Annotated in this window: 42 protein-coding genes; 22 read left to right on the top strand and 20 right to left on the bottom strand. The window is 71.2% G+C overall.

Translation table 11 applies throughout. The annotated features are described in order from the left end of the window. Positions 1 to 83: 83 nt before the first annotated feature. The 6 genes from OO67_RS20380 to OO67_RS20355 all read left to right on the top strand — a co-directional run bounded on the left by OO67_RS20380 (position 84) and on the right by OO67_RS20355 (position 6704). Positions 84 to 1673 carry an ABC transporter substrate-binding protein gene (locus OO67_RS20380; protein WP_033302437.1) on the top strand — a complete coding sequence of 530 codons (1590 nt, stop codon included), beginning with the start codon at positions 84 to 86 and terminating at the stop codon, positions 1671 to 1673. A gap of 20 nt (positions 1674 to 1693) precedes the next feature. Then, entirely contained in the window at positions 1694 to 2662 is a 969-nt protein-coding gene (locus OO67_RS20375) for an ABC transporter permease (protein WP_033302435.1), read from the top strand. Positions 2663 to 2667: 5 nt separating this feature from the next. After that, a complete protein-coding gene (locus tag OO67_RS20370; RefSeq protein ID WP_033302552.1) occupies positions 2668 to 3579 on the top strand; it encodes an ABC transporter permease in 912 nt (303 codons plus the stop codon). 56 nt (positions 3580 to 3635) lie between these two features. Further along, positions 3636 to 4583, top strand: a complete 948-nt coding sequence (locus tag OO67_RS20365) for an ABC transporter ATP-binding protein (RefSeq protein ID WP_051709607.1) — start codon at positions 3636 to 3638, stop codon at positions 4581 to 4583. Then, positions 4576 to 5286 (top strand): ABC transporter ATP-binding protein, encoded by a 711-nt coding sequence (locus OO67_RS20360; protein ID WP_051709598.1) that lies wholly within the window; start codon positions 4576 to 4578, stop codon positions 5284 to 5286. Before OO67_RS20365 ends, OO67_RS20360 begins: the two co-directional genes overlap by 8 nt. Before the next feature lie 302 nt (positions 5287 to 5588). Beyond that, complete coding sequence (locus OO67_RS20355; RefSeq protein WP_033302433.1) at positions 5589 to 6704, top strand: AI-2E family transporter; 1116 nt, start codon at positions 5589 to 5591, stop codon at positions 6702 to 6704. 190 nt (positions 6705 to 6894) lie between these two features. Here OO67_RS20355 and OO67_RS20350 read toward each other — a convergent pair whose 3' ends face one another. The 5 genes from OO67_RS20350 to OO67_RS20330 all read right to left on the bottom strand — a co-directional run bounded on the left by OO67_RS20350 (position 6895) and on the right by OO67_RS20330 (position 13535). Continuing rightward, complete coding sequence (locus tag OO67_RS20350) at positions 6895 to 8763, bottom strand: CocE/NonD family hydrolase (protein ID WP_033302431.1); 1869 nt, start codon at positions 8761 to 8763, stop codon at positions 6895 to 6897. Between the two features lie 296 nt (positions 8764 to 9059). Then, entirely contained in the window at positions 9060 to 9452 is a 393-nt protein-coding gene (locus tag OO67_RS20345) for a GntR family transcriptional regulator (RefSeq protein ID WP_033302430.1), read from the bottom strand. A 2-nt stretch (positions 9453 to 9454) separates the two neighbouring features. Further along, on the bottom strand, positions 9455 to 10402 hold the full coding sequence (locus OO67_RS20340) for a DUF1648 domain-containing protein (protein WP_033302428.1): 948 nt from the start codon (positions 10400 to 10402) through the stop codon (positions 9455 to 9457). A gap of 126 nt (positions 10403 to 10528) precedes the next feature. Then, on the bottom strand, positions 10529 to 12073 hold the full coding sequence (locus tag OO67_RS20335; protein ID WP_033302427.1) for a DUF6056 family protein: 1545 nt from the start codon (positions 12071 to 12073) through the stop codon (positions 10529 to 10531). Between the two features lie 4 nt (positions 12074 to 12077). Next, entirely contained in the window at positions 12078 to 13535 is a 1458-nt protein-coding gene (locus OO67_RS20330; protein ID WP_033302426.1) for a glycosyltransferase, read from the bottom strand. A gap of 349 nt (positions 13536 to 13884) precedes the next feature. Here OO67_RS20330 and OO67_RS20325 point away from each other — a divergent pair, with 349 nt between their 5' ends. Then, positions 13885 to 14322, top strand: a complete 438-nt coding sequence (locus OO67_RS20325) for a glutaredoxin domain-containing protein (protein ID WP_033302550.1) — start codon at positions 13885 to 13887, stop codon at positions 14320 to 14322. A 177-nt stretch (positions 14323 to 14499) separates the two neighbouring features. Here OO67_RS20325 and OO67_RS20320 read toward each other — a convergent pair whose 3' ends face one another. Genes OO67_RS20320 through OO67_RS20310 form a run of 3 tightly spaced genes read right to left on the bottom strand, consistent with a single transcriptional unit; the run spans position 14500 to position 18446 of the window. Beyond that, positions 14500 to 16566: an iron ABC transporter permease gene (locus OO67_RS20320; RefSeq protein ID WP_033302425.1), complete on the bottom strand. Its 2067-nt coding sequence runs from the start codon at positions 16564 to 16566 to the stop codon at positions 14500 to 14502. 6 nt (positions 16567 to 16572) lie between these two features. Beyond that, positions 16573 to 17550, bottom strand: coding sequence for an ABC transporter substrate-binding protein (locus OO67_RS20315; protein WP_033302424.1), 978 nt, complete (start codon positions 17548 to 17550; stop codon positions 16573 to 16575). Next, entirely contained in the window at positions 17547 to 18446 is a 900-nt protein-coding gene (locus tag OO67_RS20310) for an ABC transporter ATP-binding protein (protein ID WP_033302423.1), read from the bottom strand. The genes OO67_RS20315 and OO67_RS20310 overlap by 4 nt, the downstream gene beginning before the upstream one ends. 218 nt (positions 18447 to 18664) lie before the next feature. On the opposite strand from OO67_RS20310, the gene OO67_RS20305 reads away from it, so the two are divergent. Beyond that, positions 18665 to 19465: a HEAT repeat domain-containing protein gene (locus OO67_RS20305; protein ID WP_208861055.1), complete on the top strand. Its 801-nt coding sequence runs from the start codon at positions 18665 to 18667 to the stop codon at positions 19463 to 19465. Positions 19466 to 19676: 211 nt separating this feature from the next. On the opposite strand, the gene OO67_RS20300 is transcribed toward OO67_RS20305, so the two are convergent. Beyond that, the gene (locus OO67_RS20300) at positions 19677 to 20624 is read right to left on the bottom strand and encodes a methionyl-tRNA formyltransferase (RefSeq protein ID WP_033302421.1); all 948 of its coding nucleotides are present in this window, start codon (positions 20622 to 20624) and stop codon (positions 19677 to 19679) included. A 239-nt stretch (positions 20625 to 20863) separates the two neighbouring features. On the opposite strand from OO67_RS20300, the gene OO67_RS20295 reads away from it, so the two are divergent. The 8 genes from OO67_RS20295 (at position 20864) to OO67_RS20260 (ending at position 41049) form a co-directional block, all read left to right on the top strand. Then, positions 20864 to 22219 (top strand): lysine N(6)-hydroxylase/L-ornithine N(5)-oxygenase family protein, encoded by a 1356-nt coding sequence (locus OO67_RS20295; RefSeq protein ID WP_033302419.1) that lies wholly within the window; start codon positions 20864 to 20866, stop codon positions 22217 to 22219. A 152-nt stretch (positions 22220 to 22371) separates the two neighbouring features. Then, positions 22372 to 23430: a FecCD family ABC transporter permease gene (locus tag OO67_RS20290; protein ID WP_051709596.1), complete on the top strand. Its 1059-nt coding sequence runs from the start codon at positions 22372 to 22374 to the stop codon at positions 23428 to 23430. After that, the gene (locus OO67_RS20285) at positions 23427 to 24488 is read left to right on the top strand and encodes a FecCD family ABC transporter permease (protein WP_033302418.1); all 1062 of its coding nucleotides are present in this window, start codon (positions 23427 to 23429) and stop codon (positions 24486 to 24488) included. Before OO67_RS20290 ends, OO67_RS20285 begins: the two co-directional genes overlap by 4 nt. A gap of 43 nt (positions 24489 to 24531) precedes the next feature. After that, entirely contained in the window at positions 24532 to 25371 is an 840-nt protein-coding gene (locus OO67_RS20280) for an ABC transporter ATP-binding protein (protein ID WP_051709594.1), read from the top strand. Positions 25372 to 25487: 116 nt separating this feature from the next. Further along, positions 25488 to 26540, top strand: a complete 1053-nt coding sequence (locus OO67_RS20275) for an iron-siderophore ABC transporter substrate-binding protein (RefSeq protein WP_033302416.1) — start codon at positions 25488 to 25490, stop codon at positions 26538 to 26540. 43 nt (positions 26541 to 26583) lie between these two features. Beyond that, a complete protein-coding gene (locus tag OO67_RS20270; RefSeq protein ID WP_033302414.1) occupies positions 26584 to 28371 on the top strand; it encodes an ABC transporter ATP-binding protein in 1788 nt (595 codons plus the stop codon). A gap of 68 nt (positions 28372 to 28439) precedes the next feature. Further along, positions 28440 to 39362, top strand: a complete 10923-nt coding sequence (locus OO67_RS20265) for a non-ribosomal peptide synthetase (RefSeq protein WP_033302412.1) — start codon at positions 28440 to 28442, stop codon at positions 39360 to 39362. A gap of 1 nt (position 39363) precedes the next feature. Beyond that, positions 39364 to 41049, top strand: coding sequence for an ABC transporter ATP-binding protein (locus OO67_RS20260; RefSeq protein ID WP_033302410.1), 1686 nt, complete (start codon positions 39364 to 39366; stop codon positions 41047 to 41049). A gap of 103 nt (positions 41050 to 41152) precedes the next feature. On the opposite strand, the gene OO67_RS20255 is transcribed toward OO67_RS20260, so the two are convergent. The 3 genes from OO67_RS20255 to OO67_RS20245 all read right to left on the bottom strand — a co-directional run bounded on the left by OO67_RS20255 (position 41153) and on the right by OO67_RS20245 (position 43916). Further along, on the bottom strand, positions 41153 to 42271 hold the full coding sequence (locus tag OO67_RS20255) for an alpha/beta hydrolase-fold protein (RefSeq protein WP_051709593.1): 1119 nt from the start codon (positions 42269 to 42271) through the stop codon (positions 41153 to 41155). 43 nt (positions 42272 to 42314) lie between these two features. Beyond that, positions 42315 to 43319: an acetylglutamate kinase gene (gene argB / locus OO67_RS20250; RefSeq protein ID WP_078598121.1), complete on the bottom strand. Its 1005-nt coding sequence runs from the start codon at positions 43317 to 43319 to the stop codon at positions 42315 to 42317. 246 nt (positions 43320 to 43565) lie between these two features. Continuing rightward, a complete protein-coding gene (locus OO67_RS20245; RefSeq protein ID WP_033302544.1) occupies positions 43566 to 43916 on the bottom strand; it encodes a hypothetical protein in 351 nt (116 codons plus the stop codon). A 334-nt stretch (positions 43917 to 44250) separates the two neighbouring features. Between OO67_RS20245 and OO67_RS20240 the strand changes: the two genes are divergently transcribed. From OO67_RS20240 to OO67_RS20225, 4 genes are all read left to right on the top strand, one after another. Then, positions 44251 to 45015 (top strand): IclR family transcriptional regulator, encoded by a 765-nt coding sequence (locus OO67_RS20240; RefSeq protein WP_033302409.1) that lies wholly within the window; start codon positions 44251 to 44253, stop codon positions 45013 to 45015. Between the two features lie 185 nt (positions 45016 to 45200). Then, positions 45201 to 46151: an adenosine kinase gene (locus OO67_RS20235; RefSeq protein ID WP_033302407.1), complete on the top strand. Its 951-nt coding sequence runs from the start codon at positions 45201 to 45203 to the stop codon at positions 46149 to 46151. A gap of 299 nt (positions 46152 to 46450) precedes the next feature. After that, positions 46451 to 47344, top strand: coding sequence for an endo alpha-1,4 polygalactosaminidase (locus tag OO67_RS20230; protein WP_033302405.1), 894 nt, complete (start codon positions 46451 to 46453; stop codon positions 47342 to 47344). Between the two features lie 374 nt (positions 47345 to 47718). After that, on the top strand, positions 47719 to 48726 hold the full coding sequence (locus OO67_RS20225) for an MsnO8 family LLM class oxidoreductase (protein ID WP_033302543.1): 1008 nt from the start codon (positions 47719 to 47721) through the stop codon (positions 48724 to 48726). Between the two features lie 3 nt (positions 48727 to 48729). Here OO67_RS20225 and OO67_RS20220 read toward each other — a convergent pair whose 3' ends face one another. The 4 genes from OO67_RS20220 to OO67_RS20205 all read right to left on the bottom strand — a co-directional run bounded on the left by OO67_RS20220 (position 48730) and on the right by OO67_RS20205 (position 52066). Then, on the bottom strand, positions 48730 to 49119 hold the full coding sequence (locus OO67_RS20220; protein WP_033302542.1) for a DUF2267 domain-containing protein: 390 nt from the start codon (positions 49117 to 49119) through the stop codon (positions 48730 to 48732). A 168-nt stretch (positions 49120 to 49287) separates the two neighbouring features. Continuing rightward, positions 49288 to 49479, bottom strand: coding sequence for a DUF6381 family protein (locus OO67_RS20215; protein WP_033302541.1), 192 nt, complete (start codon positions 49477 to 49479; stop codon positions 49288 to 49290). Positions 49480 to 49591: 112 nt separating this feature from the next. Next, positions 49592 to 50212: an L-threonylcarbamoyladenylate synthase gene (locus tag OO67_RS20210; protein ID WP_033302404.1), complete on the bottom strand. Its 621-nt coding sequence runs from the start codon at positions 50210 to 50212 to the stop codon at positions 49592 to 49594. A gap of 492 nt (positions 50213 to 50704) precedes the next feature. Continuing rightward, positions 50705 to 52066 carry an FAD-dependent oxidoreductase gene (locus OO67_RS20205; protein WP_033302402.1) on the bottom strand — a complete coding sequence of 454 codons (1362 nt, stop codon included), beginning with the start codon at positions 52064 to 52066 and terminating at the stop codon, positions 50705 to 50707. Between the two features lie 320 nt (positions 52067 to 52386). Here OO67_RS20205 and OO67_RS20200 point away from each other — a divergent pair, with 320 nt between their 5' ends. Beyond that, positions 52387 to 52830, top strand: coding sequence for a nitroreductase family deazaflavin-dependent oxidoreductase (locus tag OO67_RS20200; RefSeq protein ID WP_033302401.1), 444 nt, complete (start codon positions 52387 to 52389; stop codon positions 52828 to 52830). A gap of 252 nt (positions 52831 to 53082) precedes the next feature. On the opposite strand, the gene OO67_RS20195 is transcribed toward OO67_RS20200, so the two are convergent. From OO67_RS20195 to OO67_RS20185, 3 genes are all read right to left on the bottom strand, one after another. Continuing rightward, entirely contained in the window at positions 53083 to 54012 is a 930-nt protein-coding gene (locus tag OO67_RS20195; protein ID WP_033302400.1) for a DUF6807 domain-containing protein, read from the bottom strand. Further along, positions 54009 to 55169, bottom strand: a complete 1161-nt coding sequence (locus tag OO67_RS20190; protein ID WP_033302399.1) for a Gfo/Idh/MocA family protein — start codon at positions 55167 to 55169, stop codon at positions 54009 to 54011. The genes OO67_RS20195 and OO67_RS20190 overlap by 4 nt, the downstream gene beginning before the upstream one ends. 106 nt (positions 55170 to 55275) lie before the next feature. Further along, the gene (locus OO67_RS20185; protein ID WP_033302397.1) at positions 55276 to 56250 is read right to left on the bottom strand and encodes an acetylxylan esterase; all 975 of its coding nucleotides are present in this window, start codon (positions 56248 to 56250) and stop codon (positions 55276 to 55278) included. Between the two features lie 130 nt (positions 56251 to 56380). Between OO67_RS20185 and OO67_RS20180 the strand changes: the two genes are divergently transcribed. Further along, positions 56381 to 56656 (top strand): DUF2087 domain-containing protein, encoded by a 276-nt coding sequence (locus tag OO67_RS20180; protein WP_033302395.1) that lies wholly within the window; start codon positions 56381 to 56383, stop codon positions 56654 to 56656. Positions 56657 to 56761: 105 nt separating this feature from the next. Here the strand turns inward: OO67_RS20180 and OO67_RS20175 are convergent, their stop codons facing one another. After that, positions 56762 to 57586 (bottom strand): aldo/keto reductase, encoded by an 825-nt coding sequence (locus OO67_RS20175; RefSeq protein WP_033302393.1) that lies wholly within the window; start codon positions 57584 to 57586, stop codon positions 56762 to 56764. Between the last annotated feature and the right edge of the window lie 85 nt (positions 57587 to 57671).

Genomic DNA, 57671 nt, shown 5'->3' with positions numbered 1-57671 from the left:
CGGCTGTCCAGGGCACCTCACCCATGCGAGTATCTGCAATTAATATGCAATAACTCAGGGGTTGCAGGAGAGGCGTGAGGTGGATGGCAGGACGACGGATACGAGGAGCCGCGGCCGGCGCGGTGATGCTGGGCATGACGGTTGCCGCCTGCTCGGCGCCGGGCGGCGGTGCGGAGAACAGGAGTTCCGCCGAGTCGGTCGTGATCGGGGTGGCCTCGGAGCCGGACACCCTCAGTCCGCTGCTCGGCTACGGCAAGGACGGCAACTCGAAGCTCTTCGACGGCTTGCTCGCCCGGAACGCCGACATGGAGCTGGTACCCGCGCTCGCCTCCGCGCTGCCGGAGGTCAGTGACGACGGACTCACGTACACCTACAGCCTGCGCCCAGGGGTGGAGTTCAGCGACGGTGAGCCGCTCAGCGCGGCCGACGTCGTCTTCACCTACCGCACGGTCCTCGACGAGAAGACGAACAGCACCGCCAGGAGCGAACTCGATGCTGTCGAAGAGGTAAGGGCGGAAGGCGACGCCAAGGTCGTCTTCCGCCTCGCCTACCCGTACGCCCCCTTCGCCGGACGCACGGTGCTGCCGATCGTCCCCGAGCACATCGCCGGCCGGCAGGACCCCAACACCGGTTCCTTCAACACCGAACCGGTCGGTACGGGCCCGTACGTACTGTCCTCCTGGCGCAAGGGCGAGAAGTTGACCTTCAAGGCCAACCCCGACTACTGGGGTGGAGCGCCTGAGGTGAAGACGCTCACCATGGCGGTCGTCCAGGACGACGACGTGCGTGCCACCCGGCTGCGCTCCGGGGACCTCGACGGGGCGATCCTTCCGCCCAACCTCGTCGCCACCTTCAAGGACGACGACACCAGGAAGACGTACCGGGCGACGTCCTACGACAACCGCACCGTCACCCTGCCCACCGCCGGCAAGGTCACCGGTGACCGCGCTATCCGCCAGGCCTTGGACATGGCCGTGGACCGTGCGGCCATGGTCGACAAGATCCTGGACGGCGCGGGGCGCCCCGCCTACGGACCGGTGCCGGTCGACGACCCCTGGTTCGCACCGGACCTCGAACGCGCCCACGACCTCGGCAGGGCCCGGGCCGTCCTGGACGACGCGGGCTGGAAGACCGGGGCGGAGGGCATCCGGAACAGGGACGGCCGCCGCGCCGCTTTCACCCTGCTCTATCCCTCGGGTGACAAGGTCCGTCAGGACCATGCCCTCGCCTATGCCTCCGACGCCAAGAAGGTGGGTATCGACGTCACCGTCGAGAGCGCCACCTGGGAGGTCATCGAGCCGCGGATGAAGGACGACGCCGTCCTCGCGGGCTTCGGAAGTACGGGTGATCCCGATTTCGGGCTCTACACCATGCTGCACTCCACCCTCGCCGGTGACGGGTTCAACAACATGGGCCGTTACGACAATCCGGCCGTGGACCGCGCTCTGGACACCGGTCGCCGCACCCAGGAGCCGGCGGCCCGCAAGGCCGCCTACGACACGGTGCAGCGGGAGCTCGTCAAGAACCCCGGCTACACCTTCCTCACCCACATCGACCATCTGTACGTGCTCGCCGACCGCTGGGACGGGCTCACCACCCAGACCGAGCCGCATGAGCACGGGTTCGCCAGCGGCCCGTGGTGGAACGTCGAGGACTGGAAGGCGAAGGAATGACATCGCTGCCCTGGGGCGCAATGGCGCGACTGGCGGGGCGGCGGGCTCTGTTCGCCGTTCCCGTCCTGTTCGCCGTCACCTTCGGTGTGTTCGCCGTCGCCGCCGCCTCCCCCTTCGACCCCGTCAAGGCCTACGGCGGCACCGCGGCCCTCGGCGCCGACCAGGCGACTCTGGACCGGCTGCGCGAGAACCTCGGCGCCGACGAGCCGTTCGCCGTGCGCTGGTGGGACTGGCTGACCCGGGCCGTCGCCGGCGACCTCGGCGACTCCAGTGTCATGCGGCAGCCGGTCGCCGAGGTGATCGGTGAACGGCTGGTGTGGTCGACGCTGCTGTGCGCGGTCGCCTTCGCCGTCGCGGTGCTCGTGGGCACCCTCGCCGGGGTTCTCGCCGCGCGCCGCCCCGGATCCTGGTTCGACCGGACGGTCACCTCACTCGCGTACTCGCTGGAGGCCGCCCCGGTCTTCTGGGTCGCCCTCCTGGCCATCTGGCTGTTCGCCCTCCAGTGGGACGTGCTCCCGGCCGGGGGTCTCACGGAGACCGCCAGCGAACAGGTGTCCGCCGGGCAGGTCCTCAGCCACGTGGTCCTGCCCGCCGGTGTGCTGGCCGTCTCCCAGCTCCCCTGGTTCATCCTGTACGTACGCCAAGGGGTCGGCGACGCACTGGCGGAGGACCCCGTACGCGGCGCCCGCGCCAGGGGGCTGAGCGAACGCACCGTACTGCTGGGCCACGCCCTGCGCTCCGGACTGCTCCCGGTGCTCACCCTCGTCGGATCCCGGGTTCCCGAGCTCATCACGGGGGCTCTGCTGGTCGAGAGCGTCTTCAGCTGGCCGGGCATCGCGGCGGCCACCGTCGAAGCGGCCACCTCCGTCGACTTCCCGCTGCTCGCCGCCCTGACCACCCTCGCCACCGTGGCCGTGCTCGCCGGAAACCTCCTGGCGGACCTGCTGTACGGCCTGAGCGATCCGAGAGTGAAGCTGAGTGAACTGTGACTTCTATTTCTGACGCCACGTCAGGGACGGCAGCCGCCGAGGAGGCGGAGGAGGCCGAGCCGGTCTGGCGGTCGCGCGGCACGGACCGCCGGTCCACCCGCACCATCCGCGTGTACACGTCAGCCACGCTGATCGTCGCCACGGTCCTCGCCGTCCTGCTCGTCCCCCCGGCCGTGCAGCTCGACCAGCAGGCCATCGACCTGTCCGCCAAACTTCTGCCCCCGTCCTGGGAGCACCCGTTCGGCACGGACGACGTCGGCCGCGACCTGCTGCTGCGCTGCGTCCACGGGCTCCGGGTGTCCCTGCTCGTGGGAGTGGCGGCCGCCCTCGCGGCGACCGTCATCGGCACCGCGGTCGGAGCGTGCGCCGGAGCACTGGGCGGCTGGGTCGACCGGGGGGTCATGCGTCTCGTCGACACCTTCTCGTCCGTACCGCACCTGCTGCTCGGCATCTTCATCATCGCGATGTTCCGGCCGGGGGTGTGGCCCGTCGTCATCTCGGTCGCGCTCACCCACTGGCTCTCCACCGCGCGCATCGTCCGTGCCGAGATCCTGTCCCTGCGCTCCCGCCCCTACATCGACGCCGCCGTCTCCGGCGGTGCGTCACGGTGGCGGGTGACCGTGCGGCACCTGCTTCCCGGGGTGCTGCCGCAAGCGGCTCTCGCCGCCGTACTGATGATCCCGCACGCGATGTGGCACGAGTCCGCCCTGTCCTTCCTCGGACTCGGACTGCCCACCCACACCGCGAGTCTGGGCACCCTGGTGCAGAGCGCGCGCGGTTCCCTGCTCGCCGGGCAGTGGTGGCCGACCCTCTTCCCCGGCCTCTTCATCATCGTCCCCACCCTCGCCATCGCCGGCCTCGCCGGTGCCTGGCGGGAACGCCTCAACCCGCGCCGCAGATCGGAGCTGATGCTGTGACCCAGCGACCCGAGCCCCCCGTCCTGGCGGTCCGCGGACTGTCCGTACGGTTCCTCATGCCGGGCGGACGCCAGGTCGCGGCCGTGACCGACGCCCACTTCGACGTGGCCGCGGGGGAGTGTCTGGCCCTGATCGGCGAGAGCGGATGCGGCAAGTCCGTCCTCGCCTCCGCCCTCCTCGGTCTGCTCCCGGCCAACGCCCGGACCGCGGGGCGGGCCCACCTCGGCGGCCTCGACCTGCTCACGGCCGACGAGCGCACGCTCGCCCGGACGGTACGGGGCCGCATGATCGGGCTGATCCCGCAGAGCCCGGCCGCGCACCTCACGCCCGTACGCACCATCCGCTCGCACATGGAGGAGACGGTCGCCCAGCTGACGGGCGTCCGCGGCCGCGCCGCCGTACGGACCGCAGCCGAGGCAGCCGCCGCGCGGGCCGCGTTCCCCGCCGGGCACCTGGACCGCTACCCGCACGAACTGTCGGGCGGCCTCGCCCAGCGCGCCGCGACCGCCCTCGCGCTCGTCGGGGGTGCCCCCCTGCTGCTGGCCGACGAACCGACGACAGGGCTCGACCGCGACCTGGTCGAGCACACGGTCGACGAACTGCGCCGTCACGTCGACGTCCCAGCCGGCGCGGCCGGCGCATCGCCGGGCGCCGGCAGCCGGCGAGCCCTGCTGATGATCACCCACGACCTGACAGCGGCTGAACGCATCGCCGACAGGGTGGCCGTCATGTACGCGGGCCGACTCGTCGAACTGGCCGACGCGAAGGCCTTCTTCGGTACACCCGGCCCGCGCCACCCCTACAGCCGGGGCCTCCTCCGGGCCCTCCCCGAGCGGGAGTTCACCCCCATACCCGGAATGCCACCCGAACTGGGCGACCTGCCCGCCGGCTGTGACTTCGCCGTCCGCTGCGAGCGGGCCACCGACGCCTGCGGGCGCAGGCCCCGGACGACGGACTCCGTAGCCTGCCACCACCCGTACCTGCCGGAGGGCGTCCGTGCTTGAACTGCATGCCATCACCGCCGGATACGATCGCCGGGCCCCCGTCGTACGCGAGGTCTCCCTGACCGTCGAGCCGGGCGAGGCAGTCGGCCTGCTCGGCCCCAGCGGCTGCGGCAAGTCGACCCTGGCCAGGGTCGCGGCCCTGCTGCACCGCCCCGACTCCGGAACCCTCGTGCTGGACGGCGAACCTGTCCGCGGCTGGCGCCACCAGGCACCGCGCGCCCTGCGCACCGCCATCGGTGTCGTTTTCCAGCAGCCCAGACTCTCCTCCGATCCCCGCCTGCGGCTCGCCGACCTGATCGCCGAACCGCTCCGCGCCACCGGCCGGCGGGAGGAGGCCGCGGGCCGGGTCGCCGAACTGGCCGCTCCTCTCGGCCTCACCCCGGACCTGCTGCGCCGTCGGCCGCACGAGGTCAGCGACGGCCAACTGCAACGGGCCTGCCTCGCCCGCGCCCTGGCCCTGCGTCCCCGCTGGCTGATCTGCGACGAGGTGACCGCCATGCTGGACGCGTCGACCACGGCAGCGCTCGTCGAGGCCATCGAGCACTACCGGTCCACGACCGGCGCGGGACTGCTCGCCGTCGGGCACGACCACACGCTGCTGCGGCGCTGGTGCGATCGCACGGTCCACTGGGATGCCCTGACGTCCTCGGACGGTCACACCACGGCCGCCCTTGACGTTCCGGCCTCCCGTTCGGCCCGCTGACGGAGGACTCGCCGCGGTCGGCCAGGCCACGACCGACTCCCACAGGTGGGCTCGGCCGGATTCGTCCCCATCGCCGTCGACGGTGCGAACGCGGCGCTGCACGGTCTCACCGAACACGCCGGTACCGCGGCGGGCGTCCAGCGCTCGGTGGACCAACTGGGCGGCGCCCCCGGGCCGGTGCCAGGTCCCGTGCCGGGCCATGGACGGCGTACGCTCTCCCTCCCGCGGCCGCTGAGGGCGCCCCGGCGTCGGGGTCCGGGCCGGAGTGATCCGGAGGGTCTGGTGGCCCATAGGGTGACCCCATGTCTGTCACGTTGAGTTCCACCAAGTCCCGCGCCGCCCTTCGCGCTTCGGCGCGTGTCTCGGGCGAGTTGCTTCTGGTCCTTGTCATGACCGCAGTGGCGGTGTGGCTGCTGGGCCGCATGTGGTCGATCGTCTGGCCGCTCATAGTCGGTTTGCTGCTCACCACCCTGACGTGGCCCACAGCGCGCTACCTGCGCCGGCACGGGTGGCCTCCGGCCCTCGCCGCTTCGGTCGTGACGGTGCTGTTCCTCCTGGTTGCCGGAGGGGTGGTGGCGCTGATCGCCGTGCCCGTCGCCTCCCAGTCGGGGGAGTTGACCGACGGTGTGGTCGAAGGCATCCAGAGACTGCGCGAATGGGCCTCGGGCCCGCCGCTGAACATCGGTGACGACCAGATCACCGGTGCGCTCGATTCCGCGACCGCCCGTGTCCAGGACAGCGTCGGCAGCATGGTCACCACGGTCGTCACGGGGGTGGGCACTGTGGTCAACGGTGTGGTCACGGCCGTCCTGGCGGTCTTCCTGATGTTCTTCATGCTCAAGGACGGCCCCCGGTTCCTGCCGTGGCTCACACGTCAGCTGCCCGGCCGCTTCGCCACCGACGTTCCCACCGTGGCCGCGCGTGCCTGGAAGACACTGGGCGAGTTCGTGCGCTCCCAGGCGTACGTCGGTCTGCTCGACGCCGTCCTCATCGGCCTCGGCCTGTGGATCGTGGGGGTCCCCCTCGTCCTCCCCCTGGCGGTGCTGACCTTCGTGGCCGCGTTCGTGCCCATCGTGGGCGCCCTGTTCGCCGGTTTCGTCGCGGTTCTCATCGCTCTGGTCTCGAACGGACTGACCGACGCGCTGATCGTGCTGGCCATCATCATCGTGGTGCAGCAGCTCGAGGGCAACGTGTTCCAGCCCATGATCCAGAGCCGCGGGCTCGGCCTGCACGCCGCGGTGATCCTCCTCGCGGTGACGCTGGGCGGCAGTCTGGCCGGCATCGTGGGCAGCCTGCTCGCCGTGCCCGTCGCCGCGCTGATCGCGGTCGTCTGGAACTACCTGCGCGAGCAGCTCAGCGAGCCGCGGCAGGAGCCGGAAGCCTCTGTGTCACCGAGTGGTGCTGTCTCTCCGTCCTGAGGTGATGCGAGGCGTCCGGTGGTCGGGCGGGGCCACGAACCTCCTGGGTGGCCGGGGCACCGTCTTCGTGGGCCGGCGGCGGACCCTCGTGGCGGGTGCCCCGCCGACGTCGGCCGGACACCCGCGGACTCCGGGAGCCCTGGCGGCCGACGCCGGCCCGAGGGCCAGAGCGGCTGCCGCGGCCCGAGGGTCAGAGGCGGCCCCCGGGGAGCACAGTGAACGTGGCGGGGCCCGCCGGAAGGTCCACCGTGTACTGGCGCAGATAGGTGTCCAGGTACGGCGAGCGGGCACCGCCGGTGGCGATGTCGTCCGACGGGTCGTCCAGAGCCAGTCCGAGCCGTGCGCCCTTGACCTCGATCGTCTCGCCGGAGGGCGTGTCGCGCCATGATCCGGTCTGGATCGACCCGACCTCCACCGCCAGGACGTGCCCTGCCGCCAGGGTCCAGTCGGTCGCCTTGAGATCGACCGTCAGCCTGCCCGTGGTCAGCAGGGAGACCTGCTCGTCGAACATGACGGCAGTGCCGTCCGGGGCGACGTCGTACAGCTTGAGCATGACGTTGCCCTCTCCCTCGGCGGTCAGCGAGACCCGCGGGGTCCCGGTGATCCGCACGGCCTTCCTGAGCGGCTCGGACCACACGAAGAAGCTCGACGTGACCGCCCCGGCCCCCTGGAGGAGAGCCTGCCCCTCGGCCAGGCCCCGCGGCGCCGCCCGGTCGGTCGTGGGAGCGTTCTCCATGTGCCATTCACCGGAGGGCTCCACGCCGTGCCGCGGTGCCGGTGCGGACGTGGTGGCACTCGCGGAGAGCCCTCCGTCGTCGATGTACGAGCCGCTGCCGAGGGGGACGGTGACGGCGCGCTCCACGACCGGCCAGGTCTTCTGGGCTCGCCACGCGCCGGTGTTGTCCTCGACGGAGTAGGCCGGGTGGCGGACCGCCGGCCTGATGCCCTTGAGGTACTGGTCGTAGAAGGAAAGGGTCTCGTCGTACCAGCCCTCACGCCCCATGGAGAGGCGCCCGTCGCTCGTGCGGTCTCCGCCGCGCACGTGTTCCCACTGGCCCACCCACCCACGCTCGGGGCCCCTGTGGTTGTCCAGGTACTCCTGCATCTCCTCGGGTTTGGTGTTGTTCTCGATGAACCCCTGGGTCACGAAGAGCGGGGTGTCGGTGCCCCGGGCAGCCTTCGCCAGGTCGCGGGAGGTCCAGAACTCGTCGTCCTGGTCGGCTATCCGATATCCGGCCGCGTTCTGTGTGAGGCACTCCGGATGGGTCTCCTCGTAACGGGAGTTGGCCACATAGCGAGGGTCGTCGTCAGGCAACTGGCCGAGCGTGGCGATGGAGTTGTAGGCATTGGCGGTTCCCGTGACGTTCGGCCGGGGCACGCCGTTCGAGTAGATGTACTGGTACATGTCCCAGACGGGCTCCTGGGCGACGACGGCCTTGAGCGCGCGCTGGTCCAGATTGTTTCCGATGAGGCCCGTCACGGCGTCGTAGGACTTGCCGTACAGGCCCACGGCGCCCGTGGACCAGGGCTGGCGTGCCGCCCAGTCGATCGCCGCCTTCACGTCCGCCTGCTCGCCGGGCCCGCCCCAGTCGAGGCACCCTGTGGAGCCGCCGAAGCCGCGCAGATCCACCATGACGAAGGCGTAGCCCTCGTCGAAGAGGTCGGTGCCCTCGATGAAGTCACGGAAGCGGTCGGAGGGGCCGGTGTGGGTCCAGCCCTCGAGGCCCGACTGTCCGGAGTGCCCGAAGTACGGGCCCACCGAGAGGATGACGGGCACTTTCGCCCGCTTCGGCAGCCCTTCCGGCAGCAGTACGTCGGCGTGCAGTTCGGTGCCGGAGCGGTCCGAGGAGGGGAAGTAGTGCTGGGTCCAGAGCGAGCCCTCCGGGACGCGGTCGTTCTCCTCGTGTGTCACGGGGCTGGTCGCGGTGGCCACCGACCGCGTGAGGCCCTGCGTCGCCGCGGGCCCGGAGGCCGCTGCGGCGCCGGCGAGGACGCCGGTCAGCGCGAGGGTGGTGACCAGTGCTGAGGTGGCCCATCTGGCCGTGCGACGTGCTCTCACATGCTTCTCCCGGCTGGGTGGATACGGGGTGTCGCAGTGGTGCAGGCCGAGCAGCGGCTCCAGGCCCGCCGTCAGGGGCGCGACGGTGGCCGCGCACGTCCGCGGAGCGGGATCACAGTCGCGGACGCGAACCGGAGCCGACGGCGAAGGAGTCTATGATCGCCCGGCGGACGCTTCAACACGCTGGCGTGTCCCGTGTGTTACTGATGTTCCGGGTGAACCGCCCGCGTCCGGGCGCGCTCTCGCGCTTCGCCGTCGGGTGTCATGGCCGGGCAGGAGCCGCTGCGGCGAGGTGCTCAGTCGTCGCGGTCGGGCCCCGTCGTGACGGGCGCGCTCCCCAGGACGTTGTCGACCAGGGTCAGGACCTCCTGGTCCGTGAGGCCGAGCTCGCGCGCCTGGCTGACGAGGCCGTGCACGGCCTCGGTGAGCCGGGCCCTGCCCGCGCCGCCGGGCGCGGAGGTGATGACCGCGCCCCGGCCGCGGCGCAGTTCGATCAGGCCCTCGTCGCGCAGGCGCTGGTATCCGCGGAGAACGGTGTGCACGTTGACGCCCAGTGAATCGGCGACCTCGCGGGCGGACGGCAGTCGCTCGCCGGGGGTCGCCGTGCCGTCGGCGATGGCCCCCCGTACACAGGCGGCGATCTGCTCGCCCAACGGCACGGGCGAGCCGGGAAGCACACGGAACAGCATGGCTAGTCGCTCTTCCTCGCGTGCCGGTCCGCCAGGCCGTTGAGCAGCGCCGCCGCGGTCGTCGAGTCGTCGACGGTGACCACGTACTCGCGTCCGCCGGACGTGCGGACCGAGAGCGCCTCTCCCGAACGCAGCAGGACGCCTCGCCGGCCCGGTCGTATCCGGTAGCCCCAACCACCGAAGTCACCCATGGCACTGACCTGGACACTGCCCGCGTCGACGATGCTGCCGAGCGGCAGGGCGAGCCGCGGCCTGGGAAGGACCGTGGAGGCGACGGTGAGTCCGCGTCGGTCCACGGTGACCCGGACGCCGGCGAACGCGGAACAGGCCAGGCCGAGTACGAGCGGCAGCAGGCCTGCCCACCGGTTCCCGGACACCGCGGTGAACGCCCCGACGGCAGCGACGGCACCGGCCGGGAACAACAGAGCGCGGGAGACCACGGTGCGGCTCCAGGCCGCGGCTTCACCCTCGGCCAGGGGCAGCGAGGGGGCCGGCGGTGACGGCTCGGGGTGTGGGCCCGCGCCCATCAGCCGCCAGGCCAGCGCACCTGCGGCCACGCCTCCCGTCAGCAGCACGGCCACGTGCCACAAGGGCAGTTCGGCGGCGGCCGGGTCCTGGATGTCCCTGTTGACGAGGACGGTGAGGATCAGCGGATAACCGAGGGTGACGGCCGTGCCGACGCCGACGGCGGCGTTCAGCCGTGCTCCCGTGCTCTTTCCGGCGGCCGATGTCAGGACGGTGAACAGCAGGCCGAGGCCGACGAGCACGGCGCATCCGAGCCACAGCGCGGCCGCTCGGCTCATGTAGTCGTCGGCTGCGCCGTCCGCCGAGAAACGCGTGGCGATCCGCTCCGGCAGCCGGTCGTAGCTCCACAGGAAAAGGCCGGCGTAGGCGACGGTGGCGGCAAGGAACGGTACGGCCGTCAGTGCACTTCTTCTGAAGCCGGTCATCTGCTTCCCCCAAGTTGTTCGTATTGAAGTAGAACAATAGCATCATGGTTTCGGCTCGCACAGAGCTCGTCCCGCCTCCGCAGACGGTCATGCGCGGAGAGGAGTGCGTGACAGCGGTCTGCTGGACTACGTCCGGCCGGGAGGCCGGGTGGCGTCGGTGACGCGCTCGATCCGGTAGTAGTCGGCGACACACCCGCCGGGCCAGTAGGAGCGTCCCTGCCGGCTGAACGGCTCCAGCATCTGGCTGATCACGAGCCGTTCGTAAGGGAGCACTCCGGCGCCCGCGCTCGCACCCTCCCGCAGCCGCCGGTCCTGGGCGTCCCATTTCGCGGCCCGCGCGCGCATGTTCGCGTCGAGGTCGAGCAACGCGACGGCCGGGCCGAAGCAGACAAGGAAGCAGAGCACCGCGCACGCGGCTTGCAGAGGTCCGGTCCTGTGGGCACGCCGCCGGGCGGCCACTCCCAGCATCGCCCCGGCACAGACGAGCAGGGCCACGTACACCAAGAGGTAGTCGTTCCACAGCCGGTTGGCGCTGGGGGCGCTCACCCGCTCACGGAAGACCGGGTAGGTGACGACCGTGCAGAGGTAGCCGGACACGAGAAGGGCGGCCACTCCGGCACAGGCGGTCAGCGGCCATTTGGCGGGCAGGACGGGCGTGTTCCCGTCCGGACGCCGGCACAGCAGGCCGAGGATCACCCCCACCGCGACCGCGCCGACGTACTGCCAGGTGGTGACCACGGTGTAAACGATCTCCGCGAACCCGCGCAGCGAGGCGGCGAGCGACTCGGGTGCGACCAAGGAGGTCGTACCCGCCCCGAACCGTTCCCGCCGGGAGTCCGATCCGGGCGAGGTGATCAGGACGGCCGCCCCGGCCGCGACCCCGGCGACGCCCGCCGCACACCAGAGGCGTACGAAGCGCCGGGAGGGCTCGGCGACGGCACGGCCGCTGAGCAGGAGGACGGTGACCAGCAGTACCGCCACGACGATCGCGGTCTCCTCCGACAGGGTGCCGATGACCAGGCCGGCCACCAGGGCGGTGGCGAGGGCCGCGCCCCTGCCGCGGCGCGAGCGGGCCACCAGGAACGGGAGCAGAGCTGCGCAGGCCAGTACCGGGGGCATCGTGTGCGAGACGGATGCGGCGGGCCAGTAGAAGGTCTTGTACGTGTTGGGTGTGACGAACAGGAAGAGGGCGGTCGCCGTCGCCGCGACAAGCAGCGGAAGCCCCCGTGGCACGGTGAGCCGGCCGCGCCGCAGCACGGCGACCGTCGTCGCCCACAGCACCGCGAGCGTCAGGACACCGCTGACCAGTCCGAACCACTGGTGGCCCGCGACCTGGAACTTCGCGTAGGCGCCGACCAGCACCGCGTTCGCGACCCGTCCGTTGTCGTCGAAGTAGAACCGGCCGACGAGGCCGGTGATGCCGTCGTCCCGCACCGCGGGGAGGAAGCACCAGTCGTCCGCGCCCGGCCGGACCGACCGGCCGAACCAGGCCGCCGCGGCGAGCAGGGCCAGGGGCGGCAGTGAGAGTGCGGTCACCCAGACCGAGGTCCGCGAGCGTGGCGGGGTGCCGTGCTCCGGCCGTCCCGGCGTGCCCCGCAGGTCGTGCGCGTCCTGCCGCCGTGTGGCGTCCGGCCGCTCCGGGATCGCGGATTCCGGTGTGCTGTCCGACATCGCTTCACCGGTCCTCGGAGGAGTGCAGGGGGCTGCGGCCGGGGGCCGGATCGCCGGCCGGCCCGTGGGGCGGCTGTGCGACCGGCTCGAATGCGGGACGACGGCCCGACATGATCGCCCACCGGGCGAGCAGGAAGGAGACCGGGGTGACGAGGACCCCGGCGACGAGAGCGGCCAGGTTCTTGTCCATGCCCAGTCCGCTGACCGCCCCGTACAGGAGCGCGCCCGACGCCACGAGATTGACGACGCTGGACACGGGATAGCGCACGAACGCGCGCCACGTCGGCTTCGTCCGGCAGGTGACGTAGGAGTTGAGCAGGAACGAACACACGATACTGACCGCGTAGCCGATGACATGGGCGGTCAGGTAGGGGATCCACCGGTTCAGGACCGCGTACACACCGAGGTAGACGGCCGTGTTCACACACCCCACCAGGACGAAACTGCCGAACTGGCGCGCGGTGCGTACCCGTGGGGGTACCGGCTCGTCCAGCTCCGCCGCGACCGGGGGAGGGCGGCCCGACAGCGCCGGGCAGTTCTCGTCGGTCTCCCGCACCACGTAGGGCGGGCGGTGCTTCGCCTCGTGGTAGATGCGCCCCACGTATTCGCCGATGACCCCGAGGGTGACCAGCTGGATGCCGCTGAGGGCCACGACCGCGGTGAGCAGCGTGGCGTAGCCCGGTGTGTCGGCGCCGTGCAGGACCACGGTCACCACGGTCCACACCGCGTAGGCCAGCGCCGACAGGAACACCCAGAAGCCGGTGTAGATGGCCAGGCGGAGCGGACGGTTGTTGAAGGACAGGAGTCCGTCGATCCCGTAGTTCAGCAGCCGTCTGCTTCCCCACTTCGACCGGCCGGCCGCGCGTTCGCTGTTCCGGTAGCGGAAGCTGACCGTGTCGAAGCCGATCCAGGAGAAGATCCCCTTCGAGAAGCGGTTGCTCTCCGGCAGGGACAGCACGCTCACCACCGCCCGCCTGGACAGCAGCCGGAAGTCCCCCGATCCGTCGAGGAGCTCGACGTCCACACAGCGGCGCACGACCGCGTAGTAGGCGTGGCTGAGGGTGCTGCGGACCATGCCCTCACCCGAGCGGTCACGACGCGGGATGACCTGGTCGTAGCCGTGGCGGTGCAGTTCGAGCATGCGGGGGATGAGCTCCGGGGGGTGCTGGAGGTCGGCGTCCATGATCACCACAGCCTCCCCCCTCGACATGCGGAGACCGGCGAGTATGGCGGCCTCCTTGCCGAAGTTCCGGCTGAACGCCGTGTAGTGGGTCCGTTCGTCCTGGGCGGCGAAGGAGTTGAGGAGCAGGCGTGTGCGGTCGAGGCTGCCGTCGTCCACGTAGCAGATCTCGAAGGTCTCTCCGAGGCCTTCCAGGACGGCGACCAGAGCCGTGTGGAATGACGTGATGCCCTCGGCCTCGTTGAAGCAGGGCACGACGACCGACAGCTGAAGGCCGGTCACGCGACACCTCCGGACGTCCTCGGGCCAGGACTTCGATTTCGGATCGTTCCGCTGCACCACCGCGGCCCATCCAAGGGTGCGGGCCCTCCTCCCGTCGGCCGAACGCGCGGGCCGATGCCCTCTTTCGCACGAACGGGCGCACGAACGGCGTACGCGCGGCGGGCAGGAGTGCCGGTACGCCGAGCCGTCACGGGGCCGGGACGGGTCCGGCAGGGAGGGACGAACGAGGTTCGCGGTGATCGGCGAGTCCGGGTAAGGGCGGGCGTGGCGACACCGACCGTGACGACCGGGCTCCCGCGTCCCGGCCCGTCGAACCGCCGGAACCGCGCCACCGGTAACCTGCGTGATCATGACACGTATCTGGATCCTGCCCTTGTCGCTGGCGGTCTGCGGCTCACTCGTCGCGGCCGCACAGTTCGTCAAGGGGGCAATCGGTGCGGGGGTCGCGTTCCTGCTGCTGTCCGTCCTGCTCGCAGGGCTGAACTCACCACTGGCGTTCCCACGGTCGACAGGCGCGGCGGAGGCCCAGCGCCGCAGCGCGGTCGACGGCCGGCCGATCGTCTACTGGCGGGTCGGATGCACGTACTGCCTGCGCCTGCGGCTGAGGTTGGGCCGCAGCGCCCGCCGGATGCACTGGGTCGACATCTGGCGCGACCCGGCCGGGGCGGCGGCGGTCAGGGAAGTCAACGACGGCAACGAGACCGTGCCGACCGTCGTGGTGGCGGGCCGGCCGCACGTCAACCCCGACCCTCGGTGGGTGCGCGCCCAACTGCCCCCGTCCCCGTGATCCGTGGCAGCACCCCGGACCGGCGCTCCGGCACGGTGCGCGGACCTCGGACGTGCGGCCGCGGATCCCGCAGGTGGCCGCCCAGGGGGAACGGCGCTTCTTCGGCGTGCGACCGGTGGGGCCACGGGCGGGGCGGGCCACCGGTCCGTCGACCGGCAGGGCCCGCCCCGCCCCGGTTCAGCGCCGCGTGCGGACCAGCAGGTAGACGAAGTACGGCGCACCGATGACGGCCGTCATCAGACCGGCGCCGAGCTGCGCCGGGGCGATGACCGTGCGCCCTGCCAGATCGGCGAGACAGACCAGTACGGCCCCGAGCATGAGAGCCACCGGCACCACCCGTACGTGCCGCCGGCCGACGAGGGCACGCGCCGCGTGGGGCGCGACCAGCCCGACGAAGGCGATCGTCCCGGCAGCCGCCACGGCGGTGGCGGCGAGGAGGATGGCCACCACCAGGAAGCCGAGACGCGTCCGGGGGAGCCCCAGGCCGAGGAGCCTCGGCGTGTCCTCGTCGAGCGCGACGAGGTCCAACTCCCGGCGGCGTACCACGGCGAGGACGACGCCGAAGGCGAGGACCACGGCCACCGGGACCACATCGGGCATGTTCCGCCCGTACGTCGATCCGGACAGCCAGGTGAGGGCCTTCGTCGTGTCGAACGGGTCGCTGAGCACGATGACGAGACTGATCAGCGCCGCTGCCGCAGCCGAGACCCCGACCCCGAGCAGGACCAGACTGTTCTGCTGGAAACCGCGTCGTGCGGCCAGTCCGAAGACGAACGCCGAGGCGACGGCGGCTCCGCCGAACGCCGCTGCCGAGACCGCCCAGGAACTCGGGGACTGCGCGGTGGTCACCAGGAGGACGGCACCGAGGCCGGCGCCTCCGGAGACTCCGAGGATGCCGGGTTCGGCGAGCGGATTCCGTGTCACGGCCTGCACGAGGGTGCCCGACAGGGCCAGCGCGCCTCCCGCGAGGAGTGCGGCCGTCACCCGGGGCACCCGGGTGTCGAGGACGAAGGTGACGACCCGTCCGGCCTGCCCCTGCGACCAGTTCACCACGTCGCCGAGCAGCAGTTTCGAGTCGCCGAGGAGTACCGCAGCGACCAGCACCCCCACGAGGACGACGGCGAGCACGACCACGGTGACGAGGAACGCCGACCGGCTCGGTATCCGCAGACGGTCCGGGGCTTCGGCCGAGGCCGTGTCCCGGAGACGGACTGCCATGACCACGAGGAACGCGCCACCGACCACGGTCGTGACGACGCCGGTCGGCACCTCCACGGCGGTGTCGGCGGGTACCACCGCGCGCAGCAGCACGTCCGAGCCGAGCACGAGCGCAGCGCCGACGAGCCCTGCCACGGGCACACTCACCCGGGAGCGCACGAGACCCCGGAACCGGCGGGCGAGGGGCCGGACCAGTGCGGGAGCGCAGAGGCCGACGAATCCGATCGGGCCGGCGAGCGTGACCGCCGCCGCGGAGAGCAGGGTGGCGAGCACGACGGTGGTGATCCGGGTCCCGCGGACGGGGACGCCCAGCCCGCGGGCGGCGTCGTCGCCCAGGGAGAGGGCGTCGAGCCGGCGGGCGACGAGCAGCAGCCCGGCCAGTCCGACGGCGATGACGGGGGCCATCTGGACCACCCCGTCGAACCCGTTCTGGCCGATGCTTCCCTGGTTCCAGCTGTACAGTCCCTCGGTCTCCTGGGGGAACAGGAGAATCAGTGCCTCGGTCACCGCGGTGAGCCCCAGCGCGAGGGCGGTGCCCGCGAGGACGAGGCGGACGGTGCCCCTGCCGAGCCCGGACAGCCCGAGCACGATCGCCGCGGCGGCGAGGCCGCCGACGAACGCGGCCCCGGACGAAGCGAGGAGGGGGAGGGAGGTGCCGGTGACGGCGACCACCCCGAGCGCGAGGTAGGAGCCCGCGTTCACGGCGAGGGTGTCCGGTGAGGCGAGCACATTGCGGCTGACCGCCTGGAGGGCGGAGCCGGCCATGCCGAGCGCCAGCCCGACGAGGATGCCGGCCACCATCCTCGGCAGCCGGGAGGCGACGACGACGGAGGCGTCGCCCGCCTCGGCGTTCCCGGCGAGCGCGTCCCACACCTCCGGCGCACCGACGTCGGCCGTGCCCTGGGTGATGTCGACGGCGGCGAGAACCGTGACCAGCAGCACGAGCGTGGCCGTCACGGCGACCGCGCCCGTCGTGGCCGCGGCGGTGCGGTCACGGCCGACCGCGGTCTTCTCTATGACGGCCACGGCGCGCTACTTCGTCAGCGCGGCGACGAGGGAGTCGATGTACGCCTCCATCGAGCGGGGACCACCGAACATCCAGACGCCGTCGGGCAGTCGGTGCACGTTGCCGTCCTTCACGAACGGGAGCGACTTCCACACGGCGTTCTTCGCGAGGGGGCCGGTGAAGGCGTCGCCGTCGACGTCGTTGGCGACATACGCGAACTGGACGTCGCCGAGGCCGGTGAGCCCTTCCACGTCGGTGGTGGCCAGGCCGTAGCTCTTGTCCCCCTCGACGGTCCAGGCGTTCTTCAGGCCGAGCCGCTCGTTGACGGCGCCGAGGAGGGAGCCGCTGGTGTACGCGCGGATGGAGACCTGGTTCGACGCCACGTAGCCGTCGGCGGAGGCGATCTCCGCGCCGCCGAGGCCGGCGTCCGCGAGAGCCTTCTTGCCCTCGGCGACGCTCGCCTCGAAGTCCTTCTTGAGGGTGTCCGCCTGGGCCTCCTTGCCGGTGGCCTTCGCGATGAGGTCGAGGCCTTCCGTCATCGTGCCGATCTGGTCCGCGGCATCGGCGGCTGTGAGCTCCAGGACGGGCGCGACCTTGCGGAGCTGCTTCACCACCGCCGGGGAGAGGTCGCTGGTGGCGACCACGAGGTCGGGGGCGAGGGCCGCGACGGTGTCGATGCTCGGCTCGCCGCGGGTACCGATGTCCTTGGTGTCGCCGGTCAGCGGGGCCGCGGTGTTCCACGCGGTGTAGCCCTTCACGTCCGCCACGCCCACGGGAGCGACTCCGAGGGAGACCAGGTCCTCGACCACGTTCCACTCGGTGGCGACGACCTTCGTGGCGGGGCCGTCGAGCGTCACCTTCGTGCCCTTGGCGTCAGTGAGGGTGATCTTCTCCGCGGGCTTCGAAGCCGAGGAGTCGTCGGAGGAAGGCTCCGTGGTCCCGCAGGCGGCCAGGGAGAGGGCGGCGACGGCGACGGTGGCCGTGGCGAGGAAGTGGCGTCTCATGAGGAGGTGCCGAGCCTTTCGGATCGTGAGTGGTGGCGGCCGATCGCGCGGGTGCGCAGCCGGCCGGTCGAGGCATCGGTGTCCACGTCGATGCGAATGCCGTAGACGTCCGACAGAAGTTCTGGAGTGAACACGTCCTCGGGCAGACCGTCGGCGACGATGCGACCGGCGCGCAGCAGTGCGACACGGTCGGCGACGGCAGCCGCCTGGTCGAGGTCGTGGAGGACGACGCCCACGGCGATTCCGTGGTCGTCGGCGAGATCGCGGATGAGGTCGAGGAGTTCGACCTGGTAGCGGAGGTCGAGGTAGGTGGTCGGTTCGTCCAGGAGGAGGACCCCCGTCTCCTGCGCGAGGCAGCTCGCGAGCCACACGCGCTGGAGCTGCCCGCCGGAGAGCTGATCGACGCCCCGCCCGGCCAGGTCCTCCACACCCGTGAGGCCGAGGGCCCGGTCCACCGCCGCGGTGCCGCGGGGATCGGGACGGCCCCAGCGGCCCCGGTGGGGATAGCGGCCGAAGTCGACCACGTCGCGGACGGTGAGCCCGCCCGGCGTCGACCGGGACTGCGTCAGGAGCGCGACGCGACGGGCGAACTCGCGGGCGCCGAGCGCGAAGCCGTCCGTTGCCTCGTCCGTCCCCGCGCCGACGGTGAGCGAGCCGGCACGCGCGCTCTGAAGCCTGGCGAGCGTGCGCAGCAGGGTTGATTTCCCGCTGCCGTTGGGCCCGACGAGGGCAGTCACCTCGGCGGGCCGCAGGGCGATGGCCGCTTCGTGTACGACGTCGACGCGGCCGTACGCCACGGTGACTCCGTCGGCGGACAGACCATGGCCACGTGCACGCGGCAAACCGGCAGCCACAGGGGCGGCCACAGCACTGGAAGTGCTCTCACCAGCTTTCATGGTCTTAGGTTAGCCTGCCCTTATGTCGTTGTTGACCACCCCCTCCCTCGACGAGGGCGAACCACCGGGGAACGCCGACGGCCGGCACCGTCACGTACGGGCTCTCCGGGACAGGGGCGGCCGGTGCCGGGTTACGCACAGTCGGCGGTCGTCGCCACGGTGAGCGTGGCACGACCGACGGAAACCGCCCCGGCGCCGATCACATAACATGTCAAATCATGGCGATGTTCGTGCATTTGACGTCCGCGGCGAACGCCCCGCGTGTCCGGCGGTCAGGGGTCCGCGCGGGTCGTGACGGACCGGACGGTGCGGGTGGGGTCCACTGCTTCCCGGTGCTGCCCTCGTACACCCTCACCCATCAGTGGCTGCGGGAGCTGGCCCGTTCCGGCAGCAGGGGAGGGATCGTCGCCGTACACCTGCGGCTGAACGACGATCAGCCCGTGTCGGTCGGGCGTTACACGGACCGGTCGGGGGAGGGCCGGGCCGTCGTTCCCGCGGCGGAGGCGGTGCGCAGGATCGCGGCACTGGAGGACCCCCGCGGCTGGGAGGTGTTCGTGCCCCGCGCGATCCGGCCGGGCGAGGTCCACCGGATCCGCAGTGCGCCGCAGGTCGCGGGCTGGCGGTACCTGCCGGACGCACACGGCACGCGCCCGTGCACCTGCTTCGGGTGCAGGGTGCGCGGCGGGTACGGGGCGAGGCGTCTGCGCGAGCGGCTGCCGCATCCGCTGGACGGTCCACCGCCACCGGTCAGGGTGCTGCTCGCCAGGGTGTCAGCGGCCGGCGATCCCGGAGACCCGGTCGTACTACGGGAGGTGCTGCACTGGTTCGGGATGCGTCGGCGGGGCCCGATCGCCCGTCTGGCCCGGCTGTCCGCGCATCCGGACCCGGGCGTGCGCGAAGAGCTGGTGTGGGCGGTCGCCCGCTGGTCGACCCCTGGTGTGACGGAGCTGCTGGACGGCCTCGCCGACGACCCGCATCCGGACGTCCGGGAGGCGGTTGAGGCGATCCGCGAGCCGTAGGTGTCGCCGCGCCCCCGGGGATCGGCGCCGATCCCCGGGGGCGCCGTCGCGGCGAGTCCGGCGAGGGCTGTCGGGGCCGGGGACGTGCCCCGGCGTGCTGCCGGGCATGTCCGGGCCCTCGTGCGTTCGGAGGGCCCGGCGCCGCGGCCGCCGGCACGGCCGCACGAGCCTGTAGCGAGGCCCGGGAGGCCGGCGGGAGGGGCGGGGGTCCTCAGGGGCGGCCGGTGAGGTAGCCGCCCATGGTGGTGAAGTACTCGGTCGCGGGCATCTCCCGGCCGTCCTCGGTGCGTACGCGGGTGATGGCGAGGCCGTGGTTGCGACCGGTGCGGGCGTCGGAACCTGCGACGATCACCACGCCGTCGCCCTCGCGGTAGAAGACGCGGCCGGGCGTTCCGCCGTAGCGGCCCTGGGACACCACCGCTGCGAGGATCTCGAGGCGCTTGCCCCGGTGGAAGGTGAAGGCGCTGGGATACGGATCGGACTGGGCGCGGACCAGGCGTTCGAGGTCCTCGGCCGGCCAGGTCCAGTCGACTCGGATGTCCTCGGCGGAGCGCTTGTGGAAGAAGGTCGCCTGGGAGCGGTCCTGCTGCGTGAACTCCGTCCGTCCCGCCGCGATGAGGTCCAGCGCGCCGATGGTCACGGGGCCGATGAGGTCGACGGTCTTGTGGAAGAGGTCGGTGGCGGTGTCCGTCGGACCGACCGGAACCGCTTCCTGCCGGACGATGTCACCGGCGTCGAGCTCGTCGTTCATCATGTGCGCGGTGACGCCCACTTCGGACTCGCCGTTGATCAGGGCCCAGATCAGCGGCGAGAAGCCGGCGTACTTCGGCAGCAGCGAGTCATGGATGTTCAGCGTGCCGTGGCGGGGGAGCTCGAATATGCGCGGGGGGATCCAGGTCCGCCAGTTGTTGGCCACGATGATGTCCGCGTCGGCCTCCTGGAGGCGCTCGAACAGCTCCTCGTCGTCGGGGCGGTTACGGATCAGCACCGGGACTCCGCGCGCCTCGGCGAGATCGGCGACGGAGTCGCTCCAGATCTTCTCGTACGCGTGCTCGCTCTTGGGGTGCGTCACGACAAGGACCACGTCGTGCTCGGAATCCAGGAGGGCTTGCAGGGTGCGGTGCCCCCAGGTCTGGTACCCGAACATGACGACCCGCATGGGTTCCTCCTTGACGCAGGGGGTGATGACAACTCAGTAAAGCAAGGCTTACCTTAGTGCACAACGGGGCATCGTGCTGGCCTTGTTGGCGAGCCGCTCCGACGGCCTCGCCGCCCGCCCTATCGACAGCTCCGGCAGATGAGCTTAGGCTCACCTAAATTCAACGGGCCACTCCGTCGGCGTGCCCGGCCATCGGCCACCCGTGCCTTCGGGCGGCTTCTCCGCACGATGGGAGTGACATGTCACAGGTTCGCCCTGGCGACACACCACCGGTCCTCGACCTCATCGGCATCGGCTTCGGACCCTCCAACGTGGCCATGGCGATAGCGATCAGCGAGCACAACGCGAGGGCCGGCGGCCAGGAGCCGGTCACCGCCCAGTTCTTCGAGCAGCAGCCGCGCTTCGGCTGGCACCGGGGGATGCTGATCGACGACGCGACCATGCAGGTGTCCTTCCTCAAGGACCTGGTGACGCTCCGGAACCCGGCCAGCGAGTTCAGCTTCCTCTGCTACCTGAAGAGCAGGGGCCGGCTCGTCGACTTCATCAACCACAAGAACCTCTTCCCCCTCCGGGTCGAATTCCACGACTACTTCGAATGGGCCGCGGCCAAGGTCGGCGGCATGGTCTCCTACGGCCACGAGGTCGTCGGCATCACGCCTGTCGTGCGCGACGGAGCCGAGGAGTACCTGGACGTGACGGTCCGCTCGGGGGAGGGGCTCGTGGTCCACCGGGCCCGCAACGTCGTCATCGGGACGGGGCTCCGCCCCCTCATGCCCGAAGGTGTGGAGCGCGGGGACCGGGTCTGGCACAACTCCGAGCTGCTGGCGAGGGTCGACGGTCTGGAGGGCACCTCACCCTCCCGGTTCGTCGTCGTGGGTGCCGGGCAGAGTGCCGCCGAGAACGTCGCCTACCTGCACCGCCGCTTCCCCACGGCCGAGGTCTGTGCTGTCTTCTCCCGCTACGGCTACAGCCCTGCCGACGACAGCAGTTTCGCCAACCGGATCTTCGATCCCGGGGCGGTCGACGAGTACTTCGCCGCGCCCGGAAGCGTCAAGCGCAAGCTCATGGACTACCACGGCAACACCAACTACTCCGTGGTGGACATCGACTTGATCGACGACCTCTACCGGCAGATGTACCGGGAGAAGGTCCTCGGCACCGAGCGGCTGCGCTTCCTCAACGTGTCCCGGCTCGCCGCCGTCGAGGAGAAGCCGGACGCGGTCCACGCCACGGTGAAGTCCCTCGTCACGGGCGAGGAGACCATCCTCGACGCCGACGTCGTGGTGTTCGCCACCGGCTACAGCCCGGTCGATCCCGTCGGGCTTCTCGGTGAGGTCGCCGGTCGCTGTCTCCGTGACGAGCAGGGGCGCGTCCGCGTCGAGCGCGACTACCGCATCCTGACCGACCCAGGCCTGCGCTGCGGTATCTACCTGCAGGGTGGCACGGAGCATACGCACGGCATCACATCGGCCCTGCTGTCCAACACCGCGATCCGGGTCGGGGAGATCCTGGACTCGCTGCTCGACCGGGGCGTCAAGGCCGCCTTTGACGAGGCCCGGCTGGTCACGGAGGGGACCGGCGGTACCGCGGGTTAGGCCGCGCTCCCGGCATGTCCCGGTCCCGGGGGCCACGAGCCGTCGCGGGCTCGGCCCGCGGCTCCGTGCCACGACGCCGGCGACCACTTCGGCGCTCAGGACCCCAACTGCCCATGCGTGCCCCGTAGATCAGAGGGATATCGTACGTCGACATGAGCACGACTGCAGTGGGGCGTCCTGCTCCCAGGGGCACGACCGGAGCCCGTCGAAGACGGGTCGCGGGCCTGGGTGTGCTGGTGGCGGTCCTCGTGATCGGGGCGGCGGCGTCGCTGGCCGTCGGTGCGCGCGCGCTGAGTCCCGCGGAGGTGTGGCAGGGTCTCTTCGCCGCGCCGGACGCCGACCAGCGCCTCACGGACGTCAGGCTCATCGTGCGGACCGTACGGGTGCCCAGGACGGTGCTCGCGATCGTCGCGGGACTCGCGCTCGGTATCGGTGGGGCCTTGATCCAGGGGTACACACGCAACCCGATCGCGGACACGGGGCTGCTGGGTGTGAACTCCGGTGCGTCGTTCGCCGTGGTGACGGTGATCGCCCTGTTCGGCTTCGCCGACCCGCTCCAGTACGTCTGGTTCGCCTTCCTGGGGGCCGCGGTCGCGGGTGTCGTGGTGTTCGGGCTGTCGAGTATCGGCCGGGGGGCGGGCAACCCGCTGACCCTCGCGCTGGCCGGCCAAGGGGTCACGGTGTTCCTCGCGGCCATGACCACGGCGGTCGCGCTGTCGGACCTCGAATCGCTGAACGCGCTGAGGTTCTGGAACGCGGGCTCCGTGGCCGGTGTCGGCTTCGACGTGATCTGGCCGGTGACCGCGTTCATCGTGACCGGGGTGGTGCTGGCACTCACCGTGCTGCCGTCCCTCAATCTGCTCAACCTGGGGGACGACGTGGCGCGGGGGCTGGGCGTGAACATCGCGCTGAGCCGGACCCTCGGCATCGTCGCCATCACCCTGCTGGCGGGGGCGGCGACGGCGGCCTGCGGCCCCATCGCCTTCCTCGGGCTGATGGTGGCCCACGTGGCCCGGTACCTGACCGGGCCGGACTACCGCTGGCTGGTGCCGTACGCGGGACTTCTGGGGGCCGCCGTCCTTCTGGTCTGCGACATCGTGGGGCGCGTGGTGGTACGGCCGGGTGAGTTGGACGCGGGCATCGTCGTAGCCCTGCTCGGCGCCCCGTTCTTCGCGGGTCTCGTGTGGCGGGGAAAGTTCAGGAGCGCATGAACGGTACTGATGTGAAGCGACCGGTCGCGCCCGGCGTGCGGTTCGGTCAGGTGTCGTTCCTCTGGCGGCCCTGGCTCGTGTCCGTCACGCTGCTTCTGGCGGCGGTCACCTTCCTGGTGTTCTGCCTGTCCATCGGGGTGGGGGACTTCCCCATCGGTCTGTCCCGGGTGATCGCCACGATCTTCGGGCGCGGCGAACAGGTCGACGAGTTCGTGATCATGGATCTGCGGATGCCGCGCGCTCTGGCCGGGCTGCTCGTCGGGATCGCCCTGGGGGTGTCCGGGGCGATCACGCAGTCCGTCGCCCGCAATCCGCTGGCCAGTCCCGACATCCTGGGGATCACCGGGGGAGCGAGCGCCGTCGCGGTGTTCCTGGTGACGGTCTCCGGCGGAACGGCCGCTGCGGTCGTCAGCACCGTGGGCCTGTCGGCCGCCGCTCTCGCGGGCGGCCTCGGAACAGGTCTGCTGGTGTACTTCCTGGCGTGGCGGCGCGGCATCGACGGATTCCGGCTCATCCTCATCGGAATCTCGGTGACCGCCGCGATGGAGGCGATCACCACCTGGCTCCTGACCACGGCCGACATCAGGGACGTGGCACGGGCACAGGCCTGGCTCGTCGGCTCGCTGGACAACAGGTCATGGGACGAGGTCCGGGTGGTGTTCTGGTGCTCGCTCGTCCTCGTGGCGGTGGTGGCGGGCGTGGCCTTCCAGTTCAAGCCGATGCACCTCGGCGACGAGGTCGCCGCAGGCCTGGGAGTCCGCTTCTCGTGGGTGCGGGCGGTCATGCTGCTGTGTGCCGTCCTGCTGGCCGCCGCGGCGGTGAGCGCGGCGGGTCCGGTCCCCTTCGTGGCGCTGGTGGCGCCGCAGGTGGCGATGCGCCTGGCGAGGTTCCCGACGCCGCCCCTGGTGGCCTCCGGCCTGGTGGGCGGGCTGCTGCTGATCGGCGCGGACCTGACCGCGCGTGCGGTGCTGCCCGTCAGCCTGCCGGTCGGCGTGGTCACGGCCGCGATCGGCGGCCCCTTCCTTGTATATCTGTTGGTGCGGGCGAACCTCAGATAGACGACGAGACCGACCGAACGAACCGGACGACGACGGGGGACCTGTGGGCGCTCAGCACTTTATCGAGACCGATGCCGTGGCCGAGGGGCTGCCGCGGCTGGCAGCGAGGGGCGTCACGGTCGGCTACGGCGGCCGGACCGTCATCGACGGTCTCGACGTGTCGGTCCCGCCAGGCCTGATCACCACGATCATCGGCCCCAACGGCTGCGGGAAGTCGACCTTGTTGCGCACCCTGACGAGGCTGCTGAAGCCGACCGCGGGGGCGGTGGTGCTGGACGGCGAGGACATCGTCAAGCTCAGGACCAGGGATGTGGCGAAGAAGCTCGGCCTCCTGCCGCAGGCCCCGGTCGCACCGGAAGGGCTGACGGTGGCCGACCTGGTCGCCAGAGGGCGCCATCCGCACCAGAGCTGGCTGCGGCAGTGGTCGTCGGACGACGCCTCCGTCGTCGAGCGCGCGCTGGCCATGACCGGGGTCTCCGAGCTGGCCGACCGCCCGGTCGACTCACTGTCCGGTGGTCAGCGTCAGCGCGTCTGGATATCGATGACGCTGGCTCAGGGCACCGACCTGCTGCTGCTGGACGAGCCGACCACGTACCTGGACCTGGCGCACGCGATCGATGTGCTCGACCTGGTGGACGACCTGCACGAGTCGGGCCGCACCGTGGTCATGGTGCTGCACGACCTCAATCTGGCCACCCGCTACAGCGACCATCTCGTCGTGATGCGGGAGGGGTCGATCCTGGCGCAGGGGCACCCGCGTGACGTGATCACCACCGCGTTGCTGCTCGAGGCGTTCGGGCTGCGGGCCATGGTGATCGACGACCCGGTGGGTGACCGTCCGCTCATCGTGCCGATCGGGCGTACCCATGTGCAGCTCAACTGACGTGCCGCCATGGGAAATAGGCCAGAGTTAGGCTAGGCTAACCTCACCTTGTGGGATAGGGTTTGGCTGCCCTCGGACGGAGTGCAGCGGACAGCGCGAAAGCAGGGGATTGAAGGATGCTCTTCCACAGATCGACGCTTCCGAAGCCATGGCGGCGGCTGGCAGTGACCCTCTCCGCCGTGACGCTCGGCGTCGGCCTCCTCGCGGGGTGCGGTTCCGACCCCGAGGAAGAGACGAGCGACAAGACTCCGGCCACCGCCGCCGGCGCGTTTCCGGTGACCGTGGAGCACGCCTTCGGATCCACGGAGATCACCAAGGCTCCCGAGCGCGTCGTCTCCGTCGGCTACACGGACGACCAGGCCATACTCGCGCTCGGCATCAAGCCGGTCGGCATGGTCGACCAGTACCCGAACCCCGCGGGCACGTCCCCCGACATCAACACCCAGTGGCCCTGGGTGAAGGACAAGTGGGGCGACACGCGCCCCGAGGTCGTGATGAGCAACGGCGACGCGGGACCGAACTACGAGAAGATCGCCGCCCTGCGGCCCGACCTGATCGTCGCGGTCTACTCCGAGATCGATCAGGCCGCCTTCGACAAGCTGTCGAAGATCGCTCCGACCGTGGGCCGTACCAAGGCCGAGAAGGAACTCTTCAGCGCGCCGTGGCAGGACAACGCGGTCCACATCGCGAAGGCGCTCGGCAAGGAGGACGAGGGCGCCGCACTGGTGAAGGGCATCCAGGACAAGCTCGACGCCGCTCGTGAGGCACACCCCGAATTCGCGGACCAGACCGCCGTCGCGCTCTCCTGGTACGAGGACTCGGTCGCGCCGTTCACCACCACCGACGTACGAGGACGGCTGGTGACCGGCATCGGTTTCAAGGGGACGACGAAGATCGACGAGATCGCGGGCGACAAGTTCTACACCCAGCTCTCCCCCGAGCGCATGGACCTGATCGACGTCGACCGCATCTTCGTCATCAACGACAAGGCGGACCAGGACGCGCTCAAGAAGTTCGAGCTGTTCACCAACCTGTCCGCGGTCAAGGCGGGGAAGGTCTCGTACCTGCTGGACAGCGAGGGCCCGGCTGTCGGCGCGGCCATGTCGCAGGGCACCCTGCTGTCCCTGCCGTACGCGATCGACGAGCTCGTCAAGTCGGTCGGCCGGTGAGGCCCGGCGCCCGGCACCGCCGGCGGTCAGGTCCGGTTCCTGAGTGAGCAGCACCGACACGCGCGTCGCCCCGGCCACCTTGCGCACGGCCGCCGGAGGCGAGTCCACCCGATGGGTCGCCGCGCGCTGCCGCGAGATGCCGTGGCTCACGGCCGCCACCGTGCTCACCACGGTCGCCGGAGCGGCGCTCCAGGTGCTGCCGGTGCTCCTGCTCGGCCGTGTGGTCGACGGCGTGGTCGACGGGGACGGGCGGTCGGTCCTGGTCACGGTCGGCGCCCTGATGGGAGCCGCCGCGCTGCTCGGCGCGGCGGTGACCGCGGTGTCGACGTACCTGATCGGACGGCTGGGCGCGGACCTTCTCGCGCAGCTGCGGGAAGCGGCCGTCCGGTCGGTGCTGGGGATGCCTAGCGCACGGATCGAGCAGGTCGGCCGGGGGGACGTGCTGTCCCGGGTCGGCGACGACGTGGCCGTACTCTCCAGGGGCATCCGCACGGCCGTCCCCACGGTGTTCTCGGCCGGCGTGCTGGTCGCGATCGCCACGGTCGGCATGTTCGGCCTCGACTGGCGGCTCGGCCTGGCGGGCGCCGGCGCGCTGCCCGCCTACGCGCTGGCCCTGCGCTGGTATCTTCCCCGGTCCGCCCCGCTGTACCAGCAGCAACGGGCAGCCCAGGGCGAGCGTGCGCAGGCGCTGATCAGCGGGCTGAACGGGATCGACACCGTACGGGCGTACCGCCTGGAGGGCGCCTTCCGCGAGAAGGTCACCGACAAGTCGTGGCGCGTGCGCGATCTCGGCATCGAGGTCTTCCGCGTCTTCGGCCGGTTCGTCGGCAGGGAGAACCGCGCCGAGTTCATCGGGCTGGTCCTGATACTCGTCGTGGGCTACGCCCTGCTGGAGGCCGACGCCGCGAGCCTGGGCGAGGTGTCGGCGGCGCCGCTCATGTTCCACCGGCTGTTCACACCCCTCGGTGCCATCATGTTCACCTTCGACGAGGCGCAGAAGTCGGGTGCGAGCCTCACCCGACTGGTCGGGGTGCTGGGAGAGGACACCGAGTCCCGGCTGGTGGGTGACGCCTCCGTGGTGCCCGCCGGTTCCACGCCGTACCCGGTCACGGTGGAGGGGTTGACCTTCACCTACCCCGGCGCCGAGGAGCCGGTCCTGCGGGACGTCAGCCTGACGATCCCGGCCGGCGGCTCGCTCGCACTCGTAGGGGCGACAGGGGCGGGCAAGTCCACCCTGGCCGCGCTGATCGCCGGTATCGGGACCCCGCAGACCGGGTCGGTGCGCATAGGGCCGGAAGACCTGGCCGGCCTGGACGGGGCGGGCGCGCGCGCTCTCGTGAGCATCCTGACTCAGGAGACACACGTGTTCTCCGGGCCGCTCGCCGACGACCTGCGGCTGGCCGCCCCGCGGGCGACCGATGCCGAGCTGATGGAGGCACTGCGCACGGTCGGAGCCCGGCACTGGGTCGACGCACTCCCCGACGGGCTGCACACCATGGCCGGTGAGGGAGGCGAGCGACTGGACGTCACCAAGGTCGCCCAGATCGCCCTGGCCCGGCTGGTTCTGAGCCGGGCACCGGTGGTGGTGCTCGACGAGTCGACCGCGGAGGCGGGCAGTGAGGGCGCCGCCGAGCTCGAGAGATCCGTGCGGGCCGCGTGCGCGGGACGCACCACGCTGTTCGTCGCGCACCGGCTGACCCAGGCGATGGCGGCGGACCGGATCGCGGTTCTGGACGAGGGACGCGTGGTGGAGCAGGGAACCCATGACGAGCTGGTGGCTCTGGGCGGACGGTACGCGCGACTGTGGACGGCCTGGCGCGAGGGCAGTTAGCGGCAGTCAGGCATCTCCGAGCTGAGACCGGTCCAGCTCTCGTACGGTGGAAGGACGATGAGTTTCCGATGACGCATCCCACTGCTCGCTCCGTGCTGCTCTCTCCGGCGTCCCTGGACGACGTACGCAGGCGAACCGGTGACCATTCCGACAGGACCATCGCCCAGGCGTGCGCCATCGGGCTGGCGTACTGGGCGACAGGCCGGAGTCCCGATGGCGTCGACCTCGCCTCCGGCACCCTCTTCACCGACGTCCTCCGGTGGGTCGGCAACGGTGGTACGGCGCCGTCCGGTTGGGAGGTCGCCGCTGACGGCCGGACCATCCTCCTCCCCGAAGGCGTCATGACGGCCGGCGCGCAGCTCGCACTGGACGATCTCGCCGAATTCCCGGACCGGCCCCTCGGGACCATCGCTCCCGTTGATGCGGAGGCGAGGCTGGCGACGCTGGCCGAGTGGAACGACACCGAAGCCGGCCGACTCCGTCCGACCGTCGTGGAGATGTTCCGCGAGCAGGCGCGGATCAGGCCGGACGCCGTCGCGATCGTCGACGAGCACCGGTCACTGACGTACCGCGAGGTTGCCGAGCTGTCGAGTCAGCTGGCCCACCACCTGGTCGAACGCGGGCTCACCGCCGAGCAGGCCGTCGGTATATCGCTGGGCCGCTCCGCCGACATGGTGATCGGGCTGCTCGGAGTGCTCGGGGCCGGTGGGGCGTTCGTTCCGCTCGACCCGCAGTGGCCTGCCGAGCGCCGAGCCGCCGTCATCGAGGACGCCCGGATCGTGATGCAGCTCAACACCTCGGGTGAGCACCGGACGGGTGAACCGGAAGGTGTGGCCGTCGACCTCGGCGCCTGGCGGTTCGCCTCCTGCCCCACCGAGGGGACCGAGGTCTCCGTACCGGGCGCGGCCCTGGCGTACGTGATCTTCACGTCCGGTTCGACCGGCCGCCCCAAGGGTGCCATGATCCGGCACGAAGCGATCAGCGAGCGCCTGCTCTGGCAGTCCGAGGAGATACTCGGCTTCGGCCCCGACGACGCCTCGCTGTTCAAGGCGCCGCTGTCCTTCGACATCTCCGTGAACGAGATCTTCCTGCCCCTGGTGCGCGGCGGCCGGCTCGTGGTCCTGAGGCCCGGGGGCGAACGCGACCCCCATCACGTGCTGAGCGTGCTGGCGGACCAGCGCGTCACCTTCACGTACCTGGTGTCCTCGATGCTGGACGTGCTGCTGGACCTGGCGGGCGACTCCGGGCAGCTGGACAGCCTGCGGCACGTGTGGTGCGGCGGCGAGGTACTGACCCCCGAACTCTACGAGCGTTTCCGGACCCTGCTCGACATCCCCATGTACCACGGCTACGGTCCGGCCGAGACGACGATCGGCGTCTCGCACGTCATCTACCGCGGCGCGGCCGAACGCCTGTCGACGTCGATCGGCAGGGCCAACCCCAACACCCAGCTGTACGTGCTCGACGACGAGCTCCGCCCGGTCCCGGTCGGCGTCGGCGGAGAGCTGTACGTGGGAGGGTTCCTCCTGGGGCGCGGGTACGTCAACGCCCCGGGCCTGACGGCGTCCAGGTTCGTCGCCAACCCCTTCGCGGGCGACGGGTCACGGCTGTACAGGACCGGCGACCTCGCGCGGTTCGCCCCGGACGGGTCGCTGGACTTCCTCGGCCGCGCCGACAACCAGATCAAGATCCGCGGCATGCGGCTGGAGACGGAGGACGTCGAGACGGGCCTCGCCGAGCACCCCTCCGTACGGCACACCTGCGTCGTGGCGAAGAAGAACGCGGCGGGCGGCACCTACCTGGTGGGGTACGTGATCCCGGTCACCGGCGAGGAACCGGGCGGCGAGGAGGTCAGAGCGTGGGCAGCCGAGCACATGGTCGAGTACATGGTGCCCGCCCACGTCGTCGTGCTGAAGGAGTTCCCGCTCACCGCGAACGGCAAGCTCGACCGCGGAGCGCTCCCTGAGCCCCGCGTCGGGACAGGCCCGCTCGTCCCGGCCGCCACGGAGAACGAGCGCGCGGTGTGCGCGGCGGTCGCGGGCGTGCTGGGACTGGACGAGGTAGGTGTCGACCAGGACTTCTTCAGGCTCGGCGGTGACAGCATCCTGGCCATCTCGCTGCTGAGCGCCCTCCGCGGAGCAGGGCTGTACGTCACCGCGCAGCAGATCTTCACCCACAGCGTGGTGGGAGCGCTGGCGGCGGTCGTCAGCAGGGAGGACGTCCCTGCCGCGGGAGACGGCGATGTGGCGACCGGCGCCGTCGTCGGCTCGCCGATCGTGCAGTGGCTCGGTGAGGTGACGGACGCGATCGACGGTTTCGTGCAGTCGGTCGTGCTGAACACCCCGGTGGACCTGACCGCGGACGCCCTGGACGTGATCCTCACCGCTGTCGCCGGTCGGCACGACATGCTGCGCGCGAGGCTGGTGCGAGGCGACCGCTGGAGCTTCGACATCCCGGCGGCGGGCGGAACCGCCGGAGGGTGGCAGGAGAGCGACCTTCCACTCGAAGCCTGTGTCGCGCTCGCCACCCAGGGGATCGACCCGGACCGAGGCGCGATGATGCGCGCCGTCTGGCGCCGCGAGGCACGGCAACTGGTCCTGGTGGTCCACCACGTGGTCGTCGACGGTGTGTCCTGGCGGATCCTCATGGAGGACCTTGCCACCGCCTGGCGGCAGGTCGCTTCCGGTGTGCCGGTCGAGCTGCCCGCGGTGGGCACCTCGTTCCGGCGCTGGACCCAGGCACTGCAGGGAGCGGACTTCGAGCCGGACCGTGCGGCCTTCCTGCGTCCTCTGCCGGCGGTGGACCGGCCGCTGGGCAGGCGTGCGCCGGCCGAGCGCGACACGGTCGCCCGTGAACGCGTACGGACCGTCTCCGTGGCACCCGACCTCACCGCCGCGCTGCTCGGGGAGATACCGGCGAGGTTCCACGCGGGCGTCAACGACGTGCTGCTGACCGCGCTCGCCGTCGCCCTCGCACGGTGGCGCCGCGACCTCGGGCAGGATCAGACGTTCGCGCACATCGAACTCGAGGGGCATGGCCGCGAAGGGCGGTTCGTGGCCGAGGCGGCCGGCTTCGAGCCCGAACTGTCACGCACCGTGGGCTGGTTCACGACCCTCTTCCCGGTCGTCGTGGACCCCGGTACGGCCGACGACCTCACCGCTCCCGCATACCTGGCAGCCGCGCTCAAGGCGGTGAAGGACGACCTCGCCGAGGTGCCGAGCAACGGCGTCTCCTACGGTGCCCTGCGGTACCTGACCGAAGCCGGGCTCGCCGGTCCCGCCCCGCAGGTGCTGTTCAACTACCTGGGCCGCTTCGACACGGGCACCTCCGGGGACTGGCAGTTGTCCGGCGGGGCCGGACAACTGGGGGAGAAGAGGGACCCGCGGATGCGCCTGCCGCGCGCCCTGGAGTTCAACGCGATCGCCGAACATGCCCGGGAGGGCGGGTACGAGCTGGTCACCACCCTCTCCTGGCCCGACGGGATGTTCACCGACGAGGACACCGCGACCATCGGCGCGTACCTCGTGGAAGCCCTGGCCGGACTGGCAGCGCTCGACGGGGGCGGCCACTCTCCCGGCGACTTCCCCCTGGTTCCGCTCACGCAGGCCGACGTCGACGCCCTGGACGGCCCTGCGCTGCGGGACGTCCTTCCCCTGACCCCGTTGCAGGAGGGCCTCTACTTCCACTCCGTCTTCGACGACGACTCGGCGGGCAGCTACGTCGAGCAGCAACTGCTCACTCTGGAAGGCGAGGTGGACGCCGCCCGGCTGGCGGCCGCCGCGACCCGGCTGCTCACGCTGTACCCGAATCTGGCGGCGCGGTTCGTGGCTCTCGCCGACGGCCGGGTGGTCTCCGTGCTGGAGAGCGGAGTGACGGCGCCCTTCACCACGCTGGACCGCCCCGGCATCTCCGACGCCGAGATCCGGGAGCACGCCGAGCGGGACCGGCGCGCGGGATTCGGCCTGTCCACGGGTCCCCTGATGCGGTACACGCTGATCCGGGCGGGGTCCGGCAGGAACGTGCTGGTGCAGACCGTGCACCACATCATCGCCGACGGCTGGTCGGTGCCCCCGATGCTCCGCGCCCTGCTGGCCGAGTACCACGAACCGGGCACCCTGTATCCCCTCGGCGGCTTCCCCGACTACGTACGCCGGCTGGCCGAGCTCGACGACGCCGAGAGCGACCGGGTCTGGCGCGACCAGCTCGCCGGCCTGCCGGGCCCCTCACTGGTCGCCGACGGTCACACCCCGTCCGACCGCTTCGCCGACACCGCGGTGGAGCCCGAGGACGACATCGACGGGGCCGTCCGGTCGGCGGGCGTCCCGCTGAGCGTTGCGGTCCACAGCGCCTGGGCGGCGGCGCTGGGCGGCATCCTCCGGAGCAGGGACGTCGTGTTCGGCTCCACGGTGTCCGGTCGCGACGCGGATGTGCCCGGTATCGAGGACATGGTGGGCCTGTTCATCAACACGATCCCGGTGCGCGCCCGTTGGGAGCGGACGGACACGGCCCGGGACCTGCTCGCGTCGGTGCGGGACCGCCAGGGGGCGGTGCTGGCACACCAGCACGTCTCCCTGGCGAGGATCGGCCGGCAGGCCGGCGGCGGAACCCTGTTCGACACGCTGGTGGTCTTCGACGTCGCGACCGATGTGGCGGCCCTGCGGCGGCCCGGCGACGAACTGGTCGTCACGGGCATCGTCAACGAGGGTTCCCCCCACTACCCGTTGACCCTGGTCGTGGAACGCACACCCGCGGGCCGCCCCCGCTTCAACCTGATCTACGACGGGGAGTTGTTGCGCGAGGCGACCGCCCGGGCGATCCTGCTCGGGTTCACCCGGACCCTCACAGCTCTGCTCACGCGGCCGGACGCCCTCGTCGACGATCTGGTGCCCGAGGACACCCGACGCCCCGCGCGGATCGCCCCGACGACGCTGGGCGCACTGTTCGACGCGGCGGCCGGACGCAACCCGCAGGCCACCGCCGTCACGCACTGCGCTCTCGACGGCAGCACCGAATCCCTGACGTACGGCGAACTGGCGGCCGCGAAGAACGAACTGGCCTCCGTCCTGCGAGCGGCCGGTGTCGGGCCGGGCACCCGCGTCGCCGTCGCCGCGCCACGCTCCCTGGAGCAGGTCGTCGCCCTCGTGGCGATCGTCACCGCGGGCGGCGCGTATGTGCCCCTCGACCTGGCCTACCCGGACGAGCGGCTGGAGTACGTCCTCACCGATGCCGCGCCACAGGTCGTCCTCGTGGACCGTGGGCAACGGGACCGCTTCACCGAACTGCTGAACCGGGGGGCCGGCGGGCCGGCCCGCGTGCTCGTGCTGGGGGAGGAGCTTCCCGAGGGGGCCGGGCAGGCCCCCGCCACCACCCCGGCCGGATGGCACGACCCGGCATACGTGATCTACACGTCCGGATCGACCGGCAGGCCCAAGGGCGTCGTCGTCCCGCACTCCGCCGTGGTGACACTGCTCGCGAACACGCGGCCTGGCATGGACTTCGGACCGCACGACGTGTGGGTCCAGTTCCACTCCTACTCCTTCGACTTCGCGGTCTGGGAGCTGTGGGGCGCGCTGGCGCACGGCGGTGAGCTCCTTGTGCCGGAGTACGGACTGACCCGCTCCCCGGTGGACTTCCACCGGCTGGTCCGCGAGCGCGGAGTGACCGTGCTCAACCAGACCCCCTCGGCCTTCCACCGGTTCATCGAGGCCGACCGGCACGCAGGTGAACCCGTCACCGCGCTGCGCCGCATCATCTTCGGAGGGGAGGCGCTGGATCTCGCACGACTGCGCGGCTGGGTGGAGCGGCACGGCACCGCCACGCCCGAACTGGTCAACATGTACGGCATCACCGAGACCACCGTCCACGTCACCCACCGGGTGCTCACCGAAGAGGACTTCGGCGACGACGTCAGCCCCATCGGCGGTCCGATCCCGGGACTCGCCACCTACGTGCTCGACGACAGGCTCCGTCCGGTGCCGCCCGGCCGGGTGGGTGCCATCTACGTCGCCGGTGACCAGCTGGCGCTCGGCTACCTCGGCAGACCGGGCCTGACCTCGGGCCGCTTCGTGGCGAACCCGTTCGCGGGCGACGGCTCCCGGATGTACCACACGGGCGACCTCGCCCGCCGCACGCTCGACGGGGAGCTGGAATTCGCCGGCCGCGCCGACGACCAGGTGCAGCTCAAGGGTTTCCGTGTCGAGCTCGGCGAGGTGGAGTCCGCGATCAGAGAGCTCGACGGCGTGACCGACGTCGCCGTCACCGTGGCCGGCAGCGGAGACCACCTGGTCGCGCACGTGGTGGGCCCGGTGCCCGGCGATCTCACCGGCAGGCTGTCCGCGAAGCTGCCCGCGCACATGGTGCCGGGCCGGGTGCTCCGGACCGAGGCCCTGCCGCTGACGGTCAACGGCAAGCTGGACCGCAAGGCCCTGACCGACAGCGCAGCGCAGGCCGGTCCGCCGCTTGCCGCGAGCGCAGCGCAGGCCGGTACGCCGCTCGCCGCGAGCGGCGCCGCGCTTGCCGCACTGGTCGACATCTTCGCCGAGGCACTGCCCGGCACCCTGGCCGTGGACGGTGACACCGACTTCTTCAGGGCGGGGGGCGACAGCATCGTCGCCATCACCGTGATCAACCGGGCCAGGGCACTCGGTCTGCCGATCGCGCCGCGGGACGTGTTCCTCTTCAGGACGCCGCGCGCGCTCGCCGAACAGCTCGGATCGCGCGCACCACAGGCCTCCGCACCCGTGCCCGCCCCCCGTGTGGACGGCCCGTTGGCGCCCACGCCGATCATCCTGCGCCAGCGCGAACTGGGGGGATCACTCGTCGGCTTCGCCCAGGCCAGGACACTGGTGGCGGCGGAAGGCACCGAGTTCGCCGATGCTCAGCGTGCGGCGGACACGGTCGTGGCCGCCCACCCGGCGCTGCGGCTGAGACTGCGCGTGGAGCACGGCGTCTGGGCCCTTCGCACCGAGCCCGCCCGCGAGGTCACCGTGGTCCGGGCGGACACCGCCGACGTGGCCACCGTGGCGAACGAGGCCGCAGCACGGCTGGATCCCGGGACCGGCGAAGTCATCGCCTTCTCCTGGCTCGAGCCGGCCCGGACACTGGTGGTCACGGTGCACCACCTCGCCGTGGACTCCGTGTCCTGGCTGGTTCTGCTGGACGACCTGGCCACCGCACTGCGCGGGGCGACGCTGCCGCCGCCGACCACGTCCTACGCCGAGTACGCCGAAGCCCTCAGCTCCCGGGCCGCCCTCGCGGCCGACGACCCCGGTCGCTGGATCGCCGCGCTCCGGGCACCCGTGCTCCTCCCGGCGATCGGGAGGCTGCGGGAGACCACGGTCGTGCTCGCGCCCGAGGTGAGCGACCGGGTGACGCGTACCGCGCCCGCCGCGCTCGGCATCGGTCCGACCGAGCTGTTGTGCGGCGCGCTCCGGACCGCACTGACGCATGTCCAGCCGTCTCCCACCGATCTCTCCGTGGACCTGGAACGGCACGGCCGGGTCCCGGCGCTGGAGCACCACGACTACACCCGCACGGTCGGCTGGTTCACCTCCATCGCCCCTGTGCGGCTCACCGCGCACACCGACCCCGTGGAGGCGGCTCGCGAGGTCGCGGAACGCCAGCCCGACGAGCAAGGACACGTCGCCTACGGCCTGCTCAGGTACCTCAACCCGCAGACGGCCCCCCTGCTGACGGCCCGCCCGCAGGTGCTGTTCAACTACCTCGGCCGGGGGAGTGAGTCGCAGGCACCGCACATCACCGGCGGGGAGCAGAACAGCCCGTACGCCGTCGAGGTCAACGCCTGGACCGACGAGGCGACCGGAAGCCTGCACGCGGCCTTCGTCCTCGCGGAAGGCGTTCCCGACGCCGTGACCGGCCACTGGCTGCGGGCACTCGAACGGATCGCGGACGTCGCCGCCACCGCCGAACGCACGGCGCCGGTGACCCCGCTCCAACGGGGCCTGTACTTCCAGGCCCAGATGGCGGGGCCGGCCGGACACTACGTCGCGCAGAGCTACTTCACCTTCGACCGGCGTCTGGACGCGGACGCGCTGGCCGAGGCGATGGCGTACGTCATCGCACGGCACCCGGTCGTGGGCGCGGGCTTCACCACCGACGACGACGGAAACCCCGTGCAGGCGCTCGCCGCGGGACGGCGCGTCGACGTCCGTACGGTCCGGCTGACGACGGACGCGGACGTCGAAGCCCTGTGCACGCGGGACCGCGACACGGGCTTCGACCCGGGGAAGCCGCCGCTGATCCGGATGACCGTGGTGCGTCGGCCCGGCGGACACGACGGACTGCTGCTGAGCTACCACCTGCTGCTGTGGGACGGCTGGTCCCGCGAGATCGTGCTGCGGGACCTGTTCGACGCCTATCAGACCGTCCTGGCGGGTGAGGAACCGGACGCCGTTCCGACGGCACCGGGCTTCGAGGACTACGCACGTGCCCTCGACGCCAGGGACCCCGTGGTGTCGGAGCGCTTCTGGGCGGAGCACCTGACGGGCCTCACCGGCCCCACACTCCTCGCCGGCCCTGAGCCGTCCCTCCCGGACGGCCTTCCGAGGGCGCTCGTACACGTGCTGTCCACCGAACACTCGGACCTGCTGCGAGAAGCGGCCAGAGCGCACGGCGTCACGCTGAACACGGTGCTGACCGGCGCTTTCGGCCTTCTTCTGGGCGCGCACACGGGACGGAGTGACGCCGTGTTCGGTGTGACCGTGTCCGGCCGGGAGGGTGAGGGGCTGTCGGACATCGTCGGTGTGCTCCTCAACACCGTCCCGATGTGGACGCGGGCCCGGCCGGGGGACACGGTCCAGGAGTACCTGGCGGCCGTACAGGCGGCGAGGGTCGGGGCGATGGACCACGAGCACCTGGGTCTCGGCGAGATCCAGCGGGCCAGTGGGCACGACAGCCTGTTCGACAACCTGTTCGTTCTCCAGAACTTCCTGGACCTGGACGCGTTCGCCGAGATGAACACCAGGCACGGCATCACGGCGGTGCGGGCCGACGACTCGACGCACTATCCGTTCACCTGGGTCGTCACACCGGGCGACCGCCTCACGGTCAAGCTGGAGTACCGCGACGACGACACACCGAAGGCCCGCCGTCTCGTCGACGACTACCTGCGCGTGCTCGAGGACCTGGCCCGGTCGGCCGGTCCGCTCGGAGCACTGCGCGGCGTGGGGGCGGGAGCCGGAGCGACCGAGCGCACGGACATCGGTACGGACACCGTCGTCGACCGGTTCGACCGGGCGGCAGACCGGGAGCCGCAGCGGGTTGCCCTCGTCGCCCACGGCTCGGCCATGACCTTCGCGCGGCTCCGCGACCGCAGCCGTGAGGTGGCCGGGGTACTCGTCCGGCGAGGCATCGGCCCGGAGACGACCGTCGGTCTCGCGCTCCCGCGCTCCCTCGACTCCATCGTGGCACTGTTCGCCGTGCTGCGGACCGGTGCCGCGTACGTGCCGCTGGAGCTGGACCACCCGGACGAGCGGATCGCCTCGATCGTCGACGCGGCACGACCGGACGTGATCCTCACCGTGAGCGCGGTGTCCCCACGGCTGACCGGCGACCTGATCGAACTCGACCGGCCCCTGCCGGAGGCCGAGCCGTACGTGACGTTCGCGCAGGACGCACCGCACCGTCTGCGGCACCCCGCGTACACGATCTACACCTCCGGATCGACCGGGAAGCCCAAGGGTGTGGTGACCGAGTACGCCGGTCTCACCAACATGCTGATCAACCATCAGCGCCGCATCTTCGAGCCGGTGCTGGCGGAACACGGGCACCGGATCTTCCGGATCGCGCACACCGTCTCGTTCGCGTTCGACATGTCGTGGGAGGAGCTGCTGTGGCTCGCCGACGGCCACGAGGTGCACATCTGCGACGAGGAGCTGCGCCGCGACGCGCCCAGGCTGGTCGAGTACTGCGTCGAGCACGGGATCGACGTCATCAACGTGACTCCGACCTACGCGCAGCAGCTGCTCGCCGAAGGCCTGCTGGACGACCCCGCGCGGCGGCCCGCACTGGTGCTGCTCGGCGGAGAGGCGGTCACCCCGACGCTCTGGCAGCGGCTCGCCGAGACCGAGGGGACGGCCGGCTACAACCTGTACGGACCCACCGAGTACACCATCAACACCCTCGGGGTCGGCACCTTCGAGTGCCAGGACCCGGTGGTGGGCGTGGCGATCGACAACACCGACGTGTACGTGCTGGATCCCTGGCTGAGGCCGCTGCCGGACGGAGTGCCCGGTGAGCTGTACGTGTCGGGCATCGGTATCGCGCGCGGCTACCTCGGTCAGCCCGCCCAGACCGCGGACCGTTTCGTCGCGTGTCCGTTCGGCGCACCGGGCGAGCGCATGTACCGTACCGGCGACCTGGTGACCAGAAGGCCCGACGGAAACATCGTGTATCTCGGCCGCACCGACCAGCAGGTCAAGATCCGGGGCCACCGGGTCGAACTGGGCGAGGTCGAGGCCGCGTTCGCGGCGCACCCGGCGGTGCGGTTCGTGGCTGCGGTCGCCCAGCCCGACCCCCAGGTCGACGGAGCTCACCGGCTGGCGGCCTACCTGGTGCTGAGCGGCTCCGGCCTGGCCACGGTCGCCGCCGAAGTGGGCGGCGGGCTGCCCGACTTCCTGCGCCCGACGCACTACGCACAGGTCGACGGCATCCCGCTGACCGTGAACGGGAAGGCCGACACCAGGGCCCTGCCGGATGCCAAGCCGCTGGGCGTGCTGAGCACCGGGGGCGAGCGCGGCCCCCGGACCGGTACGGAGACGGTGGTCTGCGAGTTCTTCGCCGAGGCGCTCGACCTGGACGACGACGAGGTGAGCGCGGTGAGCGACTTCGTGTCCCTGGGCGGGCATTCCATGCTGGCGGTGCGGCTGACCGGGCTGCTCCGCCGGGAGTACGGTCCTGTGGTCACGATCCGTGACCTGCTCACCCTTCGAACCCCGGAAGCGATTGCCCGCCACATTGAAGAAAACACCTGACGTGCAGCGGCCCCGCCCGGGGGCCGACATCCTCCGGACCGCCCTGCGCCGCAACGCCGGCGCCGTGGTCCGGGGCACTGTCCTCATGGGTCTGTACCAGGCGGGGGAGACCGCCTTCCCCATCGCGCTCGGCCTGATCGTCGAGCACACGATGCGGGACAGGAGCCTCGGCTCGCTCGGCATGTCGATCGCCGCACTGGCCGTCATCATCACGACCGTGTCGCTGTCGTGGCGGTTCGGGATGCGTGTCCTGCAGAAGGCCAACACCACCGAGGCGCACCTCTGGCGGGTACGGGTCGCGGCCTGCGGACTCCAGCCGGTGGCCAGGGACGTCGGCCTGAAGTCCGGCGAGGTGCTGACCATCGCGACCGAGGACGCCGACCAGACCGCCGACATCGTCGAGGTGGTCCCGCTGCTGATCAGTTCGCTGGTCGCGGTGGTCGTGGCGTCGGTCGCGCTGGGCCTGGCCGACCTCCGGCTCGGCCTGCTGGTCATCGCCGGAACGGTGGCGATCCTGACGATCCTCAGCGTGATGTCCGGACGGATCGGCGAGAGCACCCGTGAGCAGCAGGCCAGGGTCGCACGGGCGGGTGCCAAGGTCGCCGACCTGATCAGCGGCCTGCGCCCGCTGCACGGCTTCGGCGGCAACCACGCGGCGTTCCTCTCCTACCGGAAGGTCAGCGCGGACGCGAGGCGCCAGGCGGTCACCGTCGCCAGGGTGAACGGCGTGTACGCGGGCACCGCGCTGGCCCTCAACGCGGTCCTGGCCGTTGTCGTGACACTGACGGCGGGCTGGCTCGCGTACGGAGGACACATCACGATCGGCGAGCTCGTCATGGCGGTGGGGCTGGCGCAGTTCATCATGGAACCGCTCAAGATGTTCTCGGAGATGCCGAAGTACGTGATGATGGCACGCGCCTCGGCCGATCGGATGGCACTGGTGCTTGCCGCGCCGCCGCTGACGGCCCAGGGCCGGGGCCGGCCGGCCGCAGGCGGAGACCTGGAGATCGACAGCGTCCGGTACGGGGCACTGCACGGCCTGAAGTTCCAGGTGCGTGCCGGCGAGTTCGTCGCGATCGCCGCCTACCAGCCTCGCGCGGCGGCCGATCTCGCCTCGGTCCTGGGGGTGAACGTCCCGCCGCACGCGTACGAGGGGGTGGTGCGGGTCGGCGGGCGGGAGATCGGGGAACTGTCGGTCGAGGCACTCCGCGAGCACATGCTGGTGAACCCGTACGACGGGGAGATCTTCGCGGGCAGCCTCCGGACGAACATCGATCCGTCGGGCACCAGCCGTATGGTCACCGAGGCCGTGGAGGCGTCGCTCCTGACCGACGTCGTCGCCCTCCACCGCGCGGGACTCGACCACAGCGTCCGCGACCGTGGTGCGAACCTCTCCGGAGGGCAGCGCCAACGGCTGTCCCTGGCGCGCGCCCTCGCCGCGGACTCCGACGTCCTGGTCCTGCACGACCCCACGACAGCGGTCGACGCGGTGACCGAACAGCTCATCGCGCGTAACGTCGCGAAACTGCGCAGGGGCCGTACCACTGTGGTGCTCACCAGCAGTCCGGCACTTCTGGACGCCGCCGACCGGGTCCTCGTCCTGGACGACGGTGCCGTCACCGCCGAGGGCACCCACCGCGACCTCCTCGCCACCGACGAGGCCTACCGCATGGCCGTTGCCCGGTGACCCGCCCCTGGGGTGTCCGCGAAGTCCCGCACATGACGGCTCCGGGGGCGGAGCGTGATGAAGCACCGGAAGCGGCCGACGCCTGAAGCCGCTCAGCCGCCCGTCAGGCGAGTGCCCAGGCGACATCCCTGAGCAGGGCGCTCCGCCAGCCCGCCCGGTCGTGGCCCGATGCCGACCGCGACACCCGTACGGTCGCGCCGGCCTGTTCCGTCAGGGCCTCGGCCAGTTCGCAGTGGGGCAGCATGCGCGGCTCGTGTTCCCCCACGTCGAAAGCGACCCGTAGACCGGACAGACCGGGGCCCTCCCGTAGGCGTTCGGCGATGCTGCCACCGACCGGGCCGTCGAAGAGGTCCGCCCGGTCCAGGGCACCTGGAGCCCACCAGAACGACGGCGACTGGCAGGCGATGCGTGAGACCAGGCCCGGGAACTCCAAGGCCGCGTACATCGCGCTCAGCCCTCCGAGGCTCTGCCCTGCGACCACCAGCCGGTCCAGGTCGGCAGGTACGCCGGATTCCGCGACCAGTGGCAGCAGTTCGTCCCGTACCGCCTCCCACAGCCGGGGGTCGCACCCGAACTCGGCCGCCCTGTCCTTGGAGGGGAGGAAGACGAGGGTGACGGGGGGCATCTCACCGGCCGCGACGGCCGAGTCGAACGCGGTCATGGCCGGGTGGAGGTACAGCCAGTCGTCCCCGTCGAGCAGCAGGACGACGGGCCCGCCGCCGCCCACCGGGTGGATCCGTACGGTGCGCCGTCCACCGAGCCGCTCACCGGCCCAGCGGATCCGGGTGTGCGGGACGGGCAGGACGTCGTCGGCGCCGATGAGGGGCCAGTGCGGCTGGTGCGGGGCGTCCGGAGTGGCGAATACGGACCGGTCACCGCCCGCGCCCACGGGGTTGAACGGGTCGGCGTACGCCATGTCTCCCGCGAGGAACCGGTAGGTCACGCGCAGTCGCGCGGGCATGCGCACCTCGGCGTACCAGCAGTCCGTGTCCTCCCACTGCCGCAGGACCACGGGTTTGGACCAGCTCTCGAAGCCGACGCTCGCCGCTGAACCCCGCCAGAGGAACAGGGTCACCCAACCGCCGTCGTCGGCGGGCACCGACGCGGGTGTCCGGACCGCCGCCCAGAACTCGTCGGTGCCGGGCCGGCCCGTCAGGCCGAACGCGGCGAAGGAGTTCTCCGCACCGGCCGCACCACGGGCCTCTTCCGTCATCCGGCGCATGAACGTCTCCTTCTTCGGGGGAGGCCGAAAAGCTGATGGGGCTTCAACGAGGCGCACCCGCAACACTCGTGGAGTGCACGTCCGGGGCGCTGGGCTCCTGTACCGGCGGGAGGGTGCGGACACCCGGCCGCCGAGGCACTCGCACGGTGCGGATCCTCGTGTCCCCGCCCTTTCCGGGAACAACGGTGGTGCCGGGACTCGTCTCGTCGAGGACGCCGCGCAGAACGGCGTGCGGTACACGGCCGTCGAGCACGTGCGCCCTTCGTACGCCGCCGCGGACGGCCCGAAGGCAGCCTTCCATCTTGGGCAGCATGCCGCTCTCCAGATCCGGCAGCAGCTCCTGCAGGGCATCGGCGGTCATACGCTCGATCACGGCGGTGCTGCGCGGCCAGTCCGAGTACAGCCCTTCCACGTCGGTGAGCATCACGAGCCGCTCGGCGCCGAGGGCCACGGCCACGGCCGACGCCGCGAGATCGGCGTTGACGTTGTAGACCTGCCCGTCCTCGCCCCGTGCCACGGGGGAGACCACCGGGATGTGCCCCTCCTCCAGGAGTGCGTGCAACATGCCCGGCTCCACGTCCACGACGTCGCCGACGAGGCCGATGTCCACGGGACTGCCGTCCACCCACGCCGACCGCCGTACCGCCGTCATCGTGTGTGCGTCCTCTCCGGACAGACCGACGGCGAAGGGCCCGTGGGCGTTGATGTGGCCGACCAGATCTCGTTGGACGTGCCCGGTCAGCACCATGCGCACCACCTTCATGGCCTCCGGGGTGGTCACCCGCAGGCCCGCCTCGAAGCGGGTCTCGAGGCCCAGCCGATCGAGCATGGCGCTGATCTGCGGGCCGCCCCCGTGCACGACCACGGGGCGCAGGCCCGCATGCCACAGCTCCACGACGTCCCGGGCGAACGTCCGCTGCAGGTGCGCGTCCACCATGGCGTGCCCGCCGAACTTGACGACGACCGTGCCACCCCGCGGCTGCTCCCGCTGGTGAAGTGGCCCGTCGGGCGGATCCTCGTGCCTGCGCCCGGAGACGGCCGGTCTCATCTCTGTCCCCACCCTGTTCGAGAGCTGTGTGTGCACTGCCTGGACGCGCTCAGGGGTGCTTGGCGGCAGTCGGGTCGACAGCGGACGGAGTCCCTCCGTGCAGGCCGGATCGACGGTCACCCCCACCCCTGGGCACGCGAACTTAGCCAAGCCTAAGCTAAATGACTCGGGCGTGCACGCGGGCAGTTGCCGGACGCCGGAGCGGAAGCCGCCCGGTGTCAGGCGCTGGGCGCACTCAGCCCTCGTTCAGGCCGCCGCCTGGTACGCCGAGCCGACAGCGGTGTCGATGCAGGGGTGGACGACGAGCCGTGTGCCCCCGGAGCAGGCGTTGGCCTCCAGGAGCCGCCGGACGGGGGCGCTGTGAGTGGCCACAGACATCAGTACGCCCAACTCGTCGCAGTGGCGGTGGGCGCGCAGAACCGCGCTGGCCGTGGCAGGTGTGGCCGCCGGTTCCTCGATGACCACGAGCACCGGTGCCGGCTGGTATGCGCGCACGAACGCCGTTATCCCGGACGTCAGTTCGGCCCGTCCGCCGATCCCCGGATCCTCCTGCACGGTGAGGACCAGGACACCATGGTCAACTCTGTGGGACAGCATCGCGACCTCCGCTTCCGGGCCCGCCGGTGGGCTCTGGTGCACTGCGTCTGCCCTGCTCCGCAGCTCGTCATGCGCCGTGTTCCATGCGTGCCGCTCGGACCTGGCGTGGCCGGGCCGACGTCGTTTCCCGGAGGTTCGCCGCCGCAACGCCGACGACTGCCGCCCGGCTCCCGTGGACTTCGCCTCGGGCGTCCTCCGCCCCTCCCGGGAAGGCCGTGCTCCGTCACCGTCGACGCAAACCAGGGACCGTGGTCCCTCCGCCTTCGACGGCCCGGAATCATGGTGCCGGGCCGCACCAGGGACACGGCCCCTGCGACACGACCGAGAGGACCCCGTGGCCGACCCCAAGAGCTACATCATCGAGTCATTGGACACAGGGCTGCGTCTGATGCGCCTGTTCCTCACCCACGACACCCTGTCGGTCACCGAAGCAGCCAGGGAACTGGACGTGGCGCGCTCCACGGCGCACCGTGTGCTCAGCACCCTGGAGTCACGCGGCTTCGCCACCCGGGACGCCTCCGGCCGGGGCTACTCCGCGGGGCCCGAGCTGGTGGCACTGGGCCGCCCCGCCGGCTACGGACCCGAGATCAGGACCCGGCTCCAGGTCGTGCTGGACGCGGCAGCCGCCGCCACCGGAGAGACGATCAGCACCGCCGCACTGATCGGCGACCAGGTGATCATCACGGACGGACGGGAGTCGCCGCACTCCGTGCGGGCGGTGCTGGCATCCGGCCGCGCTCTCCCCGCGCACGCCACCGCGGCGGGCAAGGTTCTGCTCGCCCAGCTGACCGCCGAACAGGTCTGCGCCCTCTACCCGGAGGAGCGGCTGGCCGGTCTCACCAGCCACACCCTCACTTCCCGTTCCGCCCTTCTCTCCGAACTGGCCGGCATCCGTGCCCTCGGCCGCGCCGACAGCCACGGCGAGTCGGTGAGCGGAATGAACGCCGTCGCGGTGCCCCTCGCCGGGAACAGCTGGCGCGACCGGCTCGCCCTGATGGCATCCATGCCGGCGGACCGGGGCGGCGCATCCGAACTCGACCGGCACGCCGAGGTGCTGCAGAGGGCCGCGAGACTCCTGCCGCCACCGTCCTCCTCCTGAGCCGCGCCCGACCGGAGCGGAGCCGGGAGCGTCTCGACGCCGGTTGTACGCACCGAAGTTGGCCCCGACCTGCTTGCGCAAGGATATGAAAGAATTTGCAGAAATCCTTGACGACTGCACGGACCGGGGCGACCCGGCGGAGCGAGACGGCACGAACCACCGAAGCGAAAGGCACGACCACCTGCATGCGCAAGCAGACCGACGTTCTCGTACTGGGCGGGGCGGGAGTGGACACCATCGTCCATGTCCCTGAACTGCCGCTCCCTTTCGCCGACAGCTACATGATCCGGCCGGGCATCGAGACCCGCGCGGGACAGAGCGGTGACTTCGTCGCGCTCGGGCTGCACACCCTCGGACTGCGTACGCATCACCTCGACATGATCGGCGACGACCACGAGGGGGACCTGGTCCGCGCCCTCCACCGTGACCGGGGCATTCCGCTCACCGAGGCCCCCCTGCGGGGCGGCACCAGGCGCGCGGTCAACCTCGTCGGCCCGGACGGCCGGCGGCTGTCCCTGTACGACGCCGCCCGCTCGGACGATTCGGACCGGTTCGACGAGTCGACGGTCCGCGAACTCGCCGCTGTCACCCGTCATGCCCATGTCGTCATCACGCAGCCGTGCGCCTTCACGCTGCCGGTGCTCCGCGAGGCCGGGGTGACCATCTCCACCGATCTGCACAACTGGGACGGCGTCGACTCCTACCACGAAGCGTTCGCCGTCCAGGCAGACGTGGTGTTCCTGTCCACCACCGCGCTCACCGACACCGAGCGGACCATGCGTGACATCGCCGGACGAGGAAGGGCGCGGACCGTTGTCGCGACCGCGGGCGCCGAGGGGTCGTACCTGCTCCACGACGGAGAGCTGACGCACACGCCCGCTGTCACTCCGCCCGCTCCGGTGGTGGACTCCAACGGCGCCGGCGACGCCTTCGCCTCCGGATTTCTCCTCGGGCTGCTGGCCGGCGAACACCCGCGACGCTGCGTCCTGTACGGGACGGTGGCCGGTGCCCACGCCTGCACCGTGCCCTCGACACGCACCGATGCCATCGGCCGGGAGGAACTGCTCGCCACGGTCGCCGAGTTGGAAACGGGGTGTGCGGCCGAGGGCGACCTGCCCGCCGCCGGGCCTGCGTGAGGGAGGGCCCGGCTCCCCGGGGAGCCCTCGGGAGGTGAGCCCGGCCCAGCGAAGAACTGCATGGTCACGGCGACAGGGGGCCTTCAGAACAGCGGCAGCTCCACCACCTCGGTGCGCCGGCCAACCGGCGGCCTCGCCCCGGGCACCTCTCGGCCGTCGTGGCCGGGGCCCCACTTCCGGGTTGGCCCGGCGCATACCCCGCGCCCCTGGCAGGACCGGCGCCCCCGGGGTACCGGACCCGGGGGCCGTGACGGAGGATACGTAGATCCTCTTCCGGATCCCTGACACCTGGAGTACGTGTGGCCGGCCGCGCCCATTCCCCGTTCTTCCGCCACAGGCGCGTGGTGGCCGCCGTGGCCACGGGCCTGGTCTCCGCCCTCGGGGCGGGTGTTCTGGCGGGCTGTTCCGTCGGGGGCGGAGCGTCCGGGGGAGCCGAGCCCGGGCAACGGAGGACGAAGGCCGCCGACGTGCTCCTGCCGACGGCCGGAATGCGGTTCGACTATCAGATCGGCGAGGGCTACGAACCGCCTGACGGAGTGCGGGCGGTGTCCCGCGACCGCGAGGACGAGCCGGCCCCCGGCCTGTACAACGTCTGCTACGTCAACGCCTTCCAGACGCAGCCCGGCTCACTGGAGTGGTGGCAGGACACCCACCCCTCTCTCCTGCTGCGTGACGGCGACGGGGAGCTGATCATCGACGAGGGCTGGGACGAAGTCCTCCTGGACACCTCGACGGCCGCCCGGCGTGCTCAGCTCGCGGAGATCGTCGGGGACTGGATCGACGGCTGCGCCGAGAGCGGCTTCCAGGCGGTGGAGCCGGACAACCTCGACTCCTTCGAACGTTCGAAGGGCAAGCTGACGAAGGAACACAACGCCGCCTTCGCCGGGACGCTGGCGTCAAGGGCGCACAGCGACGGCCTTGCGATCGGGCAGAAGAACACCACGGACCTGCTCGACCGGCATGCCGAGATCGGCTTCGACTTCGCGGTGACGGAGGAATGCGCCCAGTTCGACGAATGCGACGCCTACGCCGACACGTATGCCGACCGCGTCTTCGCGATCGAGTACGAGGGCGAGGGTGATGTGGGCTTCGACGAGAGCTGCTCCGCCTGGGGCGACAGGATCTCCCTTGTTCTGCGTGACCTCGATGTGCTCCCCGCGGGGGAGAAGGGCCACGTGTTCCGGACCTGCTGAGAACCGGCCGGGGCGAGGGCGGGATCACCGGTCCCGAACGGCCGGGAGGCTTCGAGCGGGAGATCAGGCACACCCCGGGTGATCCCGGCGTCCGCCCAGCCGCGGCACGTCGGCCGCCACCAGGGAGAGGCCCGCCGGACCGTGGACCGCGACAAGCTGACCGGAGCCCGCGCCCGGAGCCGGCCCGGCCTCATCACGGACGCGCCTCGGCAGCCCGGAAGTCCACGCTCAGAAGTCCACAGGCTCGCGGATGAGCGGGCAGCGGGCAGGCCATGCACTGTCCGCCGAGGGGGAAGACGCGCCCCCCGCGGGCCCTGCGGGTGTCCCGGGACGCCGGCGGGGAATCCCGGCGCGCCCGCGGCGTTGAACCGGGAGTGAGCTCTTCCATCGCAACGACCCGGTTCTCCTTCCTCGACCGCTCCCGCACCCGCGAGGGGCACGACGGCCCGCAGGCGCTACGTGACACCGTGACACTGGCCGCCACGGCCGAGGCCCTCGGGTACCACCGTTTCTGGGTGTCCGAGCACCACAGCGTGCCCGGCGTCGCCGGTTCGGCGCCGACCGTGCTGGCCGCTGCCGTCGCGGCCGCCACCTCCACCATCAGGGTGGGAACCGGCGGGGTGATGCTCCCGAACCATCAGCCCTTCGTCGTGGCCGAGCAGTTCGGCGTTCTCGCCTCGCTCTTCCCGGGCAGGATCGACATGGGCCTGGGGCGTTCGGTCGGCTTCACCGACGGGATCCGCAGAGCCCTCGGCCGGGACAGGCAGGACGCCGACGCCTTCGCCGGGCAGCTCGCCGAACTCCTCGGATGGCTGGACGGCACCCAGCAGGCCCACCCTCAGGTCCACGCCCGTCCTGCCGAGGGGCTGCGCGTACCCCCGTACGTCCTGGCGACCGGTGAAGGCGCCGCCGTCGCGGCGGCGGCGGGCCTGCCCCTCGTCGTCGGCGATCTCCGCGGCCGCGAGAAGCTGATGCGGGCCGTCGACGTCTACCGCAGCGGGTTCCGCCCCTCCGCGTGGGGCCGGGAGCCGTATGTGATCGTGTCGGGCACCGTCGCGGTCGCCGGCACCGAGGAGGAGGCGCGGCGACTGCTGGTCCCCGAGGCCTGGTCCATGGCGTACTCGCGCACCCACGGGTCCTTCCCGCCGCTGGTATCGGCGGAGCGGATCGAAGCGCTGGCCATGACCGAGAAGGAGCGCAGGCTGTTCGAGAACGGGCTGGAAGGACACCTGGCGGGGACCGAGGACAGGGTGAGGGCCGGACTCGAGCTGGTGATCGAGGAGACCGGCGCCGACGAGGTGCTGGTCACCACGAGCACGTACGACCGTGAGGCGCTGGTGGACTCGATGCGGCGGCTTGCGCGGATCGCCGGCCTGGGCTGAGGGTCAGCCGCTGTTGGGGTGGCCGAAAAGAAGATCGTATCCAGGGGGCAGCTGCAGCAGGAGGCGTTCGAGCAGTTCCTCACCCGAGGCGTCGGCCACCACGCTGAGCACGGCACCGGTGTCCCAGGCCGCGGTCTGCTCGCTCGCGCCTTCGATCCAGGCGGATACCGCGCGCACGAAACGCTCGGAGCTGAGGGGCTCGGCAGCCTGGAGAGGGTTCAGGAGGATGAGCGCGAAGGTCTCCGGCAGCCGGGCGGCCAACTCGTTGCGCTCCTCGCCGACCAGATGTGCCCCGAGCAGCGCCAGCACCACGCGGGACGCGCGCTCCGCCTCCATGGCCGAGGGATAAGCGCCGCGTTCCTGGACGGCCTCCAGGAACTCATGCCATTTCATGTACGTCACCGGTTCCCCTTCGCGGAGCGCGGGCGGAGAGCGGGGCGGGGGAGGGGAAGCCCGTGCCCCGCCCTCCGCGCATCCACCGCATGTCACCTCAGTTCCGGTATTAACATGCCGCTCCGGTGGAGGCAAGTGGGACCTCGGCCCGCAGCCGCGCTCCCCGGTCTACTCCATGGGGTAGATGTCCCCGCTCGCCATGCCGCTGACCTGCACGCTCTGGGATTCGAGACGGTGGGCTTCGTCCTGGAGGCGTCGGCGTTCCGCGGGGTCGGTGGCCTGCTCGGCGGCCTTCTCGAGATCCTCGGCCTCGCCGCGCATCTGCTGGAGACGGCTCCGGACGTCATCTGACTCGCTCATGATCACTCCCTGGCACTGGGCGGAGCGGACCCCTCCACCGAACCAGGCACCCGGGGGTGCGCGCATCTCAGCGGGGGTGCCGGAAGCGCGGAGTGACCGTGCGGGCGGTGCCCTACTCGAAACGGGTCAGGTCGCCCGCTCCTCGCCGTACGACCTCCAGCTCGCCGCCGGAGAAGTCGATGACGGTGGTCGGCTCGGTGCCGCAGTCGCCCGAGTCGAGCACGACGTCCACGACATGGTCGAGGCGCTCCTTGATCTCCCAGCCCTGCGTCAGCGGCTCCTCCTCGTCCGGCAGGAGCAGCGTGCTCGACAGCAGCGGCTCACCGAGCTCGGTCAGAAGTGCCTGCGTGACGGTGTGATCCGGGATCCGGACGCCGACGGTCTTCTTCTTGGGGTGCAGCAACTGCCGCGGCACTTCTCTGGTCGCGGGAAGGATGAAGGTGTAACTGCCGGGTGTCGCCGCCTTGATCGTGCGGAAGACGTCGTTGTCGACCTGGACGAACTGGCCGAGCTGCGCGAAGTTCTGGCACACCAGGGTGAAGTGGTGACGGTCGTCGAGGTTCCGGATCGACCGGATGCGGTCGATCCCGTCGCGGCTGCCCAGCTGGCATCCCAACGCGTAACAGGAATCCGTCGGATACGCGACGAGTGCCCCGGACCGGATGCTCTCGGCCACGTTGGTGATGGTGCGGCGCTGGGGGTTTTCGGGGTGCACATCGAAGTACTTGGCCATCCGGCGAGTCTACGGCCTCGGGAAGCCGGCGTTCCGTTCACGGCGAGCGCGCGGGCGCACCGCCAGGTCCCGCGCGCCGGCGCTCGGTGAGCAGCTCCCGCGCGCCGTCCTCGATCCGGCGTCACGGGGCCGCGGCGCTGGGGCAGGCGGTGTACTGCTGCGTCCACCGACTCCTGCGGGGCCGAGGTCTCCGCGAGGGCTTTTTCGCCCCTGTGGTGGGTGCTGACGGTGAACCACGCGCCTGGGTGTGCGTCCAGGCGCATCGGGACGACGGCAGGCGAGGGCGGGCGCTGGTGGAGAAGCGGAGTGCGTCCGGTGGCTGGTGAAGGGGGTGGAGGCCGCGGAGCGCCCGCTGCCCAGGCCGCCTCTACGAGTGCCCGGTACTCGGGCACGCGTCGTCCTCGGAGCCTACGCGCGGCCCCGGACAAGCACCGCGCCCCTGCCACCCCTCGGGCAGGGATGACAGGGGCGCGGGGGGCGGCTCGTCGGCCGTCAGGCCCCGGACGCGTCCAGCATGGCCGCGCGGTCGACGACCTTGATGCGCTCACGGCCCTGTTCGGCGCCGAGCGCCTGCTCGTGGGCGTCCAGGCGGTGCCAGCCCTCCTTGGTGGTGTACCGGACACCGCGCTGCTCCAGGAAGTCGACGACGGCGTCGGGCGCGGGCTGCGTCGGCGCGGGCAGCCGGCCGGCGGCGTGGTCCTCCAGCACGCAGGCCACGGTCTCGTTGGCGTCGCCCTTGGTGTGTCCGATCAGGCCGATCGGACCCCGCTTGATCCACCCGGTGACGTACACGGAAGGCATCGGCTCGTCACCGGCCAGTACGCGTCCGGCAGCGTGCGGGACGGTGCCGGAGACCACGTCGAAGGGCAGCTTCGGGAGCTCCTCCGAGTAGTAGCCGACAGCACGGTAGACGCTCTGCACGTCCCAGTCCGTGTAGCGGCCCGTTCCCTTGACGTTGCCCGTGCCGTCCAGCTCCGTGCGCTCGGTGCGCAGCGCGACGACGCGGCCGTCGTCGCCGACGACCTCCACCGGAGACTCGAAGAAGTGCAGGAACAGCTTGTGGGGACGGTCGCCCACGTCCCGGATGGCCCAGTTCTCCAGGGTGGACGCGACCATGTTGGCCTGCTTGTTCTCCCGCCGGGTGGCGATCGATCCGTCGTCGTAGTCGATGTCCTCGGGGTTCACGATGACCTCGATGTTCGGCGAGTGGTCCAGCTCCCGGAGCTCCATCGGGCTGAACTTGGCCTGGGCCGGCCCGCGCCGCCCGAAGACGTGCACCTCCAGGGCCTTGTTCGCCTTGAGCCCGTCGTAGACGTTCGCCGGGATCTCGGTCGGAAGCAGCTCGTCCGCCGTCTTGGCGAGGATGCGCGCGACGTCCAGGGCCACGTTGCCGACCCCGAGCACGGCGACCTTCTCGGCCTCCAGCGGCCAGGTGCGCGGAACCTCCGGGTGCCCGTCGTACCAGGCGACGAACTCCGCGGCGCCGTAGGAACCCTCGAGCTCGATCCCGGGTATGTCGAGGGCGCGGTCGGCGTCGGCGCCGGTGGAGAAGATCACGGCGTCGTAGAAGGACCGCAGGTCGTCCAGGCCGATGTCGTTGGGGTAGTCGACGTTGCCGAACAGCCGCAGCTGCGGCTTGTCCAGGACCTGGTGCAGCGCCTTGACGATGCCCTTGATCCGCGGGTGGTCCGGAGCCACTCCGTACCGGATCAGGCCGAAGGGGGCGGGCATGCGCTCGAACAGGTCGATCGATACGCCCGGCTCCTGGGCGGCCTCGGACTTGAGAAGCGCGTCCGCTGCGTAGATTCCGGCGGGACCGGCTCCGACGATGGCGACGCGGACGGGGCGTGTCATGGAGTGTTGTTCCTTAGGGCGGACGACCACGGGCAGAGTGCAGCGGGGTAAGGCTTGGCTTACTCCGCTGCCCCCACGGTACGGCCTGTTCCCGGGAGTCCCTGGAGCGGGGCGAGGTGATAATTCGGAAATATATGGAGATATGCGCCCTAAAGGGGCTGGTTTCTGTGAGGGGAACCCCGCCCAGCCGTCTCACGGCTGTCCAGGGATTGAGACGGCGCGTGGCGGGCAGGCTGTGCCGGTGTCCCTGCGCGCTCCCTGGCCGTGCCGGAGCCATCATGGGCACACGACCGCAGCACTTCGACGAGAGGACATGAGCCATGCCGATCGAGGGCGAGTACGAGCCGAGCCCGACGACGTGGGTCCGTGAGCAGGTCGAGCTCATCGAGAGCTCCGGCGGAACGCAGGGGACCACTCTGCGCGGCATGCCCGTCATCCTCCTGACGACGCGGGGCGCCAAGAGCGGAAAGCTCCGCAAGACGCCGCTCATGCGGGTCGAGCACGACGGCGAGTACGCCGTGGTCGCCTCCCTCGGCGGCGCTCCCAAGCACCCCGTCTGGTACTACAACGTACGAGCCGACCCGGCGGTGGAGCTGCGGGACGGGACCGTACGGCAGGACATGGTCGCCCGCGAGGTCACGGGGGAGGAGAAGGCCCTGTGGTGGAGTCGCGCCGTGGACGCGTTCCCCGACTACGCCGACTACCAGGAGAAGACCGACCGGGAGATCCCGGTCTTCGTCCTCTCCCCTGCCGGGAAGAGCTGAGCCGGCGGCGAGGGGCGGGTCCGTGACTGCCCGGAGGGGGTGCGGATACTCCGGCCGGCCGGAGAGTCCGATGGGCCCGCCGGGCGCGGACGCGGACGGCGCAGCGGTGCGCGACGCCCTGGTGGAGCGCGACACCGCTCCGCCCGTCCGTCCACCCGCCGGGACGGGACGGGCGGACGGGTCGAGAGCGTCGCTGCCTTCCGGAGGGCGTCGCGCGCGCCTGCCCGGGGACCGGCGAGCTGGGTCGGGCCGTTACCAGGGGAGTCCGCCGACCGCGGAGGCGATCCGGTCGCGGTCCCAGGCCCCGTCGGCCACCAGCACCCGGTAACGGCGGGTCAGAGTCGCCCCCGGGGCCAGTGCCAGTTCCTCGTGGAAGGCGAACGAGGGGGCGACGGCCGCGAAGGGGGAGTTGCGCACGAACCAGTGCGCCGGATGCTCACCGGCCGCGCCGGTGTGGTCGTTCCCGGGGGAGTGGACGAAGACCAGCGTCGCGTGCCCGTCTGCTTCGTCGTGCTCACCGCTGAACGCGAGCCAGGGGGCCTGTTGCCCCATCATCTCCGGTCCCTCGGCGTCCGGACCGATGATCCGCCCGTCCCGGAACGCACGTGGCCCCCGCCAGAAAAGGCCGGTGTACCCCGCGTCCGGGCGGCCGTGCGTCGTCGGGCTGCCGAACCGCAGCGGCTCCTCGCGCCGGTTGGTGACCGCGGACGACCAGGTCAGCGCCCAGCTGCCTGCCACGTCATCGATGTCGTGCACCTCGATGCGACGCGTCTCCTCGGCCCAGACCTCCCCGCTGTGCGGATGCCAGGTCAGCCGCTCCGCGAGCCGGACCCCGCCGTCGTGCACCGACACCTCGTCGAAACCCGCGTGCGTCATGGACCCGACGCGCTCCGGCAGGGCGAGGTACCCCTCGCCGTGCACGTAGCTGTTGCCGCCCCACAGATTCGCCCCCGACAGATGCGAGGCCGTCATCTGCAACCCCTTGTGCCATCGGTGGTCGTTGGGCCGGTACCCGGTCACCACCTGGCCGGACAGTGTGCGCAAGGGATGGATGTACGGCTTGGGGGCCTCCCACGCGTCCTCGGCGCGGTAGACGTAACGCAGCAGTTCGACCCCGCTCGCCGTCGCGGTGACGGAGAGGTGGTCGCCGTGCCGGTGGACGAGTTCCACGGCCCTGGTCATGCCGGCACCTCCGCGGGTACTTCCCGCTCCGGCGCCCAGCCGGCGGCGTTGCCGTGCAGTGCGGCGTAGTACGGATCGCCGGGTCCGATCTCGCCCGCCCGTACGGTGCCCCCGGTGAAGGCCGCCTTGTACAGAGCGGTGACCAGCTCGAGGCTCTTGCGGCCGTCCGCGCCGCTGCTCCGCGGTCGGCGTCCGGCTCGCAGGTCCTCCAGCAGGCCTCTGAGCTGCGCCTCGTGCGAACTGGGCACGTCAGGCCCGAAGCCGCGCCAGGCGTCCGCCTCTTCGGACGTGATCCCGGGAGCGGGTGTGATCCGCCAGTCCGCGTTGCGATGTCCGTACAGGTGGGTCAGCTCGACCGTCGCGCGCTCGCAGTCGATCCGGATCCGGCTGACCTCGTCCGGGCTGAGCACGCTGTTCACGACGGTGGCCATCGCGCCGTTCTCGAAACGAATGAGCGCGGTGGAGACGTCCTCCGTCTCCACGTCGTGCACCAGTCGCCCGGCCATCGCGCGGATCTCCGCCCACGGCCCCATCAGGTCGAGCAGCAGATCCATCTGGTGGATGCCGTGTCCCATCGCGGGGCCGCCGCCCTCGCTGCTCCAGACGCCGCGCCAGGGGACGGCGTAGTACGCCTCGTCCCGGTACCAGGTGGTCTGGCAGTGGGCCACCAGCGGCCGTCCCATGGCCTGGGTGGCGAGCAGTTCCCGGACGTGGCGGGAACCTGATCCGAACCGGTGCTGGAACACGATCGCCGCGTACGGGCCGTTCTGCTGGGCCCCCTCCTCCGCCTCGATGGCGTCGAAATCCTCCAGCGAGGGGCAGGGGGGCTTCTCGCACCACACCCACGCCCCGGCACGCAGCGCGGCCACGGTCTGGTCGCGGTGGAACCGGGGCGGGGTGGCGAGGGTGACCAGGTCCGGGCGCTGCTCGGCGAGCATCCGGTCGAGGTCGGTGTACGGGTGGGCGATCCCCGCATCGGCGCAGAACGCCTCGACCGATGCCGCGTCGACGTCGACCGCGGCGACGATCTCCAACGGCTGACCGGAGGCGAGTGCGGTCAGCGCGGGCAGATGGCTGCCACGCGCGATGGCACCCGTGCCGACGATCGCGACCCGCACCGGTTCCCGGTGCGAAGGATTGCTGGTCGTGACAAACACCCCTTCAGGTGGAGATACGGGCACTCACCGGACAGCAAGCGCTTTCTCTCCGGGAAACCTAGGCTCCGCGCGCGAGACAGGTCAAGGGGTCCGAGTCATGCGTCCGTCAGGCCTTCAGCAGTCGCGGCAGCCTCGTGAGCTGCACCGCGTGCTGGAACGGGCCGCCGCCCTCGTGGTCGTTGAAGTCGTAGACCTCGATCTCCTTGTCGGAGTGGGCGTACGCGTTGAACGCGGCGAAAACCGTGGACGGCGGGCAGGTCAGATCCTCCAGGGCCACGGAGAACAAGGCCGGTGCCCGCCCCCGCGCGGCGAAGTGGACCCCGTCGAAGTAGGCGAGGGTCCTGTCCGTCTGTTCGGCCCTGCCCCGGTGCGTCTTGAGGTAGTCGCCGATCTCGCGGTACGGCTTGCGGTCGGTCATCCGGGTCGCCCGGGGGAAGTCGCACAGGAACGGCACGTCCGGTGCCACGGCCACCAGGTCGGGCACCAGCCCGCCGACCGCGAGGGCGAGACCGCCGCCCTGGCTCGCGCCTATCGCGGCGGTGCGCGACGCGTCGGCCAGCGGATGCGAACGGGCCGCCTCCACCGCGCGTACCGCGTCGGTGATCACCCTGCGGTAGTAGTACGTGGCAGGGTCCTCGATGCCCTGGGTCATGAATCCGGGCAGCGAGGGGCCCGAGCCCACCGGGTCCGAGGTGTCACCCGGTGCCCAGCCGCTGCCCTGACCCCGGGTGTCCATCACGAAGTGGGCCATGCCCGCCGAGGCCCAGAGCAGATGTGTGTGGGGCAGGCTCCGCCCTCCGCCGTATCCGATGAACTCGACGACCACCGGCAGCGGCTCCGTGGTGCCCGCCGGTATGACGAACCAGCCCTTGACGGGGTGGCCGCCGAAGCCGGCGAACGTCACGTCGTACACCTCCACGGTGACGAGCCCGAGGCCGGCGCACCGTTCGAAGCGGGCGTCCAGGTCGTGGGTTCTGGCCTCGTCGAGCGTGGCCGACCAGAACGCGTCGAAGTCCTCCGGCTCCACCGACCGGCTGCGGTAGGCGTGCAGTTCATCGAGGGGCAGATCGAAGAGGGCCATGCGGAACCGCCTCATGTCGCGGGGGTGAATGAATGGTCACACCGTACGACGGTCAGCCCGAACGTCAACCAGCTCTCGGATCGCGAGAAAACGCGTTGCCCGACGGGACGGCTCCTGCGAGGCTCCCGGCATGTCCGACACGGAACTCCGCGCTTCGCGCCAGGTGACCGCACTCTTCTCGGGCGGGCGCCTGGTGGCGATACCCCGGAAGCCCGCCCGCCGCGAGCAGTTGCTGGTGCATCTCGCGCACACGCTCTTCGAGCGCGACCGCGTCTACACGGAGCGCGAGGTCAACGAGGCGCTGCTCACCGTGCACGAGGACTGCTCGGCCCTGCGCCGCTACCTCGTCGTCGCCGGACTGCTGGAACGGCCCCGGGACGGCAGCAGCTACCGGCGAGGGCGGTAGCCGGCGCGAAGGCGCTTCACGCGTGCGGGAACGGCGGCCGGGCAGGCGCAGGGCGCCTGCCCGGATCCGATCGGCCGGCGGCCGCGAACGACTCCGCGGCGAGGTTCAGTTGAGGGTGTCGGGGTCGGGCCCCGTACGCATGCCGCGGTCCAGACCCGCGATCGCGTCCATGTCGGTGTCCGAGAGCTCGAAGTCGAAGACGTCGATGTTCTGCCGGATACGTGCGGGCGTGACCGACTTCGGGATCACGACGTTGCCGAGCTGAAGGTGCCAGCGCAGAACCACCTGGGCCGGTGTCTTCCCGTGGCGTCCGGCGAGGGAGACGATCACCTCGTCGTCCAGCAGGGCGCCCTGCGCCAGCGGGCTCCAGGCCTCCGTTGCGATGCCGGACTCCGCGTGCACGGCGCGCAGCTCGCTCTGCTGGAGCCCGGGGTGGAGCTCGATCTGGTTGACCGCGGGCACGAGGGAGCTCTCCTCCCGCAGACGGCGCAGGTGCGCGGGCTGGAAGTTGGAGACACCGGCGGCCCGGATCCGGCCGTCGGCCAGCAGCTTCTCCAGGGCGCGCCAGGTGTCGACGTAGAGCTCACGGGCCGGGGTGGGCCAGTGGATGAGATAGAGGTCCACGTGGTCGAGGCCGAGCTTCGCGAGGCTCGCGTCGAAAGCGGCGAGTGTGGAGTCGTAGCCCTGGTCCGCGTTCCACAGCTTCGTCGTGACGAAGAACTCCTCGCGGGCGAGGCCGGACTCGGCCAGCGCCCGGCCCACGCCAGCCTCGTTGCCGTAGACGGCGGCGGTGTCGATGGAGCGGTATCCCGCCTCCAGCGCGTCGGTGACCGCCGCGGTGGTCTCGTCGTCGGGGACCTGGAAGACACCGAAGCCGAGCTGCGGAATCGTGACGCCGTTGTTGAGCGTGACGGTGGGGACCGTGGACATGGTGATGCCTCTCGTGGTGTCGGGCCGAGCCGATCTGCGTACGATGGTTACTGGCGTCAACAATAATTGCACACGCGGGTTAATG

This window comes from Streptomyces atroolivaceus (genome assembly GCF_000717025.1).
Taxonomy (GTDB): domain Bacteria; phylum Actinomycetota; class Actinomycetes; order Streptomycetales; family Streptomycetaceae; genus Streptomyces; species Streptomyces atroolivaceus.
Note: the sequence above shows the minus strand (reverse complement) of the source record. Positions and strands in the feature narration are given on the sequence as shown.

What these genes read in the sequence shown, in the direction of transcription:
- OO67_RS20255 (WP_051709593.1), bottom strand. Translation starts at nt 42,271, where the DNA reads ATGCGCCGGATGACGGAAGAGGCCCGTGGTGCGGCCGGTGCGGAGAAC.
- OO67_RS20315 (WP_033302424.1), bottom strand. Translation starts at nt 17,550, where the DNA reads ATGAGACGCCACTTCCTCGCCACGGCCACCGTCGCCGTCGCCGCCCTC.
- OO67_RS20235 (WP_033302407.1), top strand. Translation starts at nt 45,201, where the DNA reads ATGCGCAAGCAGACCGACGTTCTCGTACTGGGCGGGGCGGGAGTGGAC.
- OO67_RS20305 (WP_208861055.1), top strand. Translation starts at nt 18,665, where the DNA reads ATGGCGATGTTCGTGCATTTGACGTCCGCGGCGAACGCCCCGCGTGTC.
- OO67_RS20215 (WP_033302541.1), bottom strand. Translation starts at nt 49,479, where the DNA reads ATGAGCGAGTCAGATGACGTCCGGAGCCGTCTCCAGCAGATGCGCGGC.
- OO67_RS20195 (WP_033302400.1), bottom strand. Translation starts at nt 54,012, where the DNA reads ATGACCAGGGCCGTGGAACTCGTCCACCGGCACGGCGACCACCTCTCC.
- OO67_RS20335 (WP_033302427.1), bottom strand. Translation starts at nt 12,073, where the DNA reads ATGTCGGACAGCACACCGGAATCCGCGATCCCGGAGCGGCCGGACGCC.
- OO67_RS20295 (WP_033302419.1), top strand. Translation starts at nt 20,864, where the DNA reads ATGTCACAGGTTCGCCCTGGCGACACACCACCGGTCCTCGACCTCATC.
- OO67_RS20340 (WP_033302428.1), bottom strand. Translation starts at nt 10,402, where the DNA reads ATGACCGGCTTCAGAAGAAGTGCACTGACGGCCGTACCGTTCCTTGCC.
- OO67_RS20180 (WP_033302395.1), top strand. Translation starts at nt 56,381, where the DNA reads ATGTCCGACACGGAACTCCGCGCTTCGCGCCAGGTGACCGCACTCTTC.
- OO67_RS20380 (WP_033302437.1), top strand. Translation starts at nt 84, where the DNA reads ATGGCAGGACGACGGATACGAGGAGCCGCGGCCGGCGCGGTGATGCTG.
- OO67_RS20205 (WP_033302402.1), bottom strand. Translation starts at nt 52,066, where the DNA reads ATGACACGCCCCGTCCGCGTCGCCATCGTCGGAGCCGGTCCCGCCGGA.
- OO67_RS20175 (WP_033302393.1), bottom strand. Translation starts at nt 57,586, where the DNA reads ATGTCCACGGTCCCCACCGTCACGCTCAACAACGGCGTCACGATTCCG.
- OO67_RS20345 (WP_033302430.1), bottom strand. Translation starts at nt 9,452, where the DNA reads ATGCTGTTCCGTGTGCTTCCCGGCTCGCCCGTGCCGTTGGGCGAGCAG.
- OO67_RS20355 (WP_033302433.1), top strand. Translation starts at nt 5,589, where the DNA reads ATGTCTGTCACGTTGAGTTCCACCAAGTCCCGCGCCGCCCTTCGCGCT.
- OO67_RS20290 (WP_051709596.1), top strand. Translation starts at nt 22,372, where the DNA reads ATGAGCACGACTGCAGTGGGGCGTCCTGCTCCCAGGGGCACGACCGGA.
- OO67_RS20375 (WP_033302435.1), top strand. Translation starts at nt 1,694, where the DNA reads ATGGCGCGACTGGCGGGGCGGCGGGCTCTGTTCGCCGTTCCCGTCCTG.
- OO67_RS20310 (WP_033302423.1), bottom strand. Translation starts at nt 18,446, where the DNA reads ATGAAAGCTGGTGAGAGCACTTCCAGTGCTGTGGCCGCCCCTGTGGCT.
- argB (WP_078598121.1), bottom strand. Translation starts at nt 43,319, where the DNA reads ATGAGACCGGCCGTCTCCGGGCGCAGGCACGAGGATCCGCCCGACGGG.
- OO67_RS20265 (WP_033302412.1), top strand. Translation starts at nt 28,440, where the DNA reads ATGACGCATCCCACTGCTCGCTCCGTGCTGCTCTCTCCGGCGTCCCTG.
- OO67_RS20220 (WP_033302542.1), bottom strand. Translation starts at nt 49,119, where the DNA reads ATGAAATGGCATGAGTTCCTGGAGGCCGTCCAGGAACGCGGCGCTTAT.
- OO67_RS20245 (WP_033302544.1), bottom strand. Translation starts at nt 43,916, where the DNA reads ATGCTGTCCCACAGAGTTGACCATGGTGTCCTGGTCCTCACCGTGCAG.
- OO67_RS20365 (WP_051709607.1), top strand. Translation starts at nt 3,636, where the DNA reads ATGCCGGGCGGACGCCAGGTCGCGGCCGTGACCGACGCCCACTTCGAC.
- OO67_RS20185 (WP_033302397.1), bottom strand. Translation starts at nt 56,250, where the DNA reads ATGGCCCTCTTCGATCTGCCCCTCGATGAACTGCACGCCTACCGCAGC.
- OO67_RS20300 (WP_033302421.1), bottom strand. Translation starts at nt 20,624, where the DNA reads ATGCGGGTCGTCATGTTCGGGTACCAGACCTGGGGGCACCGCACCCTG.
- OO67_RS20275 (WP_033302416.1), top strand. Translation starts at nt 25,488, where the DNA reads ATGCTCTTCCACAGATCGACGCTTCCGAAGCCATGGCGGCGGCTGGCA.
- OO67_RS20325 (WP_033302550.1), top strand. Translation starts at nt 13,885, where the DNA reads ATGACACGTATCTGGATCCTGCCCTTGTCGCTGGCGGTCTGCGGCTCA.
- OO67_RS20200 (WP_033302401.1), top strand. Translation starts at nt 52,387, where the DNA reads ATGCCGATCGAGGGCGAGTACGAGCCGAGCCCGACGACGTGGGTCCGT.
- OO67_RS20285 (WP_033302418.1), top strand. Translation starts at nt 23,427, where the DNA reads ATGAACGGTACTGATGTGAAGCGACCGGTCGCGCCCGGCGTGCGGTTC.
- OO67_RS20210 (WP_033302404.1), bottom strand. Translation starts at nt 50,212, where the DNA reads ATGGCCAAGTACTTCGATGTGCACCCCGAAAACCCCCAGCGCCGCACC.